Genomic DNA, 50,484 nt, shown 5'->3' on the forward strand with positions numbered 1-50,484 from the left:
CGCGGTGTCCCGGGTGGTGGGGTCGGCGGGTACGTCGGCTTCGCGGACGGGCCGGGCGGTTCGGGTGGCTCGGGCGGGGCGGGCTCCGGCGGGCGGTCCGCCGTACGGGACGGTGCAGCCGCGTCCGGTGCCGGGGCCGGGGCCGGGGTGGTCGAGCCCTGGGCCGTGCCGCTGGGCTCGCGCAGCCGGGTGAACCCGGCCTCGGCGTGCGCCTGGCTGGCGCAGGCGCTGTACTGCTCGGGGCCCGGCCTGACCGCGGCCCGGCTCGACCCGGCCGACGGCAGGGTGGCGTGGTCGGTACCGGCGTCCGCGGCACCGGGGCGTACGGCGGAGAGCGGGGCGCCGCTGTACGCCGCCGGGCTGGTGCTCGCCGCGGCGCCGGGCAGCGAGACGGTCCTGGCGCTGGATCCGGCCACCGGCGCGGAGCGGTGGAGGCGGAAGCTGCCGCAGGGCGCGAAGGTGGTGCCCGCCGGGCCCCAGACGCTCCTGGCCGCCCCGGACGGCGGCGTCACCGGCCTCGACTCGGCGACGGGAAGCCCGCGCTGGACCAAGCAGCTCGGCGGGCCGGGCTCGTTGTGGTGCGCCGGGCCCGAACTGCCCGGGGCCGGCGGCGCGGCCGTGCTGTACGTGGCGACGCCCGCGGCGGACGGCGCCTCGACCCAGGTGGCGGAGGTGGAACCGGCGAGCGGGACGGTCCGGCGGCAGCTGCGGGTCACCGGGCTGGTGGAGCCGGTCGGGGTCGCGCAGGGCGGGCTGTTCCTGCTGGAGAACGACAAGGCGTCGCAGGCGCGGGCGGTGGTCCGGATCGACCTCGGGACGCAGGCGGTGCGGCGGGCGCGGCTGTCCGCGCCGCTGCTCCAGGCGCAGGCGGGGGTGGGGGCGGACGGGACCGTGTACGTCTTCGGGACGTCGGGGGCGTTGGTGGCCGTACGCGGGGAGCGGGAGGAGTGGCGGCTGGAGACGGGGGTGACGGTGGCGTCGCGGCCGGTGCCGGGGGCGGGCCAGGTGTATCTGAGCGCGCCCGACGGGCGGTTGCTGGCGGTGGACGCGGCAGGCCGGCGGCTGGTCGGGCAGACCAGGCCGCGGATGGCGGACGGGCAGAACACGTACGCGGCGACGTTGCCGGCGCCGGTGGTGGGCGGGGACCGGGTCTTCGCCACGGCCCCCGACGGCACCGTCTTCGCGGCCCCGACCGCGAACCCGGCCTCCTGGTAAGGCCTGCCCCCACTCCGCGGCTCGACCCGGCCTCCCCGGTCGCGCGAGGGACGGAACGGGCTGGCATCCCGGCGGCTCCGCGCGGGTGCGCCCGAACACCGCGCGGGCTGGAGTGCCCCGGCCCGGTACCCGCCTGACGCGGCGCCACCGCCGCCCGGCGTCCGGCGTCCGCCACTGCCAACACCGCGCACCCTGGGGCGAAGCCCCGGAGCCATCGGCCGGAGCCGAAACCCACGCGGCCCGGGCGGGGGCCGCGCCCCGTGCGGCCCGGGCGGGGCCGGCCCGAGAGCGAGTCCGAGGGCGGCCGGCCCAAGTCCAGGGGCGGACCCTTCCCGGAGGCCGAGCGGGACCGACGCCCCCACGGCAGAGCCGCCGATCACAGCCCCGCGCGGCCTGGGCCGCGCGGGAAGAGCTAGCCGGGGCCGAGCCCCGTCCGGCCGGGCCAGGGCCGCGCGCGGGAAGGCCGGGCCGGGCGCGAGCCCCGTGAGGCCGGGCCCGGGCCGCGCGCCGAGACCGGGTCGGGGCCGAGCCCGTGCGGACCCGGCCGGGGGTCAGTTCAGCTTGGAGACGTCGCGGACCGCGCCCTTGTCGGCGCTGGTGGCCATGGCCGCGTAGGCGCGCAGGGCCGCGGAGACCTTGCGTTCGCGGTTGCGCGGAGCGTAGACGCCGCCCAGGGCCTCGCGGCGGGCCGCCAGCGTGGCCTCGTCCACCAGGAGCTCGATCGAGCGGTTCGGGATGTCGATGCGGATCCGGTCGCCGTCCTCGACCAGGGCGATCGTGCCGCCCGAGGCCGCCTCCGGCGAGGCGTGGCCGATGGAGAGGCCCGAGGTGCCGCCGGAGAAGCGGCCGTCCGTGACCAGGGCGCAGGTCTTGCCCAGGCCCCGGCCCTTCAGGAACGACGTCGGGTAGAGCATCTCCTGCATGCCCGGCCCGCCGCGCGGGCCCTCGTAGCGGATGACGACGACGTCGCCCGCCTTGACCTGCTTGGTCAGGATCTTCTCGACCGCCTCGTCCTGCGACTCGCAGACCACCGCCGGCCCCTCGAAGGTCCAGATCGACTCGTCGACGCCGGCCGTCTTGACCACGCAGCCGTCCTCGGCGATGTTGCCGCGCAGCACGGCCAGCCCGCCGTCCTTGCTGTACGCGTGCTGGACGGAGCGGATGCAGCCGTTCTCGGCGTCCAGGTCCAGGGAGTCCCAGCGCTCGGACTGGGAGAAGGCGGTGGCGGAGCGCTTGCAGCCGGGGGCGGCGTGCCACAGCTCCATGGCCTCCTCGGTGGCCGTGCCGGAGCGGGCGTCCCACTTGGCCAGCCAGTCCTCCAGGTTGGTGGAGTGGACCGTCGTGACGTCCTTGTTCAGCAGCCCGCCGCGGTGCAGTTCACCGAGGATGGCGGGGATGCCGCCGGCGCGGTGCACGTCCTCCATGTAGTACGTGCCGCCCGGGGCGACGTTCGGGGCGACCTTGGCCAGGCAGGGCACGCGCCGGGAGACCTCGTCGATGTCCTTGAGGTCGTAGTCCAGGCCCGCCTCCTGCGCCGCGGCCAGCAGGTGCAGGATCGTGTTCGTGGAGCCGCCCATGGCGATGTCGAGGGCCATGGCGTTCTCGAAGGCCTGGCGGGTGGCGATGTTGCGGGGCAGGACGGACTCGTCGCCGCCTTCGTAGTAGCGCTTGGTGATCTCCACGACCGTGCGGCCGGCCTCCTCGTAGAGGGCGCGGCGGGCGGTGTGCGTGGCGAGGACGGAGCCGTTGCCGGGCAGGGCCAGGCCGATGGCCTCGGCGAGGCAGTTCATGGAGTTGGCGGTGAACATGCCGGAACACGAGCCGCAGGTCGGGCAGGCGTTCTCCTCGATGCGCAGGACGTCGGCGTCGGAGACGTTCTCGTTCGAGGCGTCGACCATGGCGTCGATCAGGTCCAGCTTGCGCACCGTGCCGTCGACCAGGGTGGCCTGGCCGGCCTCCATCGGGCCGCCGGAGACGAAGACCACGGGGATGTTCAGGCGCATCGCGGCCATCAGCATGCCGGGGGTGATCTTGTCGCAGTTGGAGATGCAGATCAGGGCGTCGGCGCAGTGCGCCTCGACCATGTACTCCACGCTGTCCGCGATCAGGTCGCGGGAGGGGAGGGAGTAGAGCATGCCGGCGTGGCCCATGGCGATGCCGTCGTCCACCGCGATGGTGTTGAACTCGCGGGGCACGGCGCCGGCCGCGCGGATGGCGTCGGAGACGATCCGGCCGACCGGGGCGAGGTGGGTGTGACCGGGCACGAACTCGGTGAAGGAGTTGGCCACCGCGACGATCGGCTTGCCGATGTCCTCGCTCGCTACGCCCGAGGCGCGCATCAGGGCGCGCGCGCCCGCCATGTTGCGGCCGTGGGTGACGGTGCGGGACCTCAGCTCGGGCATCGGGTCTACTCCCCATGATCCATGGATGCGGATAAGGCTCACGTACGAGGCTACGCCTCATGCCTGCCATGCGGACACCTTGTCCGCATGGCGGGACGTGGGGGTCATTCCTCGGTCAGGTACCGCTGGAGGGTCGGGGCCACCAGGGTCACGATCTCCTCCGGCTCCGCGCTGGCCAGCGGCTCGACCTGGACGACGTAGCGCAGCAGCGCGATGCCGATCATGTGGGAGGCGGCCAGCTCGGCGCGGAAGGTGGGGTCGGGCACGTCGAGGTCGGCGGCGACCCGCGACAGCACGCGGCGCAGCACCAGGCCGCGCAGCACCTTGGCGGCGGCCTCGTGGGTGAGCGCCGAGCGGATGACGGCGAGGAGCGGGGCCCGGGTGGCCGGGTTCTCCCAGACGCCGAGGAAGTAGCGGGCCAGGCGCTCGCCGATGCCGTCGGGGCCCTCGCCCAGGAGGGCGGGGACGACCAGGGCGGGCTCCATCGTGACCTCGATCGCGGCGGCGAACAGGTCGTCCTTGGAGCCGAAGTAGTGGTGGACCAGGGCGGGGTCCACCCCGGCGGCCTTGGCGACGCCGCGGACGGAGGTCTTGTCGTAGCCGCGCTCGGCGAAGACCTGGCGGGCGGCGAGGCGGATCCGTTCCTGGGTGCTGGGGCCGTCGTCGGCCTCGTCCCGGGGCGGGCGGCCGGGACCGCGGCGGCGGCGCGGCGGCGACTGGTCGGACGGCTGGCCGGACGACCGGTCCGACGGCTGGCCCGACGACCGGCCCGACGACCGGCCCGACGACCGGTCCGACGGTGCCGCGGGCGCGGGCCGGTCCGGGGCCGGACCGGAGGCGGCGCCCCGAGCGGGGCCGGCAGCGGGACCGGGCACCGGTTCCTGGGCGGGGGCCGGGGCGGGCGTCATCGGCGCCGCGCCGGGTCCGTCGCGCCGGTCGAGGCCAGGTGCAGCCGGGTGAAGGCGAGCGCCTCGGCGAGGTCGGCCTCGCGCTCGGCCGACGACATGGCCCGGCGGGTGTTGACCTCCAGGACGATGTGCCCGTCGAAGCCGTTGCGGGCGAGGCGCTCCAGCAGCTCGGCGCACGGCTGGGTGCCGCGGCCCGGCACGAGGTGCTCGTCCTTGCCCGAACCGCTGCCGTCGGCGAGGTGGACGTGCGCGAGGCGGTCGCCCATGCGGTCGATCATGGCGGTGGCGTCGGTCCGGGCGGTCGCGGTGTGCGACAGGTCGACCGTGTAGTGCCGGTAGTCGTCCTTGGTGACGTCCCACTCGGGCGCGTACGCGAGCATCTCGCGGTCGCGGTAGCGCCAGGGGTACATGTTCTCCACGGCGAACCGCACGTCGGTCTCCTCGGCCATCCGCCAGATCCCGCTGACGAACTCGCGGCCGTACTGGCGCTGCCAGCGGAACGGCGGGTGGACGACGACGGTGGACGCGCCGAGCCGTTCGGCGGCCGACCGGGCCCGCTGCAGCTTGGTCCACGGATCGGTGGACCACACCCGCTGGGTGATCAGCAGGCACGGGGCGTGGATGGCGAGGACGGGCACGCCGTGCTGGTCGGACAGCCGGCGCAGGGCGTCGACGTCCTGGCTGACGGGGTCGTTCCAGACCATGACCTCGACGCCGTCGTAGCCGAGGCGCGCGGCGGTCTCGAAGGCCGTCGCCGTGGACTCCGGATAGACGGAGGCGGTGGACAGGGCGACCTTCGCGTCCGGGATGCGCACCACTGGTTCTGCCACGGGGACAGCGTACGGGGCGGCTGTTCGGGCCGCCGGTAGTGGTCGCGGGTAGGGTCGCGGGTAGGGGTCCCGGGAAGACGGGCCCCACCCGGCGCCCCCCGCGGCGGCCGGTGAGCGGGCCGCGCCGCGCGGCCCCCGCTCAGGCCGCCGGCACCGGCAGGTGGTCCAGGTGGCGCAGGATGACGCCCTCGCGCAGCGCCCACGGGCAGATCTCCACGTCGTCCACGCCGAACAGGTCCATCGCGCCCTCCGCGACCAGCGCGCCGGCCAGCAGCTGCGGGGCCCGGCCCGCGGAGACGCCGGGCAGGGTGCAGCGGTCGGCGACCGTCATCGTGGACAACCGGGGCACCCAGTCCTCCAGCGCCTTGCGGCTCAGGGTCCGCGGCACGTACAGGCCCTCGGCGGAGCGGGCGGCGCCCGCGATCCGGGCCAGCTGCTTGAAGGTCTTGGACGTGGCGACCACGTGGTCGGGTGCGCCGAGCCGGGTGATCTCGCCGACCGCCCGGGCGATCTGCGCCCGCGCGTGCCGGCGCAGGGCCCGGACGTCGTCCGGCTGCGGCGGGTCGCCGGGCAGCCAGCCCGCGGTCAGCCGGCCGGCGCCCAGCGGCAGCGACACCGCGGCGTCCGGCTGCTCGTCCATGCCGTACGCGATCTCCAGCGAACCGCCGCCGATGTCGAGGACCAGCAGCTTGCCCGCCGACCAGCCGAACCAGCGGCGTACGGCCAGGAACGTCAGCCGCGCCTCGTCCTCGCCGCTGAGCACCTGCAGGTCCACGCCGGTCTCGCTGCGGACCCGCTCCAGCACCTCGTCGGCGTTGGTGGCCTCGCGCACCGCCGAGGTGGCGAACGGCAGCACGTCCTCGCAGCCCTTGTCCTCGGCCGCCTGCACGGCGCCCGCGATGACCGACACCAGCCGCTCGACGCCCTCGGGGCCGACCGCGCCGTGCTCGTCGAGGAGCTCCGCCAGGCGCAGTTCCACCTTGTGCGAGTGCGCGGGCAGCGGGCGCGCACCGGGGTGCGCGTCCATCACCAGCAGGTGGACCGTGTTCGAACCCACGTCAAGGACACCGAGTCTCATGTGCGAAACGCTACTGGCACGGACGCGGACGGGTGACGTGAGGGGCGCTTACGCTTGGGTTTGTGCCAGACAAGAAGAAGGCCAAGAGCAAGAAGTCCGCCGGGACCGCCTTCCGCGGCGAGCCCGACGAGAAGGGCCTGGACTTCCCGCGGGCCTGGGTGGAGTTCCCCGACCCGGCCGACGACGAGCAGGTCTTCCGCTGCGACCTGACCTGGCTCACCTCCCGCTGGACCTGCATCTTCGGCCAGGGCTGCCAGGGCATCCGCGAGGGCCGCGCCGACGACGGCTGCTGCACGCTCGGCGCGCACTTCTCCGACGAGGACGACGAGGCGCGGGTGGCGGGGCACGTGGCCCGGCTGACGCCGGAGCTGTGGCAGTTCCACGACGTCGGCACCGCCTCCGGCTGGACGCAGCTCGACGACGACGGGGAGAAGCAGACCCGCCGCTGGCAGGGCTCGTGCATCTTCCAGAACCGGCCCGGCTTCGCCGGTGGCGCCGGCTGCTCGCTGCACATCCTGGCCCTGAAGGAGGGGCGCGAGCCCCTGGAGACCAAGCCGGACGTGTGCTGGCAGCTGCCGATCCGGCGTACGTACGACTGGATCGACCGGCCCGACGACACCCGGGTGCTGCAGGTCTCCATCGGCGAGTACGACCGGCGCGGCTGGGGTCCGGGCGGTCACGACCTGCACTGGTGGTGCACCTCGGCGACCTCCGCGCACGGGGCCGGCGAGCCGGTCTACGTCTCGTACCGGGCGGAGCTGACCGAGCTGATGGGCAAGGAGGGCTACGACGCCCTGGTCGAGCTGTGCGAGGCCCGGCTGGCCTCGCTGCTGCCGATGGCCCCGCACCCGGCCGACCCGCCGAAGCCGGCCTGAGCCGAAGCCGGCCTGAGCCGAAGCCGGCCTGAGCCGCGGCCGGCCTGAGCCGCGGCCGCCCCGGGCGTCGTCGTCAGCCGGCCGGGGCGGTGGGCGGGTCGGAGGGTGCGGTGCCGTCCGTGGGGCCGGGCTCCGGGGCCGGAGTGGTCGGCGTGGGCGTCGGGGTGGGCGTCGGGGTGGGGGTCGGCGTCGGGGTGGGCGTGGGCTCCGGCGGGCTCGGGGTGGGCGTCGGACCGGTGCTCGGCGACCCGGTCACGGGCGGCGTCGGCTGCGGCGTGGGGCCCGGCGGGGGCCCGGTCTGCCGGCCCGTGCCGCGTACGGAGATCACCGCGCCGGAGGGCTCCACCCCGACGCGGGCGGTCCATGGGCCGACCGGCTGGGCGGCGGGGTCCACGGTGATCCGCAGGGTGACCGATTCTCCGGGGAGCAGCCGTCCCGAGGCCTGACTGGCGTGCAGCCACGACGCGTCGGACCACAGGTGCCAGTCGACGGGGGCGCCGCCGGAGGCGGTGAGCGTCAAGAACGTGGTCCCGCCGCGCGAACCCGCCGTCACCGTGATCCGGCCGGGACCGGTGGTGGGCGGCGGGGAGCCGGGCGGGGGCGTCGGCGCCCCGGTGCTGAGGATCTCCACCGAGACGTCGGTGACCGCGCCGCCCGTGCCGAAGGTGGGCTCGGCCCCGCTGCGGGCGGCGTTGCCGGCGTTCTCGTAGGCGGTGAAGGGGCGGCCGTCGGAGTGGGTGGCCGGCGACTCGGACTCGCTGGCGGAGATCCGGGTGTGCCCGGGGCCGGTGTGCTCCTCGGTGTGGGGAGCGCCGCGGTACGCCGCCCACAGCGCGAGGACGGGGGCGGCGACGACGGTGGCGACCACGGTGGTGGTCACCGCGCGGGCCCGCAGCCGGTCGCGGCGGGCGGCGCGGTCGCGCGGGTCCATGGGGAAACCGGCGCGGTCGAAGCGGGGGCGCGCGGCCCGGCCGCGCGGGCGCCCGGCGCGCACCATCGCGGCGTGGACGGCCCGGCGGGGGGCGGCGACCAGCGGCAGGGCGGCGGTGTCGGTGGTCCCCGAGCCGGGCCAGGGGGCGCGGGCGCCGACGCGTTCGGCGACGCGGCGGCAGCGCGGGCAGTCGTCGACGTGGCGCACGAGCTCGGCGCGCAGGGTGGTGGACAGCAGCAGCTGGCTGTCGCCGGTGAGGCGGGAGACGGCGGGGCAGCCACCGGTCTCGACCACGGCGAGGGCGGCCCGGGTGCGCTCGACCTCGCAGGCGGCACCGGAGAGCAGTTCGCGGGCGTTGGCGGGGGCGGTGCCGAGGACGGCGGCCAGTTCGGGCACGGCGAGGCGGTGCCGGACGGCGAGTTCGAGGGCCTCGCGCTGCTCGGGGGTGGTCCCGGCGGCCTCGGGCCAGGCGAGCCGGGCCAGCTCGGTGCGGCGGTAGGCGTAGACGTCGAGCGCGGGGGCCGCGGCGGGTGCGGGGACAGGGGCGGCGGGGGCCGGGGGCGGGGCCGGGGCGGCTCCGGAGACCGGCAGCTCCCCGGAGACGGGGAGCGCCCCGGAGAGAGGGGGCGCACCCGCAGGGGCATGATGTGCGCCCCTGCGCTCCGGCGTACGCCGGACGCTGTGCGCGGCCCTGCCCTGCCGCTGCTCGGCGAGCGTGCGCAGACAGGCCCAGCGGGCGAGCGCGTACAGCCACGCGCGGCGGTCCGTCTCGTCCGGACACCGGCCGGGGTTGCGCTCGGCCACGGCCAGGACCTCGCCGAGCACGCTCGTGGCGGTGTCGTGGTCGCACAGGACCGAGAGGCAGTACGTGAACAGGCCGTCCAGATAGGGCTCGTGCCGGAAGGGGGGCGGCTGTTCCTCCTCGGGGGGCGTGCGCCCGTGCGCCCGGTGTGCGCCGGTGCGCGAAGCGGGGCGGGCCTGATTGCTGCTGCTCACCCGGCGAAGGTAGGGGTCGTGCGGGTGAGCGTCCGGAAGCCTTCAGCAGTTTTAACCCTTACGGGTGAAGAGATCGCACGAAGGGGGACAGCGGCCCTGACGCGGGGGCCCCGCGGGGGCCGCCGGCGTGGCCCGGCGCGACCGCCGTCGGGCCCCGGGGCGACCGCCGTCGGGCCCCGGGGCGACCGCCGTCGGCGGCGCTGTCGGTGGCGGCCGATACGGTGGGCCGCATGGCTGCTGCCCGTACCTCCCGTTCGTCCGCCAAGGACCGGCCGTCCTACCGCTGCACCGAGTGCGGCTGGACCACCGCCAAGTGGCTCGGCCGCTGTCCCGAGTGCCAGGCCTGGGGCACCGTCGAGGAGCAGGGCGCGCCCGCCGTGCGCACCACGGCGGCCGGTCGGGTCTCCACGGCCGCGCTGCCGATCGGCCAGGTCGACGGCCGGCAGGCCGCGGCGCGCTCGACCGGGGTCGACGAGCTGGACCGGGTGCTCGGCGGCGGACTCGTGCCGGGCGCGGTGGTGCTGCTGGCGGGCGAGCCGGGCGTCGGCAAGTCCACGCTGCTGCTGGACGTGGCGGCCAAGGCGGCGAGCGGGGAGCACCGCACCCTGTACGTGACCGGCGAGGAGTCGGCCAGCCAGGTGCGCCTGCGGGCGGACCGGATCAACGCGATCAGCGACCACCTCTACCTGGCGGCCGAGACCGACCTGTCGGCGGTGCTCGGGCACCTCGACGCGGTCAAGCCGTCGCTGCTGGTCCTGGACTCGGTGCAGACGGTCGCCTCGCCCGAGATCGACGGCGCGCCGGGCGGCATGGCCCAGGTGCGCGAGGTGGCCGGCGCGCTGATCCGCGCCTCCAAGGAGCGCGGCATGTCCACGCTGCTGGTGGGACATGTGACGAAGGACGGCGCGATCGCCGGTCCGCGGCTGCTGGAGCACCTGGTGGACGTGGTGCTCCACTTCGAGGGCGACCGGCACGCGCGGCTGCGGCTGGTGCGCGGGGTGAAGAACCGGTACGGCGCCACGGACGAGGTGGGCTGCTTCGAGCTGCACGACGAGGGGATCACGGGACTCGCCGACCCGTCGGGCCTGTTCCTGACCCGGCGGGCCGAGCCGGTGCCGGGCACGTGCCTGACGGTGACGCTGGAGGGCCGGCGGCCGCTGGTGGCCGAGGTGCAGGCGCTGACCGTGGACTCGCAGATCCCCTCGCCCCGGCGGACGACGTCCGGGCTGGAGACGTCCCGGGTGTCGATGATGCTGGCCGTGCTGGAGCAGCGGGGCCGGATCAGCGCGCTGGGCAAGCGGGACATCTACTCGGCGACCGTGGGCGGCGTGAAGCTGTCGGAGCCGGCCGCGGACCTGGCCGTCGCGCTGGCCCTGGCCTCGGCGGCGTCGGACACCCCGCTGCCGAAGAACCTGGTGGCCATCGGCGAGGTGGGGCTGGCGGGCGAGGTCCGCCGGGTCACCGGCGTCCAGCGGCGGCTGGCCGAGGCCCACCGGCTGGGCTTCACCCACGCCCTGGTCCCGGGCGACCCCGGCAAGGTCCCGCCGGGCATGAAGGTGCTGGAGGTGGCCGACATGACGGACGCCCTGCGCGTCCTGCCGCGCTCACGCCGGGCCGCCTCCAAGCCCCCGTCCGAGTCCTGACGGGCCCGCGCCGCGCGCGGCCTTTCGCGGGGCGCTGGGGGAAGCCCCGGCAGCGGCTGGGGTTGCGCCGGTAGACTTTGGGCTGGTCCGCCCGGCCCCGGCCCGGCGGCGCAACCCGCGACCGGAGGAGTGCAGTGGCAGCCAAGGACGGGGCAGCAGCACCCGGAAAGTCCGGCGCGAGCGCCAAGCACGAGGCACTGATGCGTGCCTCGCTGTCGGCCGTTGCCCCTGGTCAGCCGCTGCGCGACGGTCTGGAGCGGATCGTCCGCGGCAACACCGGCGGCCTGATCGTCCTCGGCATGGACAAGACGGTCGAGGCCATGTGCACCGGCGGCTTCGTCCTCGACGTGGAGTTCACCGCGACCCGGCTGCGCGAGCTGTGCAAGCTCGACGGGGCGGTGGTGCTCGACAAGGACATCAGCAAGATCCTGCGGGCCGGCGTCCAGCTGGTGCCCGACGCGTCGCTGCCCACCGAGGAGACCGGCACCCGCCACCGCACCGCCGACCGCGTGTCGAAGCAGTGCGGTTTCCCCGTCGTCTCCGTGTCCCAGTCCATGCGGCTGATCGCCCTCTACGTCGACGGCGAGCGGCGCGTGCTGGAGGAGTCCGGGGCGATCCTGTCCCGGGCGAACCAGGCGCTGGCCACCCTGGAGCGGTACAAGCTCCGCCTGGACGAGGTGGCCGGCACCCTGTCCGCCCTGGAGATCGAGGACCTGGTCACCGTCCGCGACGTCACCGCCGTCGCGCAGCGACTGGAAATGGTCCGCCGGATCGCGACCGAGATCGCCGAGTACGTCGTGGAGCTCGGCACGGACGGCCGGCTGCTCTCGCTCCAGCTGGACGAGCTCACGGTCGGCATCGAGCAGGAGCGCGAACTGGTCATCCGCGACTACGTCCCGGAGCCCACGGCGAAGCGTTCCCGCACCGTCGACGAGGCCCTGGCCGAGCTGGACTCCCTCACCCACGCCGAGCTGCTGGAGCTGCCGATCGTGGCCCGGGCGCTCGGCTACACCGGCTCCCCGGAGACCCTGGACTCGGCGATCTCGCCGCGCGGCTACCGGCTGCTGGCGAAGGTCCCGCGGCTGCCCGGCGCGATCATCGAGCGGCTGGTGGAGCACTTCGGCGGACTGCAGAAGCTGCTGGCCGCCAGTGTGGACGACCTCCAGACGGTCGACGGCGTCGGCGAGGCCCGCGCCCGCAGCGTCCGCGAGGGCCTGTCGCGACTCGCCGAGTCCTCCATCCTCGAACGCTACGTCTGAGCGCCGCCGCAGCCGCCGGACCCTCCGCGCCCTGCCCCGGGGCCGCCCCGGGGCGCTGCGCTCAGTCCTGCTTCAGTACGAACGAGGTGCGTGCCACCGGCATGCCCGGAGCCTTGACCTCGACCACGTAGGTGTCGGGTGCGGCGCTGCCCTGCGGCGGGCTCTGGCACTGGCCGGCCGCGCTGAACGAGCGGTCCCACTCCAGGGGTTGGGCGGTCCGGCTCTGCGCGGGCAGCCGGTAGAAGACGTTGCCCGCGCCGCTCGGGCAGTGGTCGGAGGACCACACCGCCTTGTTGCCGCTGGCCTGAAGGATCGTCACGACGGCCTGCCTGGGGCCGAGATCGGCCTTGCAGGTGGTGCCGGAGACGTTGCGGGTGATCAGCTCCAGCCGGGGGCGCTCGCCGGGCGCGTACTCGTTCTTGAGGCTGCGGACCTCCCACTGGAGGGCGTTCGGCGCGCAGGTGGGCAGCGGGGAGTCGGCCGGGACCTGGCCGCCGCCGGAGCCGGAGCCCGTGGCGGAGTGGGCGCCCTGGTCGCCGTTCTTGCCGGAGCCGCCCGCGGCCGCCCCCGGGTCCGTACCGCCCGCGCCCGAACCGGAGCCGGCGCTGCCGGAGCCCGTGCCGCCGCCCGACTCGTCGCGCCCGCCCGGGGCTTGGGTGATGGCGGGTCCGGTGCCGGGCGCGCCGGGGGTGATGGAGGCGACGGGATCGGGGCCGCCCTGCCCCTTGCCGTTCGTGGATCCGGTGCCGCCCCCACCGGAACTGACGGCCCATACGGCGAGCAGTGCCAGGAGCGCCACGACGGAAGCCAGCACCGCCCTCCGTCGCCAGTAGATGGAGGAGGGGAGTGGCCCGACCGGATTGCGCAGAGATCCCACGCAGGGAACTTTACGAGAATCCGGAGGCCGATCCGCGCCCTACATGCCGCCGCACACGGCGAGTTCTGCCGATGATCATCTCGCTTGGGCGTGTCGGGGACCAGATTCGGCCAACCGTGGCATGAAGCCGATCATCCACTTTGAGTACTGTCGGTCACCATGGACAGTTCGGACCTCTACCGCGACATCACCGGTGCCGCCCACTCCACCCCCGGCTGGCTGCAGACGGCCGTCGCATGGTGGACCTCCGCCGGGATCGTCCTCTTCGGCGTGCTCTTCGTCGCCGTCTGGTGGCGGGCGCGCGGCGAGGAGCCGCGCCGGGTCGCCGTCGCCGTGCTCGCGCCCCTGGCCACGGCGGTCGCGTACGTCGTGTCGGAGGTGGTGAAGTCCACCGTGGACGAGGAACGGCCGTGCCGGGCCGTCGCGGGCGCCGCCGCCTCGCTGATCCCCTGTCCCCCGTACGGCGACTGGTCGTTCCCGAGCAACCACTCGGCCATCGCCGGCGCCGCCGCCCTCGCCCTCGCCATGGCCTCGCGCCGGCTCGGCCTGCTGACGGTGCCGCTGGCGCTGCTGATGGCCTTCTCCCGGGTGTTCCTCGGCGTCCACTACCCCCACGACGTGGCGATGGGACTGCTCCTGGGCGGTTCCGTGGCCCCGCTGGTGGTCCTGGCGCTGACCGGCCCGGCCGCTACGGTCGTCCGCGCGATGCGCGCCGGCGGCGCCCGTGCCGCTGTCTGGTTCGCCGGGCCGGGCCCGGCGAACCAGGGCTGATCCGTGCCAGGATGCGTCTGTCATGACTGCTTCCGCATCCGCCCCCGCCGCCGCGTCCTCCGCCTCCCCCTCCCCCGCCTCCGCGTCCTCCGGCGCGGCCGGTCCGGGTCCGGGCCTGCCGGACGCCGCCGGCGCCCGCGCCCTGCACTCCCCCGTGATCGCCTGGTTCGAGGAGAACGCCCGCGACCTGCCGTGGCGCCGTCCCGAGGCGGGCGCGTGGGGGGTCATGGTCAGCGAGTTCATGCTCCAGCAGACCCCGGTCAGCCGGGTCCTGCCGGTCTACGAGCAGTGGCTCGCCCGCTGGCCCCGGCCCGCCGACCTGGCCGCCGAGGCACCCGGCGAGGCCGTCCGCGCCTGGGGCCGGCTCGGCTACCCGCGCCGGGCCCTGCGCCTGCACGGTGCGGCCGTGGCCATAACGGAGCGGCACGGCGGCGACGTACCGCGCGAGCACGCCCAGCTGCTCGCCCTGCCCGGCATCGGCGAGTACACGGCCGCCGCGGTGGCCTCGTTCGCGTACGGCCAGCGGCACCCGGTCCTGGACACCAACGTCCGGCGCGTCTTCGCCCGGACCGCGACCGGCGTGGAGTACCCGCCGAACGCCACCACCGCCGCCGAACGCCGCCTGGCCCGGGCCCTGCTGCCCGCCGACGACGAGACGGCGGCCCGCTGGGCGGCGGCCTCGATGGAGCTGGGCGCGCTGGTGTGCACGGCCAAGAACCCCGACTGCGCCCGCTGCCCCGTGGCGGGCCTGTGCGCGTGGCGGCTGGCCGGCAAGCCGGCCCACGACGGGCCGCCGCGGCGCGGGCAGACGTACGCCGGCACCGACCGGCAGGTGCGCGGCAAGCTGCTGGCGGTGCTGCGCGAGGCGACCGGCCCGGTGCCCCAGGCGATGCTCGACGCGGTGTGGAACGACCCGGTGCAGCGGGCCCGCGCCCTGGACGGACTGGTCTGCGACGGCCTCGTGGAGCCGCTCGCCGACGGGTTCTACCGGCTGCCGCTCACGTGATCGCCCAGGGTCCCCCGACATGAACGCGACGTGATCGAAAACTGACGCACAGGTTCCGCTTCTACCGGGGAAACCGCAGCTCACAGGCGTTGTTACACAACCTATGGGTGTCCGTGCGCCCATCGAGGTCTGGCTCGCACAGCCTCGTGACAACCCCTCCGTACCTTCGGATCCGTCAGAACGGGACAGGACACGGAGGGCGGTCTGAGATGGCGCACGGCGAGGTACTCGAATTCGAAGAGTACGTCCGCACCCGGCAGGACGCCCTGCTGCGCAGCGCCCGCCGCCTGGTCCCGGACCCGACCGACGCGCAGGACCTGCTCCAGACCGCGCTGGTGCGCACGTACGGCCGCTGGGACGGCATCGCCGACAAGTCCCTCGCCGACGCCTACCTGCGCCGCGTCATGATCAACACCCGGACCGAGTGGTGGCGCGCCCGCAAGCTGGAGGAGGTCCCCACCGAGCAGCTCCCGGACGCCAGCATCGAGGACGGCACCGAGCAGCGGGCCGACCGCGCCCTGCTGATGGACATCCTCAAGGTGCTCGCGCCCAAGCAGCGCAGCGTGGTGGTGCTGCGACACTGGGAGCAGATGAGCACCGAGGAGACGGCCGCGGCGCTCGGGATGTCGGCGGGAACCGTGAAGAGCACTCTGCACCGCGCCCTGGCCCGGCTCCGGCAGGAGCTGGAGAGCCGGGACCTGGACCTGCGCGCCCTGGAGCGCGGTGACCGCAGCCTGCAGCACGAGGGGCGGGAGCGGTGCGCGGCCTGAACGGCAGAGGTTCGCTGGTACTGATGTCGGCGGGGACGGTCGTCCTCGTCGGCACTGTGCTGTTCGTGGTCGGGTGCTCCGACGGCGGTACGGGACTGCGCGACGGCGGGCCGGCCCGCACCGACCAGGTCGCCAAGACGGCCCCGCCCCCGACGGACGGCCGGCCCACCCCCTCGCCCTCCGGCCTGAAGAAGATCGACCCGGTGGCCCTCATCAAGGCGGACCCCAAGGTCAGCTCGGCCGTCAAGCGCGACCTCAAGCCCTGCACGGGCAAGGAGTACCCGATCGACGTCAGCTACGGGAAGGTCACCGGCAGCCCGGTGGTCGACGTCGTCGTCAACGTCCTGTCCTGCGCCGACGCCGTCGGGCTCGGCTCGTACGTGTACCGCGAGGACAGCGGCAAGTACGAGAATGTCTTCTCGGACGAGCAGCCGCCCGTCTACGCCGAGATCGACCGCGGCGACCTGGTGGTCACCAAGCCCGTGTACGGCAAGACCGACGCGCTGGCCTACCCCTCGGGGGAGGACGTGATCACCTACCGGTGGAACGGGGAGAAGTTCCTGGAGCACGACCGCGTGCACACCGAGTACAGCAACGTGGTCGACGGCGGCAGCCAGCCGGCCCCGGCCGCGACGGCGAAGAACTGACGAAGACCCGACGAAGAGCTGACGAAGAGCTGGAGGCGAGGCTTTCCGCATGGCCGAGACCCATGTCCTGTTCGTGGAGGACGACGACGTCATCCGCGAGGCCACGACCCTGGCGCTGGAGCGCGACGGGTTCGTGGTCACCGCCATGCCCGACGGGCTGTCGGGCCTGGAGTCGTTCCGGGCCCACCGGCCCGACATCGCGCTGCTCGACGTGATGGTCCCCGGCATGGACGGGGTCAGCCTGTGCCGCCGCATCCGTGACGAGTCGACCGTGCCGGTGATCATGCTGTCGGCCCGCGCCGACTCCATCGACGTGGTCCTCGGCCTGGAGGCCGGCGCCGACGACTACGTCACCAAGCCGTTCGACGGCTCCGTACTGGTCGCCCGGATCCGCGCGGTGCTGCGCCGCTTCGGCCACGCGGGCGGCCCGGGCAACGGCGCCGCCGCCGAGGACAACGGCTCCCCCGAGCGCGGCGTGCTGTCGTTCGGCGACCTGGAGGTCGACACCGAGGGCATGGAGGTCCGCAGGGCCGGCGCCCCGGTGGCCCTGACCCCGACCGAGATGCGGCTGCTGCTGGAGTTCTCCTCCGCCCCCGGCACGGTCCTGTCCCGCGACCGGCTGCTGGAGCGGGTCTGGGACTACGACTGGGGCGGTGACACCCGCGTCGTGGACGTCCACGTCCAGCGGCTGCGCACCAAGATCGGCCAGGACCGGATCGAGACGGTCCGGGGCTTCGGATACAAGCTCAAGGCATGAAGCGGTTCACCCTGCGCACGGGGATCCGCTGGAAGATCACCATCGCCATCGCCGCCGTGGGCGCGCTCATCACCCTCGCACTGAGCCTGGTGGTGCACAGCGCGGCCCGGGTCTCGATGCTGGAGAGCGCCCGCGAGACCCAGCTGGACCGGGTCCAGTACATCTCCCGCAACGCCGAGGCCGGCCGCAAGCCGCCCATGGGTGCCAAGCTCAACGACCCCGAACTGCCGCAGGAGCTGCGGGACAAGGCCCGCTCGGGCCGGCGCGGCACCTACGTGCAGGAGAAGCCGCGGGGGCTGCCCGAGGTGTGGGCGGCGGTGCCGCTCGGCAACGGGCAGGTGCTGTCGCTGCACAGCCAGTTCCGCGAGAGCGCCAACATGATGCGCGACCTGGACCGGGCCCTGGCGATCGGCTCGCTCGCCGTCGTCATCGGCGGCTCGGCGCTCGGCGTGCTCATCGGCGGCCAGATCTCGCGCCGGCTGCGCCAGGCCGCCGCCGCGGCCGGGAAGGTGGCCCTCGGCGACCCCGACGTCCGGGTGCGGGACGCCGTGGGCGGCGTCGTGCGCGACGAGACCGACGACCTGGCGCGGGCCGTGGACGCCATGGCCGACGCGCTCCAGCAGCGACTGGAGGCCGAGCGCCGGGTCACCGCCGACATCGCGCACGAGCTGCGCACCCCCGTCACCGGCCTGCTGACCGCCGCCGAACTGCTGCCGCCCGGCCGGCCGACCGAGCTGGTGCGCGACCGGGCGCAGGCGATGCGGGTCCTGGTCGAGGACGTGCTGGAGGTGGCCCGGCTGGACAGCGCCTCGGAGCGGGCCGAGCTGCAGGACGTGGCGCTGGGCGAGTTCGTGGCCCGCAGGGTGTCGGCGCTGATGCCGGAGGCGTCCGTACGGATCGTCGCCGACGAGATCGTCAGCACCGACCCGCGCCGGCTGGAGCGGATCCTGGGCAACCTCCTGGCCAACGCCGGCCGTTACGGCAAGCCGCCGGTGCAGGTGGACGTGGAGGGCCGGGTCGTACGGGTCCGCGACCACGGCCCGGGCTTCCCCGAGGCCCTGCTGCGCGAGGGCCCGAGCCGCTTCCGCACGGGCTCCACCGACCGCGCCGGGGTGGGCCACGGCCTGGGCCTGACCATCGCCGAGGGACAGGCCCGCGTCCTGGGCGCCCGCCTGACGTTCCGCAACGTCGCCGGCCCCGGCGGCACGGACCGCGAGGGCGCGGCCGCGGGCGCGGTGGCGGTCCTGTGGCTCCCCGAACACGCGCCGACGACGACGGGCAGCTTCCCGGTGATCGGGGTTCCCTGACGGGGGTGCGGGGGGGCGCCGGACGGCAGCGGGGGACGCGAGGGGCCACGGGCCGTTCGCACGGCACGGCCGATGTCTTAGCATCCGTGCCATGACTGACGGTACGGATCGCCCCCAGACCCCCCAGCAGAACGGCGGCTACGGCTACCCGCCGGGGCAGATACCCGGCGGCGGCTACGGCTACCCGCAGACCGGGCAGCCGGGGCCGTACCAGCCGCAGCCGGCCCCGGGCCCGGGCCAGTTCGGGGACCGGCCGGGCCCCTTCGGTGCGGAACCCGGGCAGTTCGGGGCGGAGCCGGGGCAGTTCGGGGCGGAGCCGGGCCAGTTCGCGGCGCAGCCGCAGCCGCAGCCCTTCGGCGCGCAGCCGGAGCCGGCCGCGTTCAGCCCGAGCCCGCAGCCGGACTGGCAGGCCCTGGCCGACGACAACGACCGCCGGCGCTCGCGGCGCAAGGCGATGATCGTCGCAGGCTCGGCGGTCGCCGTGGTGCTCGCGGTGGTCGGCGGCTACCTGGCCCTCGGCGGCGGCTCGCAGAAGGGTCCGGACAAGCCGAACACGGCGGCCTCCGGCTCGGCCTCCCCGAGCCCCTCGAAGTCCGAGGACAACTCCCCCACCGTGGGCGGCAACCCCAAGCTGCTGCGCGACCGCGGCAACGCCGGCCCGCCGGTGCACCTGGCGCTGTCCCAGGACGTCGACGTCTTCACGATGGACAACCGCGACGAGATCCGGCTCAAGGGCGGCCCGGAGTCGTACGCGCAGGGCCCGGAGCAGGCCGTCGACGTGACGAAGAGCTTCACCATCACCACCCGCGTCTACACGGTGGTGGACAACGGCTCGCGCATGGCGATCAGCCAGGGTGACGGGAACTCGTTCTCGTTCGAGCTCGGCTTCGAGGCGGGCGGCGGCAAGAAATCATGGGTCTTCCGGGTGCAGACCGGCGACCAGGGCGCCGCCGCGACCACCCAGCAGGTCGTCGCGGACGCGGGCGCCGACCCGGAGAGGAAGTGGGTCCAGCTGACCGGCACCTACGACGCCGGCACGAAGACGATCACCCTGTACGTGAACGACAAGCCGGCCGGTCAGGCGCAGGTCCCCGGCATCTGGGCGGGCCCGGGCCCGCTCCAGCTGGGCCGGGCCCGGCACCACGGGGTGTGGAGCGGCTCCTGGGTGGGGTCGATGGACCGCATCCGGTTCTGGGACAAGGTGCTGACCCCGCAGCAGGTGGCGACGCTGGACTCCGGCAAGCTCGACGCGCTGGGCAAGCCGACCCACGCCTGGCTGATCTGACGCCGGGGCGTCAGAGGCGGACGCCCGCCTTGCTCAGGAAGGCGACCGGGTTGACGGCCGAGCCGTAGTTCGGGGTCGTGCGGATCTCGAAGTGCAGGTGCGGGCCGGTGGAGTTGCCGGTGTTGCCGGACAGGCCGATCTGCTGCGCGGTGGTGACCTTCTGGCCGACCTTGACCTGGATCTTCGACAGGTGGGCGTACTGCGAGTACGTCTTGTCGGCGTGCTTGATCACGATGGCGTTGCCGTAGGCCGGGCCGTCACCTGCGCCGTTCCCGCCGGCCTTGACGACGACACCGCCGTGCACGGCCTTGACCGGGGTGCCGACCGGGACGGCGAAGTCCTGGCCGGAGTGCTTGTGGGACCACAGCGAGCCGCCCTTGCCGAAGGTGGCGGACAGCGTGTACTTGGCCAGCGGGGCGCCCCACACGGCCGACTTCCCGGCCGCGGTCCCGGCGGCGGACCCGGCGGCGGAGGCGGTCCCGGCGACGCCGAACGCGAGCGCGGCTCCGACACCGGTGGCGACGACGGCGGTGCGGATGCGGCGGGTGCGGGCGCTGCTCACGGACATGGGGGATCCTCCGGGGACGGTGCTCGGGTGGCGCCCCGAAGCGGGGCCCGTCTTTGGTAACCCGAGCCCGGCGGACTTCCCAAACCTCCCTTTTACTACCGAAGGTCGTAGCAGGGGGGTGTGTGGCCCACCTGGTTGACGGCTCCTTCCTGCGGTGACACCCCTACCGGCATATGCCGATGATCTACGAATTGAACTCGTAGGTCCGATTTGTTCTGTGCGGCTTGTCACCGCGCGAGGACCCCGGACCCCCCGCTTCCGGACCAAAGTCCCGCAACCCTCGCTACGCTCACGCGTCGTGGACGCATCGATGGTGGGGATCCGGCTCGCGTCGAGCACGCTGACGCCGCTGCTCAAGAAGTTGTTCCGCCCGCCCGGGGACGGGGCCGGCCTGGTGCACGAACCGGTCCGCCTGTCCTCCTACGTCTCCTGGACCGAGAAACGCGCCCTCGACCAGGCCGACCTGGACAAGCTCGCCACCACCTTGGTGGCCCGCGCGCTGGCCGCACCGGGCGAACGCCCGCTGCCCAAGGGTGAGGAGGCGGGGGTGGCCACCGCCCTGGCCGTCACCCTGCACGCGCTCGGCGACCTGACCATGACCGACGCCCAGGCCGTCGCCCTCGGCCCGGCCGCCTTCGCGGCGGCCCTGCGCGCCCAGGCGCCCGACCTCGGCCTGTCCCGGGACGCCGCGCTCTTCCACGAGCGGCTGCTGCAGACCGCCTGCCTGCACATCCTGACCTTCTTCACCCAGCGCTCCACGTTCGTCCCGGCCACCCTCGTCGACCAGTCCCGCCGGCTCGCCGAGGTCGCCGCCGCGCTGGACGACGTACGGGACCGGCTGCCCCGGCAGGACGCCCGGGACCTGGCCTTCGAGGCGGACTACCGGACGTACGTGGCCCGCCGGTACGGCACCCTCACCATCTACGGGCTCGACCTGGAGCCCGGCACCGAGCGCTGGCCCCTGGACACCGCCTACGTCAGCCTGGAGGTCACCGCACTGCCCTCCGGCGACCCGGCGGCCCCGCCCGCCCCCGACCTGCCGGCGCTCTGGCAGCGCGCCGTCCTGCCGCCCGCGCGGGCCTCCCGCGGCCCGCACCGGGGCCGCGTGATGCTGCGCGGCGAGGCCGGGTCCGGCAAGACCACCCTGATCCAGTACCTCGCGGTGACCGCCGCCCGCTCCGCGGACGCCCTCGTCCCCTTCGTCCTCCCGCTGCGCACCCTCACCCGCCAGGGCGAGCGGTTACCCACCCCCCGGGACTTCCTGGCCGCCGCGGGCTCGGCCCTGGCCGGCAGCCAGCCCGAGGGCTGGGAGTCACGGGTGCTGCGGGCGGGCCGGGCCATGGTGCTGGTCGACGGCATCGACGAGATCCCCGAGGCCGAACGGCCGGGCGCCCGCGCCTGGCTGGCCGAGCTGATCACCGCCTTCCCCGACAACGCCTGGCTGGTCACGTCCCGCCCCGCGGCCGTCCGGGCCGACTGGCTCCGCGGCGAGCAGTTCACCGAGACGACCCTGGCCCCCATGAACCGGGAGCACGTCCGCACCTTCATCGACCGCTGGCACGACGCCGCCGTCACCGGCGACCCCCGCCGCGACGCCGACCTCCCGCACCTGCGCGACCAGCTGCGCCAGGCCGTGCGCGGCAAGCCCGAGCTCGCCCGGCTGGCCACCAGCCCTCTGCTGTGCGGGCTGATCTGCGCCCTGCACCGCGAACGCCACGGCTTCCTGCCCTCGGGCCGCAAGGAGCTGTACACGGCCGCCCTGTCGATGCTGCTGCACCGCCGGGACCGCGAGCGGCGGGTACGGGCCCCCGAACTGGGCGAGGAGCCCCAGCTCCAGCTCCTCCAGCGCCTGGCGTACTGGCTGATCCGCAACGGGCGCACCGAGCTGGCCCGGGACCGGGCGGAGGAGCTGATCGCGGCCGCGCTGCCGGCCGTACCGGAGGCGGCCCGCACACTGGGCGACGCCCGCAGCGTCTGCCAGCACTTCCTGGAGCGGACCGGCCTGCTGCGCTCCCCCACCGAGGACACCGTGGAGTTCGTCCACCGCACCTTCCAGGACTTCCTCGGGGCCCGGGCCGCCCTGGACGAGGGCAGCACCGGGGAACTGGCCCGGCACGCCGACGACGACCAGTGGGAGGACGTCATCCGCATGGCGGTCGCCCAGGGCCGCCCCCGCGAACGCGGCGAGATCATGCGCGCCCTCCTGGACCAGGGCACGACCCGCTCGTCCCTGCTGGCCGTGGCCTGCCTGGAGTACGCGGCGGAGCTGGATCCGGGGCTGCGGAAGGAGGCCACGGCGGCCCTGGCGCGGCTGTGGCCGCCCGCCGATCCCGCCGCCGCCGAGCAGCTGGGCAACGCCGCCGGACCGCTGGTGCTCGACGTCCTGCCCCATCCGATGGCCGGCGACCACCGGACGGCCCGGCTGGCCATGTTCGCCGCCGCCGGGACCGGCTCCGAGCCCGCCGTGGACCACCTGTCCCGCTACGTCAGCCACCCCTCCGCGCAGGTGCGCGAGCAGCTGCCGCAGTTCTGGCCCCGCTTCGACACCGCCCTGTACGCCCGCGAGGTGCTCGCCCGGCTCGATCCACCGCCGGGGCGGCTGCGGCTGGTGTCCGACGCACAGCTCGCGCACCTGCCGGTGTTCGACCATCCGCCCGCCCTGCACGTCCTGGGGGACGTCACCGCGGCCGGCCTGACCGCGTTCGCGCGGCGGTACCCGGTGGCGGAGCTGGTCCTGTCCCGGCTGCCCCAGGTCGACGTGCTGGAGCTCCGCCGCTGCACCACCGTACGGAAGCTGACGCTGGACGCCTGGTCGGCACTGGAACAGGTCCAGGGCCTGGACGCCCTGACCGGGCTGACCGGGCTGCCCGTCGAAGAGGTGGAGCTCAACCTGATCAACCCGCTGCGCCTGGGACCGGTCCTGCGCAGCTGGTCGCGGCTGCGGGCGTTGCGGCTGCTCGGCCGGGCCGACTGGTCCGTCCACGACCTGCCGGACGGTGTGCGGGTGCTCGACCCCGGATACGCCTGGCGGCCGACCGGCCGGGCCGACTGGGAGGCCCTCGCCCGGCTCGGGCAGCTCCAGGAGCTGACCGTCAGCGTGGACGTCCTGGAGGCGCTGGCCGACCACGCCCGGCTGCCCGCGCTGAAGGTCCTGTGGCGCTACGAGGACGACTACGTCGCCCCGCGGGTCCTGGAGAAGCTGCGCACGGCCTTCCCCGGCGTCGAGCTGCGGATCGTGCCGCAGGCCTACGACATGTAGCCCGACGGCGGCTCCTGCGAGAACGGGGCGGCCCCGGGCCCGTGAGGTCCCGGGGCCGCCCCGTGGTGCGCCGCAGCCGTGCCGGCTCAGGCGCCCTTGCTCAGGTCCGGTCCCGGACCCGTCGCCTCGATCGGCGGGACGTCGGGCAGCGCCGACTTCTCCTCGCCGCGGAAGGTGAACTTGATGTTCTCGCCCTCACCCTCCGTGCCGACGACGACGATGTGACCCGGACGCAGCTCGCCGAAGAGGATCTTCTCCGAGAGCACGTCCTCGATCTCGCGCTGGATCGTGCGGCGCAGCGGGCGGGCGCCCAGGATCGGGTCGTAGCCGCGCTTGGCCAGCAGAAGCTTGGCCTCGCCGCTGAGCTCGATGCCCATGTCGCGGTCCTTGAGGCGCTCGTCCACCTTGGCGATCATCAGGTCGACGATCTGGATGATGTCTTCCTGCGACAGCTGGTGGAAGACCACCGTGTCGTCGACACGGTTGAGGAACTCGGGGCGGAAGTGCTGCTTCAGCTCCTCGTTGACCTTGGCCTTCATGCGCTCGTAGCCGGTCTTGACGTCGCCCTGGGCGGCGAAGCCCAGGTTGAAGCCCTTCGAGATGTCCCGGGTACCCAGGTTGGTCGTCATGATGATGACCGTGTTCTTGAAGTCCACGACCCGGCCCTGGGAGTCGGTCAGGCGACCGTCCTCCAGGATCTGGAGAAGGGAATTGAAGATATCCGGGTGGGCCTTCTCGACCTCGTCGAAGAGGACGACGGAGAACGGCTTGCGGCGCACCTTCTCGGTGAGCTGGCCGCCCTCTTCGTAGCCCACGTAGCCGGGGGGCGAACCGAAGAGGCGGGAAACCGTGTGCTTCTCGCTGAACTCCGACATGTCGAGGGAGATCAGCGCGTCCTCGTCGCCGAAGAGGAATTCGGCGAGCGTCTTGGACAGCTCGGTCTTACCGACACCGGACGGGCCGGCGAAGATGAACGAGCCACCGGGACGCTTGGGGTCCTTCAGGCCGGCGCGGGTGCGGCGGATCGCCTGGGACAGGGCCTTGATGGCGTCCTTCTGACCGATGACGCGCTTGTGCAGCTCGTCCTCCATGCGGAGCAGTCGGCTGGACTCCTCCTCGGTCAGCTTGAAGACCGGGATGCCGGTCGCGGTCGCGAGGACCTCGGCGATCAGCTCGCCGTCGACCTCGGCGACGACGTCCATGTCGCCGGCCTTCCACTCCTTCTCCCGCTTGGCCTTCGCGGCGAGGAGCTGCTTCTCCTTGTCGCGCAGGGACGCCGCCTTCTCGAAGTCCTGCGAGTCGATCGCGGACTCCTTGTCCCGGCGGACACCGGCGATCTTCTCGTCGAACTCGCGCAGGTCCGGCGGAGCGGTCATGCGGCGGATCCGCATCCGGGAGCCGGCCTCGTCGATCAGGTCGATCGCCTTGTCCGGCAGGAAGCGGTCCGAGATGTACCGGTCGGCGAGGGTGGCCGCCTGGACGAGGGCCTCGTCGGTGATGGAGACGCGGTGGTGGGCCTCGTACCGGTCGCGCAGACCCTTGAGGATCTCGATGGTGTGCGGCAGCGACGGCTCGGCGACCTGGATGGGCTGGAAGCGGCGCTCCAGGGCCGCGTCCTTCTCCAGGTGCTTGCGGTACTCGTCGAGCGTGGTCGCGCCGATGGTCTGGAGCTCACCGCGGGCCAGCATCGGCTTCAGGATCGAGGCCGCGTCGATGGCGCCTTCCGCGGCACCCGCACCGACCAGCGTGTGGAGCTCGTCGATGAACAGGATGATGTCGCCGCGGGTGCGGATCTCCTTGAGGACCTTCTTCAGGCGCTCCTCGAAGTCACCGCGGTAGCGGGAGCCGGCGACGAGCGCACCGAGGTCCAGGGTGTAGAGGTGCTTGTCCTTGAGGGTCTCGGGCACCTCGCCCTTGACGATCGCCTGGGCCAGGCCCTCGACGACCGCCGTCTTGCCGACGCCGGGCTCGCCGATGAGGACCGGGTTGTTCTTCGTGCGGCGGGACAGCACCTGCATGACCCGCTCGATCTCCTTCTCGCGCCCGATGACCGGGTCGAGCTTGGACTCGCGGGCCGCCTGGGTGAGGTTGCGGCCGAACTGGTCCAGGACGAGCGAGGTCGAGGGGGAACCCTCGGCCGGGCCGCCTGCCGTGGCCGCCTCCTTGCCGCCGCCGGAGTAACCGGAGAGCAGCTGGATGACCTGCTGCCGCACCCGGTTGAGATCGGCGCCCAGCTTGACGAGGACCTGGGCGGCGACGCCCTCGCCCTCGCGGATCAGACCGAGCAGGATGTGCTCGGTGCCGATGTAGTTGTGGCCGAGCTGGAGGGCCTCGCGGAGCGACAGCTCCAGGACCTTCTTGGCACGAGGGGTGAAGGGGATGTGCCCGGACGGGGCCTGCTGGCCCTGGCCGATGATCTCCTCCACCTGCTGGCGGACCGCCTCAAGCGAAATGCCGAGGCTCTCCAGGGCCTTAGCGGCGACACCCTCACCCTCGTGGATCAGACCCAGGAGGATGTGCTCGGTGCCGATGTAGTTGTGGTTGAGCATCCGGGCTTCTTCCTGAGCCAGGACGACAACCCGCCGCGCGCGGTCGGTGAACCTCTCGAACATCGTTATTCGCTCCTCAGAGCGGTCGGGCAGTACGGGGTCGGTCCCCGCCCTGTCCTTCCGCATGCTAGTCCCGACGGACGGGACAGCTCATTCCAACTGCCGACATCCGCCGCGGCTCACCCTCACGACCGTGAGGAAAAACCGGCTTGAACAGCCGACAACTGCTCCAACCCGATAGTGGGGAACGATGTTCCCGCAGGCCAGGCAGATACCCGTCACGCCTGTACGCCGATGGCGAACGGGAGCCCGTCAAAACCGCGGGTCGCCCCGATCCACTAGGAAAGTCCTACCCTCCGGCGCCGACACTCCATGCCCCCGGCAGGGGTCGTCTCCGCTGAGGGCGAACACACTTGCGTCCCGAATCCGTCATTCCGGTCGCCGCTCCCCATTGCATTGCGTACCCGTCCGCAAGCGGCGCGTAACCCCGGCCGTCCGGTGGCGTTGATGCGGACATGGCCCACACCGTGCCGCTGCCCCGCGTCGCGCCCGAGGACGAGTACGCCCACTGGTACGAGCAGGTGCTCGGCTGGCCCGTGGTGGGCGGTCCGCCCGCCCAGCTGGCCACCGGGACGCTGTTCGACGTGCTGGAGGTGCCGGCCGACGCCGGGGTGCGGCTGCTGCACCGTGCCGTGGCCACCGGTCCGGTGGCGCGGATGGGGCGCAGGATGCGGTTCCTGGTCGCCGCGGGCAGTGCGGAGGAGCTCGACGGGCTCCTCGACTGGCTGGAATGGGGCGGGGTCGCCCTGGACCTGACCGCCCTGGGTGCGGGTGGCCGGATCACCGCCCCGGCGCCCCCCGGTCGGGGTGGCCACGGGGGTCCCGGCGGGCGGAGCGGCGCGGCCGGGGCGGTACGTCCCGGAGGGACCGCCGTGTGGCTGCGCCCCCCCGGTCCGGGATGCGAGGCGTCACTGCCCGGGCTGTCCTCGCGGGGCCCGGGGGCCGGGCCCGCCGCCGCGTCCGGCCTGGTGCGCCTGGTCGGCGCGGCGGCCACCGAGTGCCACCGGGCCCGCCTGGGGCGTACGGCGGCGCACTCGGCCGCTCGTACGGCCCCGCGGGCCGTGTCCGGTCGGGCTCAGCGGTTCTCGTAGGCCTCGCGGATCTCCGCCGGGACGCGGCCCCGGTCGTTGACGTTCAGGCCCTGGGCCTTGGCCCAGGCGCGGATCTCGGCGGTGTCCGGGTTGCCGGACGACGCGGCCGCACGGCCCTTGCCGCGGCCGGCGGCGGCCCGGCCACCGGTGCGGCGACCGCTCTTGGTGTACGGCTCCAGCAGACCGCGGAGCTTTTCCGCGTTGGCGGTGGTGAGGTCGATCTCGTAGGTCTTGCCATCCAGCGCGAACGTCACGGTCTCGTCCGCCTCGCCACCGTCGAGGTCGTCGACAAGAAGGACCTGAACCTTCTGTGCCACCGGATTTCCTTTCATCGAAAAAGCAGTACGCGGAAAGGAAACCGCTTTCTCGGGAAAAACACAAACCCCCCGGGAGAGGTTCAGGGGCGGAACAGGGCGGGAAACGTACGCGATTCGGACATAGGCCACAGGCGGGCGGCGCGCGGAAAAGCCGCGCACCCGATCACAGGTGCAGAAGCATCCGGCTGTTGCCCAAGGTGTTCGGCTTCACTCGTTCGAGGCCGAGGAACTCGGCGACGCCCTCGTCATAGGAACGCAGGAGCTCGGTGTAGACATCGGTGTCCACGGGGGTCTCGCCGATCTCGACGAAGCCGTGCTTGGCGAAGAACTCCACTTCGAAGGTCAGGCAGAATACCCGCCGCACCGCCAGCTCCCGGGCCGTCTGCAACAACCGGCCGAGCAGCTGGTGACCGACTCCCGCCCCCCGCAACTCGCGGTCGACCGCCAGAGTGCGCACCTCGGCGAGGTCTTCCCACATCACGTGAAGGGCGCCGCAGCCGACCACCGTGCCGTCGGAGTCCCGTTCCGCGACCCAGAACTCCTGGATGTCCTCGTAAAGCGTCACCGGTGCTTTGTCGAGCAGGATCCGGTCCTGCACGTACTGGTTCAGCAGCCGGCGCAGCGCCGGAACGTCCAAGGTGCGGGCGCGCCGGATCGTGACGGATTTTGCGTCCGCGCCAGGAGCGGGAACTCGCGCTTCGTCTTCCATGCCCGGACGCTATCGCCCCGCCCCGGGCGGCTCACCGCCGGAGTGCCCCTCCCCGGGCGGCTCCGCGGCCGGCGCCGGCTGCCCGGGCGGCCGTTCCTTGGGTTCCTGCTGCTCCTCGTCGCGCTGGACGAGGCGTACGGCGTCGCGCAGGGCCTCGCGCTGCTCCGGCGACATCATCCCGAAGAAGGCCACGAGGGCGGCGGCGGGGTTGTCACTGGTGGCCCAGGCTTCGTTCATCAGTGCGGCCGAGTAGGCGGCGCGGGTGGAGACCGCGGTATATCGATAGGCGCGGCCTTCGGCCTCCCGGCGGACCCAGCCCTTCTGATGAAGATTGTCCATTACGGTCATGACCGTCGTGTATGCGATGGACCGTTCCTGCTGGAGGTCCTCCAGCACTTCCCGAACAGTGACCGGGCGGTTCCACTGCCACACCCGCGTCATGACGGCGTCTTCGAGTTCTCCCAAGGGGCGAGGCACAACAGCACGATAGTGCGGGATGTCCGGGATTTCCCGGCCATCACCCCGGGGCGCACCACAAAAATCGGGCGCAGTCCCCGGAAGGGGCTGCGCCCGGCGTCCTAGTCCTTGGCCTGTCGGGCGCTCTCGGCGCGGGCGAGGGCGGCGTCGACCGCCGCGTCCTCCTTGGCCTTGTTGGCACCGCCCTGGCTCTTCACGATCGTCCTGACGATCGCGATGAAGAACACGGCCATCACGAAGGGGGGAACGAGCGCGGATACGTAGTCCATGGCCCCCAGCGTAGCTACCCGGCCGCGCGCCGGGCCGCCGGGGGCGGAGTGGGCTTGCGGCGCGGCGGGAACACCTCACCGGGCGTCGGGATCGGCCGCTCCGGGCGGGGCGCCGGTTCCCGCGGCGCCGGCTTCGCCGGCTGCTCGGGCGCGGCCTCCTCCCCCTCCTTGCCGGGCCCCTTCCGGCCGGTCTCCCGCGCGCGGAGGTCCTTCCCGCCGGCCAGGGCCGTCAGCCGGGCCCGCGGTACGGCGGCCACCGCGGGGCGGGTGTCCAGGGCCAGCCGGGCGCAGTGGTCCAGCAGGCCGGCCGCGGCGGCGTTGCCGCGCAGGGCCCGCAGGGCGGCCAGGTCCTCGGAGCAGGGCCGGTAGCCGGCGCGCAGGGCGTCCTGGAGCAGCTCCAGGTAGCCGTGGAGGCTTCCGGGCAGGGCCCGCCGGTAACGCCCGAGGTCCTCGGCCAGGAAGGCTCTGAGCCGGCCGGCCTCGCGTACGGCTTCGTCGACCGCCTGCGCCAGGCGCAGGCAGTCCTGGACGTCGGTGGCGGGCAGGGGGGCCGTGGAGGACTGGAGGGCGTGGGCGAGGGAGCGCCGGAGCACGTGCAGCTCCGCCGCGCTGAACGCCATACCGCCGCGGGATCCGTAGGGCGTGGGCATGGGGCGAAGATACGCGCTAATCGGACAAAATCCCCCTACGTCACCCGTCCCGGCGCGGCGTGTCACCCGTGGGGACGATTGACAGGAATCCCCGACAAATGGGGCAGATGCGGGCGTCGGGACCGCAGGCGGCTCACTCGACGCTGAACTCGTAGGCGATCTCGGAGCGGATGTCGGCCAGCACGATGTCGGCCGTCTCCACCGGCCGCCCCGCCCCGTCGTAGTACGTCCGCTCGATCTCGGTGATCAGGTCGCCGATGCTGATGCCGAGCAGGTTGGCCTGCGCCTGGGTGGCCCGCGCCGGACGCGGGACCTCGACCGCCGAGGCCACGTCGATCCCGATCGAGCGCATCCGCTCCACCACGCCCCGGCCCTGCTGGCGACCCAGCTCGGGCAGTTCGATCGGCGTGCCCTGGGTGAGGGCCATCGGCTCCCACGAGCGGGACAGCTGCACGGGGCGGCCGTCGGCCAGGTACTCGTAGTCGGTCAGGACGCACAGGTCGCCCGGCTCGATCGCGAGCCGGGCCGCGATCGCCTCCGGCGCCGGCACCCGGGCCTGCGAGCGGGACTCGCAGGAGGCCGCCTGCCCCTGCGCGGCGACCTCGGCGGCGAACGGGGCGCCCGCGCGGCCGGCCCGCCGCCGCGAGCGGACCAGGCGCAGCCGCTCGCGCGGCCGGCGCACGTAGGTGCCCGAGCCGGCGCGGCCCTCCAGGAAGCCTTCGATGATCAGCCGCTCCATGGCGCGCTGGGCGACGCTCTGCCCGACGGAGTACTCCTCGGCGAAGCGGGCACGGGAGGGCAGTTTCGCGCCGATCGGCCATTCTCCGGCCTCGATCCGGGCCCGGAGGGCGTCGGCCACCTGCAAGTACGCGTTCTCACGGGGCATTTGGGCCGTCCTGTCCCTACTCCAGCGGAGATTGACAAGCTAACCCATCAGGTTGAAGCTGAATGCTCAGCATTACGATGAGCGACAACGCGCTCACCGTGAGGGGGACCTGTGTGCTCCGCCGAGGCCCAAGCCGCCGCCCTGACCGCCCTGCTCGCCGCCGCGACCGGCAGTGAGCCGCGGCTGGAGGCGACGCGCGACCTGATCCGCATCGAGGCGGACCTCCCGACGGAACTGGGCCCGACCACGCACGCGGCCATCCTCCAGGCGCTCGCGCAGGGCGCCCGCTACGGCCACCAGCGGACCCACGGCGGTGCGGACACCGTCTGGGTCGAGATCGACAGGAGGTGAACGAGTGATCACAGCCGAATTCGCCACGAGCCCGACCGACGTCACCACGTGCGAAGCGTGCTGGAAGGAGCCGGTCCAGGCGGCCCGCATCACCCCACGCAGCCCCCACCGCGACCTGCTGTGCGCGTCCTGCGCGGAGCAGGGCTACCCGGTCCGGGTGGAGCTGTTCCCGCCGCTCGGCGTCTACCGGCTCACCTGGGCGACGGTGACCATGGACAAGCACCGCAACCCCGGCTACCCCGAGCCCCCGCCGAACCCGGGCCCGCCGCTGCCGAGCCCCCCGCCGGCCCCCACCCCGGGCCGCCCGCCCGTCTGACGGCCGCAGGGCCCCGGGCCGCCCCGGCGGCCCGGGGCCCTGCGATCCTGGAGCGGTGAAGGCGAGCCGGTTGCTCTCGATCCTGCTGCTGCTCCAGACCCGGGAGCGGATGACCGCCGAGGAACTCGCGCGGGAGCTGGAGGTCTCCGTACGGACCGTCTACCGAGACGTCGAGGCGCTGGCCGCGTCCGGGGTGCCCGTCTACGGCGACGCCGGGCACCGCGGGGGCTACCGGCTGCTGGAGGGGTACCGGACCCGGCTGACCGGGCTCAGCGCGGGCGAGGCCGAGGCGCTGTTCCTGACCGGGCTGCCCGGCCCGGCCGCCCAGCTCGGCCTCGGACCGGCGCTCGCCGCGGCCCAGTTGAAGCTGCGGGCGGCCCTGCCGGCCGCGCTGCGGGAGCAGGCCGACCGGATGCGGCGGCGGTTCCACCTGGACGCGCCCGGCTGGTACGCCGAGCACGTCGGCACCCCGTTCCTGGGCGAGGTCGCCGACGCCGTCTGGCACGGCCGGGAGATCGAGGTGCGCTACCGGCGGTGGAAGCAGCCGTTCGAGGTCGACCGCCGGCTCGCCCCCTACGGCCTCGTCCTCAAGGCGGGCCGCTGGTACCTGGTGGCACGCCCGGCGGGCGCGGAAGCGGCCGGACCCCGCACGTACCGGGTCGACCAGATCCTCGCCCTGACGACCACGCGGACCCCGGTGGACCTCCCCGAGGACTTCGACCTGGCCGCGCACTGGCGCGGCGCCCAGGCCGACTTCCACGCGCGGCTGCACCCCGAGGAGGTGCTGGTACGGCTCTCCCCCCGCGCGGCGGCGCAGCTCACGGGCGCCCAGGCCCGGGCCCTGGAGGCCACCGGACGCCCGGACCCCGACCACCCCGGCTGGACCCGCGCGACCCTCCCGGTCGAGTCCCACGCCCAGGCCCGGGCCCAGTTCCTGGCCCTGCCCGAGGACGCCGAAGTCCTGGGCCCCCCACCCCTGCGCGCCCAGATGCAGAAGGCAGCCCACACCCTGTCCACCCGCTACGGAACCCCGGGCCCCCGAAGCCCGGCCCCGGCGGGCGGCCGAGCGGGGCCAGACAGCCGACCGAGCGGGGCCGGGGGCGCAGGGTGGGGGTGTCCGGGACGTAAAGCGTGATTTGTGGCGTGGTCACTGCACGAGATGCGGAATCAGCCGGACCGCCATAAATCATGCAGTCCCGGACACCCCCACCCGGAGCCCCCGGCCCCCCGAAGCCCGGCCACGGCGGCCCCCGAAGCCCGGGCCCCGGCGGGCGGCCGAAGCCCGGCCACGGTGGGCGGCCGAAGCCCGGCCCCGGTGGGCGGCCGAGCGGGGGCACCCCCCGGGAGGCCTCAGTCGAAGTGCGGCGCGTTCCGCTCGTACACCAGGCGCAGCCCGATCAGCGTCAACCACGGCTCGTGGTCGTCGATGACCGAGGACTCGCCGAGCACCATCGGTGCGAGGCCACCCGTGGCGATGACGCGGACGTCGGCCGGGTCGCCGGCCGGGCCGACCAGCTCCCGGGCCATGCGGGCGGCCACGCCGTCGACCTGGCCGGCGAACCCGTAGACGACACCCGCCTGCATGGCCTCGACGGTGGACTTGCCGATGACGTTCCGCGGCCGGGCCAGCTCGATCTTGCGGAGCATCGCGCCGCGCATGCCGAGCGCCTCCATCGAGATCTCGATGCCCGGCGCGATGACGCCGCCGACGTACTCCCCGCGCGCCGACACGGCGTCGAACGTGGTCGCCGTGCCGAAGTCGACCACGATCGCCGGGCCGCCGTAGAGCTCGACGGCCGCGCACGCGTTGATGATGCGGTCGGCGCCGACCTCCTTGGGGTTGTCCGTCAGGATCGGCACCCCCGTCTTGACGCCCGGCTCGACCAGCACCGCCGGCACGTCGCCGTAGTACCGCCGGGTGACCTCGCGCAGCTCGTGCATGACCGCCGGCACGGTCGAGCAGATGGCGATGCCGTGGATGCCGTCGCCCAGCTCGCTGCCGAGCATCGGGTGCATGCCCATCAGGCCCTGCATCAGCACGGCCATCTCGTCGGCCGTGCGGCGCGGATCGGTCGACACCCGCCAGTGTTCGACGATCTCGTCGCCGTCGAACAGCCCCAGCACCGTCTGGCTGTTGCCCACGTCGATGGTCAGCAGCATGGGGTCACACCGCTTCGCGCAGGTCGAGGCCGATGTCCAGGATCGGCGAGGAGTGCGTGAGCGCGCCGACCGCCAGGTAGTCCACGCCGGTCTCCGCGTAGGCCCGGGCGGTCTCCAGGGTCAGCCGGCCGCTGGACTCCAGGGCGGCCCGCCCGGCGACCAGGGTCACGGCCTCCTCCGTCTCGGGGACGGTGAAGTTGTCCAGCAGGATCAGGTCCGCGCCGGCGTCGAGGACCTCCCGCACCTGGTGCATGGTGTCCACCTCGACCTCGATCGGCACCTCCGGGAACGCCTCCCGGACCGCCTTGAAGGCCTCGGCGACGCCGCCGGCGGCGACCACGTGGTTGTCCTTGACCAGCGCCGCGTCCGACAGCGACATCCGGTGGTTGACCCCGCCGCCGCAGCGGACCGCGTACTTCTCCAGGGAGCGCAGGCCCGGCGTGGTCTTGCGGGTGTCGCGCACCTTCGCCTTGGTGCCCTCCAGGACGTCGGCCCAGCGCCGCGTCGCGGTGGCGATGCCCGACAGGCGGCACAGGATGTTCAGCGCGCTGCGCTCGCCGGTCAGCAGGTCCCGGGTGCGGGCCGTCACCGACAGCAGCACCTGGCCGGCCTCGACCCGGTCGCCGTCCTCCGCGTGCCGCTCGACCTCGAACGCGTCGGCGCAGACCACCGACAGCACGGCCTCCGCGACCCGCAGGCCCGCCACCACACCGGCCTCGCGGGCGGTGAAGTCGGCCGTCGCGACGGCCTCTTCGGGCACGGTGGCCACGGTGGTGACGTCGACGCCGCCGTCGAGGTCCTCCGACAGCGCCATGTGCGCGATGTCCTCGACCTCGACCGGGTCCAGGCCCGCGTCCTGCAGCAGCTGGGCCAGCGCGGGGTCCAGGCCGCTCTCGTCGCCGCCGCAGGCGCAGTCGTCGCCGCAGCCGCCTTCGTCGTCGGGGTTGATGAGGGGAAGTTCGGTGCTCACGGTTCGGGTCACTGCTCCTGGCTCGGGGGGTGTACGGGCGGGAAGTCCGCGGTGTCGGTGGGGGTGACGACCAGGGCCCGGTGCTCGGTCTCCGACAGGCGCACCACGAGGTGCCGGCGCCATCCGTCGTCGTCCCGGCCGGGGTGGTCCTCGCGCCAGTGGCAGCCGCGGGTCTCCTCGCGGCGCAGGGCCGCCGCGACCAGCACCCGGGCCACGCACAGCAGGTTGGTCGCCTCCCAGGTGTCCACCCCCGGCACGGCCGTCTTGCCCTGGGCCTCCAGTTCGCCGAGGGCGTCCGCGTACAGCGCCTCCAGGGCGTCGGCGGCGGCGCGCAGCGACTCGGCCGAGCGGAGCACGCCCGCGCCCTGGGTCATGATGCGCTGGACCTCGTAGCGGGCCTCGGCGGGCTGCAGCGGGCCGGTGGCGGGCACGGGTATGCCGGGGCCGTTGCCGCGCGGCGGCCGGGCCACGATGTCGGCGGCGATCCGCTCGGCGAAGACCAGGCCCTCCAGCAGGGAGTTGGAGGCGAGCCGGTTGGCGCCGTGCACCCCGGTGCAGGCGACCTCGCCGCACGCGTACAGGCCGGGCACGGTGGTGCGGCCGTGCAGGTCCGTCCGGACGCCGCCGCTGGCGTAGTGCGCGGCCGGCGCGACCGGGATCGGCTCGGTGACCGGGTCGATGCCGTGGGCGCGGCAGGCGGCCAGGATGGTGGGGAAGCGCTGCTCCCACATCGGTGCGCCGAAGTGCCGCGCGTCCAGGTACATGTGCTGGGCGCCCTGCTCCTGCATGCGGCGCATGATGCCCTTGGCGACGATGTCCCGCGGGGCCAGCTCGGCGAGTTCGTGCTGCCCGAGCATGAACCGGACGCCGTCGGCGTCGACCAGGTGGGCGCCCTCGCCGCGGACCGCTTCCGACACCAGCGGCTGCTGGCCCTCGGCGTCGGGGCCGAGGAAGAGCACGGTCGGGTGGAACTGGACGAACTCCAGGTCGGAGACCTCGGCCCCGGCGCGCAGCGCCAGCGCGACGCCGTCGCCGGTGGAGACGGAGGGGTTGGTGGTGGCGGAGAACACCTGGCCCATGCCGCCGGTCGCCAGGATCACGGCGGGCGCGTGCACGGCACCGACGCCGTCGTGCTGGCCCTCGCCCATGACGTGCAGGGTGACACCGGCCGTGCGGCCCTCGGCGTCCTGGAGCAGGTCCAGCACCAGCGCGTTCTCGACGGTCTCGATGCCGGCCGCCTGCACCGCCTCGACCAGGGCGCGGCTGATCTCTGCGCCGGTCGCGTCGCCGCCGGCGTGCGCGATGCGGCGGCGGTGGTGGCCGCCCTCGCGGGTCAGCTCGATCTCGCCGGTCTCGGCGGAGGTGTCGAAGACCGCGCCGGTGTCGATGAGCCGGCGCACCGCGTCCGGGCCCTCGGTGACCAGCAGCCGCACGGCGTGCTCGTCGCACAGGCCGGCGCCGGCCACCAAGGTGTCGGCCAGGTGCTGTTCGGGGGTGTCGCCCTCGCCGAGGGCGGCGGCGATGCCGCCCTGCGCCCAGCGGGTGGAGCCGTCGTCGAGCCGGGCCTTGGTGACCACGACCGTACGGCGGCCGGCGGCGGCGCAGCGCAGCGCGGCGGTCAGGCCCGCGACGCCGGAGCCGACGACCACGACGTCCGCCTCCAGGGCCCAGCCGGGGGCGGGCGCGTGGAGGCGTATGCCGGTGCCGCCGGTGCCGGCCGCACCGGCGCGGGGGCCGGGGGCGCCGGCGGTGCCGGTGCCCGTGCCCGTGCCGGACGGGCCTGTGCCTGGGGTGCTCACGAGTGTGCTCCGAACTCCAATGGGATGTTGTCGATCAGCCGGGTCGTGCCGACCCGCGCGGCGACGGCCAGGACCGCCGAGCCGGCGAAGTCGGGACCGACGTCGGTGAAGTCCGCGGGGTCGACCAGCGCCAGGTAGTCCAGCTCCAGCGGCGGCTGCGCCCGCCCGGCCTGCTCCAGCACCTGCCGGGCGGCGGCCCGTACGGCGTCGGCCAGGCCGGTGCGGGCCACCGACACCGCGTGGGCGTCGGCGGAGGCCCGGGCCTCGCCGAGCTTGGCCAGACCGGTGGCCCGGTCCTCCCCGGCGGGCGCGGCGACGGCCTCGGCGCGGGCCAGCAGCGCGGCCTGCGCGGCGAGCCGGTCCCGGCCCGCGAACAGCGCCCGCGACAGGGCCAGGGCGGTACGGCGCTCGGCGTCGGAGAGGTAGCGGTTGCGGCTGGACAGGGCCAGCCCGTCGGCCTCGCGCACGGTCGGTACGCCGACCACCTCGACGGGGAAGTTGAGGTCGGTGACCATGCGGCGGATCAGGGCGAGCTGCTGGGCGTCCTTCTGCCCGAAGAAGGCGACGTCGGGCCGGGTGAGGTGGAGCAGCTTGGCGACCACGGTGAGCATGCCGTCGAAGTGGCCGGGGCGGGTGGCGCCTTCCAGGCGCTCGCCCATCGGACCGGCGGTGACGCGCACCTGGGGGTCGCCGCCCGGGTAGACCTCCTCGACGGACGGCGCGAACACGGCGTCCGCGCCGGCCCGCTCGGCCAGCACGAGGTCGGCCTGCAGGGTCCGCGGGTAGCGGTCGAGGTCCTCGTTCGGCCCGAACTGCAAGGGGTTGACGAAGACCGTGACGACGACCTGACCGGTGGCGCCGGCGCGCTCGCGCGCGGTGCGGATCAAGGTGGCGTGGCCCTCGTGCAGCGCACCCATGGTCATCACGACGCAGCGGGGCCCGGCGCCGCCGCGCGGCAGGCGGTGCAGCTCGTCGGCGGTGGACAGCAGCAGGTCGGTCATCGTCCCTCTTCCTCCGGGCCGTCGGCTCCGTCGACCCCGTCGACCCGGCCGGTCGCGTCGGTCGCGTCGGTCACGGGGGTGCCGTCGGCGAGCACGCCGAGCAGGTCTTCGGCCAGTTCCGGCTTGAGCAGGCCGTGGGCCAGGGCGCGGTCGGCCGTCGTACGGGCCATGGCCAGGTACCCCGCGACCGTGCCGGGGGCGTGCTTGCGCAGCTCCGCCACGTGCGCGGCGACCGTGCCGGCGTCGCCGCGTGCGACCGGGCCGGTCAGGGCGGCGTCGCCGGAGCGCAGGGCGTTGTCCAGGGCCGCGCCGAGCAGCGGGCCGAGCATCCGGTCCGGGTGCTCCACCCCGGCCGTGCGCAGCAGCTCCATGGCCTGGGCCACCAGGGTGACCAGGTGGTTCGCGCCCAGGGCCAGGGCCGCGTGGTAGAGCGGGCGGGCGGCCTCGGCGATCCACTCGGGCTCGCCGCCCATCTCGATCACGAGGGCCTCGGCGGCCAGCCGCAGCTCGTCGGGGGCGGTCACGCCGAAGGAGCACCCGGCCAGCCGCTGGACGTCGACCATGGTGCCGGTGAAGGTCATCGCGGGGTGCAGCGCGAGCGGCAGCGCCCCGGCCCGCCGGGCGGGGTCCAGCACGGCGGTCCCGTACCGCCCGGAGGTGTGCACCAGCAGCTGCCCGGGCCGCACCGCCCCGGTGTCGGCGAGGCCCTGCACCAGCCCCGGCAGCGCGTCGTCGGGCACGGTCAGCAGCACCAGGTCGGACATCTGGAGCACCTGCGACGGCGGCACGAGCGGCACGTCGGGCAGCATCTCCTGGGCCCGGCGCACGGACGTGTCGGAGACGCCCGAGACCGCGACGGGCCGGTGCCCGGCGAGCTGGAGCGCGCGGGCGAGCGCGGGACCGACGCGACCTGCGCCGACGACGCCTACGGCGAGCCGGGCGGGGCGCGGCTGCTGGGTGGGATTCACGCGGGGAGTGCCTTCCGTTCCAGTCCGCGGGGGGTACCGGACGATACGTCGCCATGCTAGCCCTGTGGCCCTGACCGCGTGTCCCGGGCCATGATCGGCCCATGAGCGACACGGACGAGCACGTAGAGGAAGACCGGACCGTCGAGGAACCGCAGGAGCGCGACCCGCAGGAGCGCGAGCTGGCGGCCTGGCGCGGGGCGCGCCGCCGGCTCTCGCGGGCCGCGAAGGAACCGACCGTCGGGGAACTGCTCGCCTCCCTGACCACCCCCGACCCGGACGAGCCGGCCGACGTCTACGGCGACGGGGTCGTGGCCCGGCTGGAGGAGCGGGTCGCCGAACTCCTGGGCACGGAGGCGGCGGCGTACTTCCCCTCCGGGACCATGGCCCAGCAGGTCGCCCTGCGCTGCTGGGCGGGCCGGACCGGGAACCCGGTGGTGGCCCTGCACCCGATGAGCCACCCCGAGCGCTGGGAGGGCGGGGCCCTGACCACGGTGGCCGGGCTGCGCACCGTCCATCCCACCGACGAGAGCCGCCAGCCCACCGCCGACGAGGTACGGGAACTGCCCGAGCCCTTCGGCACCCTCATGGTCGAGCTCCCGCTGCGCGACCCCGGCTTCCTGCTGCCCTCCTGGGAGGAGCTGTGCGCCCTGGTCGAGGCCGCCCGTGAGCGGGACGCCGTCGTCCACTTCGACGGGGCCCGGCTGTGGGAGACCACCGTCCACTTCGGCCGCCCGCTGGCGGAGATCGCCGGCCTGGCCGACAGCGTCTACGTGTCCTTCTACAAGTCGCTGGGCGGCCTGAGCGGAGCCGTGCTGGCCGGTTCCGCCTCACTGGTCGCCGAGGCCCGGCAGTGGCGGCTGCGCTACGGCGGCCGGGTCTTCCGCCAGTTCCCGCAGGCCCTGTCGGCGCTGGCCGGGCTGGAGCGGGAGCTGCCGAAGCTGCCGTCGTACGTCGAGCACGCCAAGGTCGTCGCCGCGGCGCTCGGCGACGGCTTCGGGGCCTCGGCGGTGCCGTGGTTCCGGATCAACCCGGAGGTGCCCCAGACCCACCAGTTCCAGGTCTGGCTGCCGTACGGGGCCGAGGCGCTGACGGAGGCGGCGGTGCGGCAGGCGGAGGAGACCGGCACCTGCCTGTTCCGGCGCTGGTGGCCGGACGGCCCGCCGGGGATGTCGATGACCGAGCTGACGATCACCGAGGAGGCGCTGTCGTGGACGGCGCCGGACGTGCACAAGGCGGTCGCGGACTACGTCGCGTTCCTGACGGAGGCGGGGGCGCAGGCGTAGGCCGGGCGGGGGTGTCGGCCCTGGCGCGGGCGGGGGCGTAGGCCGGGCGGGGGCTTCGGCCCTGGCGAGGGCGAGGGCGGGGGCGTAGGCGCGGGCCGGGTCCCGGCCGGGCTACGCCCCGCCCCGGGCCAGGAGCCGGTGCAGGGCCGCCCGCCACGGGTGGTGCGCGGACCGTCCCTCCAGGACGGCGTGGAACTGCTCGTAGCAGCGGGCGGCCCGCACCGCGGCGACGTCGTCGCGGCCGGGCGGCGGCGGGGGCGGGCCGCCGTGCTGGGCGGTCCGGTAGGTGTCGATGAGGTACTGCTCGATCGCGGTCATGCCTCCACCCTGGACCCGTCGGCCCGGACCCGCGCGACGATTGACGGCCACCGTCAATCGCCGCCCGCAGGTCACGCCCGCCACCCCCGCCGTGACCTGCGGCGACCCCGTCCCGGGAGGGCCAGTCGGCCGACCCCGGACCGCGCACCGGTGGTCAGGGTGCCGACAATGTCCGCATGAGCGTGAGCATCGACATCGCCGGGCTGCCCCGGGAGCGGATCACCTTCTCCCCGTCCCCGCTGGCGGAGCTCTGCATGACCTTGCACGCGCTGTCGCAACCGGCCCACCACCCGGGGCTGCAGTCCTGGACCACCGCCACCTCCGCCGCCCTCGACCCGTGCCTCGCGGACCGGCTGCTGGAGGCGGACTTCATGTGGCGCAGCTCGTTCGCCGACATCTTCATGCCGTTCGCGGGCGTACCCGGCGGTCCCGGGGTGCCCGGCGCCACGCTGGCCGAGGAACTCGACCTGCTGGACCGGATGGACGACGAGCGGTTCGTGATGGCCGCCCTGGAGCACTGCTGGCTGGCGCTCTACGACGAGGGCGGCGGCCCGTCCCCGCTGAAGGACCCCGCCGCGCGGGCCAAGGCGCTGGAGACGGCCGCCGCCCGCGGTCCGCGCCAACTGGACTTCTCCATACGGCTGCTGGACGACACCGCACGGGTCCGGGTCTGGCTGCGCGAGCTGCTGCAGGAGTGCGACGAGGCGTTCTTCGCCGCGACGTGGCGCCGGATCGAGCCGCGGCAGAGCGCCGACGCCCGCCACAAGACCGAGGTGCTGCGCCGCAAGGGCCTGCCGGCGGTGCTGGCGGAGGTGTCGGGCGCGCTCGGCGTGGACGCGGCCGAGACCCGGATCACCGTCGACAAGATGGTCGACGGCACGGCCACCGCCGTCGATCCGACCGTCGGCCCCGGGCTGGTCTTCATACCCACCCATTTCGGCTGGCCGCACCTGCTGGTGCTGCACGCCCCCGGCTGGCGCCCGGTCGTGCACTACCCGCTGTCCTCGCCCGAACTGGCCCCCGGCCCCGGCTCGGTGGAACTGCTCCAGCGCCGCATGGAGGCCCTCGCGCACCCGATGCGGATGCGGCTGTGCCGGAGCCTGGCCCGGGCCCCGTACACGACGAGCGAGCTGGCGACCGTCCACGGGGTGACCGCACCGGAGGTGTCCCGGCACCTGACGGTGCTGCGCAAGGCGGGGCTGCTGCACACGCAGCGCCAAGGGCGCTATGTGCAACATCAGTTGGATCTGTCCGCGGTCGCCCGGATCGGTGCGGATTTCATCGAGGGAATCCTGCGCTGACCTGCGGCGGACCCGGTTCGCGGCACCGATATACGGAATTCATAAACCGGAATCAGCGAAAACTCTGGCCAGAGTGGCGGTTCGCTGCTTAACGTGCGTCCACCGCTGGCCCGCACGACTGTCGTCCCGTCGTTCTGTCGTCCGTCGTCCTGTCGTCCCGCCGTTGTGTCGTCCCCTCGATTCCGTCGTTCCGTCGTTCCGTCGTTCGTTCGCCTGTCCGTCTGCCTGCGTGAAAGGACCTTCATGCCCTCTCGCCGTATAGCCGCAGTCGCCGCCCTGGCCGCCACGGCACTCGTCTCGCCGCTGCTCCTGGCCGGTCCGGCCGGTGCCACCAGCCCGCAGAGCGACGCCGCGCGCGCGGACGCGCTGGCCCGCAAGCTGGTCAAGGACTCCACCGGCAAGGGGGCGTACAACCACCTCAAGGCGTTCCAGTCCATCGCCGATTACAACGGCGGTACGCGGGTCGCCGGTTCCAAGGGCCACGAGCAGTCGGCCCAGTACGTCTCGCAGGTGCTGAAGGCGGCCGGTTACGAGGTCTCCCGGCACGAATTCGACTTCGTGTACGTCGAGACGATCGCGGAGAAGCTGGCGGTGCACGGCGCCGCGCAGCGGGACGTCCCGATCAATCTGATGACGTACACCGCGAGCGGCCCTGAGGGCGGCGTGACCGCGAACGTCGCCGTGGCCCCGGTGGACGCGGACGGCACCAACGGCTGCGAGCCCGGCGACTTCTCGGCGGGCACGTTCACCGGCCGGATCGCGCTGATCAAGCGGGGCGGCTGCACCTTCGCGGTCAAGCAGCAGAACGCGGCGGCCGCCGGCGCGGTCGGCGCGGTGATCTACAACAACACCGCGGGCGCCCTCAACGGCACCCTCGGCGACCCGGCGTCCGGCAAGATCCCCACCGGTGGCATCACCCAGGAGGACGGCGAGAAGCTGGCGGCCGAGGCCGCGGCGGGCCCGGTCTCGGTGACCCTGGACATCCGCGAGCTGCGGGAGAACCGCAAGACGTACAACGTGATCGCCGAGACCAAGGGCGGCGACGCCGACAACACCGTCTTCCTGGGCGCGCACCTGGACTCCGTCGCGGCCGGTCCCGGCATCAACGACAACGGCTCCGGCTCGGCGGGCATCCTCCAGGTCGCGCAGCGGCTGGCGGGCGACCAGAAGAAGATCAAGAACAAGGTGAAGTTCGCCTGGTGGTCGGCGGAGGAGTTCGGCCTGCTCGGCTCCGAGGCGTACGTCGCCTCGCTGACCGACGAGCAGAAGAAGCAGATCAAGCTCTACCTGAACTTCGACATGATCGCCTCGCCGAACGCGGCGTACTTCGTCTACGACGGCGACGACTCCGACGGCGTGGGCGCGGGCCCCGGCCCGGCCGGCTCCGCCCAGCTGGAGAAGGGCATCACCGACTTCCTGGACTCGAAGAACATCCCGCACGAGGGCACGGACTTCACCGGGCGCTCGGACTACGGCCCGTTCATCGAGGTCGGCATCCCGTCGGGCGGCACCTTCACCGGCGCCGAGGGCATCAAGACGCCCGCGCAGGCGGCGAAGTTCGGCGGCCAGGCGGGCGTCGCCTACGACGTGAACTACCACGGCGCCGGTGACACCCTGGCGAACATCGACCAGAAGGCCCTGGACATCAACGTGGACGTGATCGCGAACGCGGTCGGCCACTACGCCTGGGACCTGGCCCCGCTGACCGCCCCGGTCGAGTCCCACCCGACGGACGGCTCCGCCGGCAGCGGGGGCGGCCTCCACGACGGCCACGACCACGTGACGCAGTAACCGGCCCGGCCCACGGCCCCGGCGTCCCGGACCTTCCGGGGGACCGGGGCCCCGCCGTGTCCGGCGCCGGGTGGTGCCGGTGGTGCCGGTGGTGCCGCGGTCAGGGGACGGGGCGGGGTGCCGCGAGGGCCTCGCGCAGCGGGAGGGGCAGGGGCACCGCCACCGGTTGGAGGAGCCAGAGGAAGTCGCCGAGGCCGCCGCGGGCCCTCAGCTCGGCCGCCTCCCCGGCCGCCGCCAGGGCCCGCACGTACGCCGCCGGATCGGTCGAGGCCAGGGCCAGCGGCGGCCGCCCCCCGGACACCCCGAGCGCCCCCAGCGCCTCGCGCTGGCTCACGAGCACCGCGGCCCCGGCCGCCGCGGTCCCGGCCCCCGCCGGACCGTCGGCCGCCCCGGTCCCGGCCGCCGCCGCGGCCTCGGCGCCCGCCGCCGCGCACGCGTCCAGGGCCACGTGCGCCGTCACGTCGCAGCTTCCGTCCGGTACGGGCGCCACCTCCCGGCCCGCCCGGAAGCCGGTCAAGGTCCCGTCCGCCGGCCGCCGCCCGGCGACGTGCGCGTAGTCCACCGCGACCGCCAGCCCCGCCCGGACCGTCCCCACCGCCGCCGCCCAGGCCTCGTCCCGGGGGCGGCCGATCTCCGCCCGGCCCGGGCCGGGCCACCAGCGGGTCAGCCAGGCGCGGTCGGCCGGCGACAGCGGGCCGCCGCGCGACTGGGCACCGTCCCGGTCGACCAGCACGTACCGGCCGTCCTCCGCCACGTCCAGCGGCACGTTGTCGAGCCACTCGTTCGCGAAGAGCAGCCCCCGCACCCCGGCCGGCGGCTGCGCCGTCCACCGGATCCGCTCGTCCAGGCCCGCCGGCCGGGCCGCACGTTCCACCGCGTACGCCCGTACCCGCCGCGCCACCGGCGCCGGCAGCGCGGCCAGCACCCCGGTCAGCAGTTCCCCGCGGCCGGCCCCGACGTCGACCAGGTCCAGCTCCTCCGGGCGGCCGAGCGCCTCGTCCACCTGGAGCAGGAGCCGCGCCACCGCGCCCGCGTACAGCGGGGACGCATGCACCGACGTGCGGAAATGCCCGGCCGGGCCGGGTCCGCCGGGGCGGACGTAGAAGCCGTCGGGGCCGTACAGGGCCCTCTCCACGGCCGTGCGCCACCGCACCGGCCCACCGGCCCCCACCCGCTCCGCCTGATCGCTCACCCCACCAAGGCTAAGGTCGCCCTCCACCTTGCGGAGTACGCCCCCGCGGCACGGATCGCCCCTGTGGTTGACTCCAGCACCTATCCCCTTTGCCTACTCTGGGTTACGTGCAGCGCCTCTACGACTTCCTCCGCAGACACCCCACGGGCGTCGACAGCTTCTGGGCTGCGATGCTCGTGGGGATCACCATGCTGGAGGTGGTCGAGAGCGCTTCCACCACCCCCCACCGGCTGCTCGCCGTCCCCTCGGTCCTCGCCCTCGGCCTGGTCGTCGCCCTGCGCCGCAGGTGGACGGTCCCGATGTTCTGGGTGGCGCTGGGCACCGGGCTCTACCAGCTGCTCGCGGGCGTCGAGGTCCACTCCGCCGACTGCGCCATGCTGGTCATCCTCTTCACCGTGGCCTCCGCCGCCGACGTCCCGCGCCGGCTGTCCCGCTTCGCCCTGGTCTCGGGGCTGGCGGCGGCCCCGCTGTACGGACTCCGCTTCGGCTTCGACAAGAGCACGACCGACTCCACGCAGAACGTCCTGTTCGCCCTCTTCCTGATGGTCCCCTTCGCCCTCGCCTGGGTGCTGGGCGACTCGCTGCGCACCCGGCGGGCGTACTACGCCCAGCTGGTCGAGCGGAACCAGCGGCTGGAGAAGGAGCGCGAGGCACAGGCCAAGGTCGCCGTCGCCGCCGAGCGGGCGCGCATCGCCCGCGAACTGCACGACGTGGTCGCGCACAACGTCTCCGTCATGGTCGTCCAGGCCGACGGCGCCGCCTACGTCATGGACGTGGCCCCCGAGCAGGCCAAGGAGGCCCTCCAGACCATCTCCGGCACCGGCCGCCAGGCGCTCGCCGAGATGCGCCGCCTGCTGGGCGTGCTGCGCACCGGCGAGCCGCAGGAGTCCGAGGACTACGTCCCCCAGCCCGACGTCGAGCAGATCGAGGTGCTCGTCGAGCAGGTCCGCGCCGCCGGGCTGGCCGTGGACTTCGAGGTCGAGGGCGCGCCGCGGCAGCTGCCCAGCGGGGTCGAGCTGACCGCGTACCGGATCGTCCAGGAGGCCCTGACCAACACCCGCAAGCACGGGGGCCCGGACGCGAAGGCGAGCGTCCGCCTGGTGTACTTCGACGACGGGCTCGGCCTGCTGGTCGAGGACGACGGGCGGGGCGCGGCACACGAGTTGTACGAGGACGGCGGCGCCGACGGCGCCGGTCACGGCCTGATCGGCATGCGGGAGCGGGTCGGTATGGTCGGCGGGACCCTGGAGGCGGGGCCACGGCCGGGCGGTGGCTTCCGGATCAGCGCGCTGCTGCCGCTGAAGAAGAGATGAGGTCGAGGTAGCCGATGTCCATCCGAGTGATGCTCGTAGACGACCAGGTGCTGTTGCGCACCGGCTTCCGCATGGTGCTCGCGGCCCAGCCGGACATGGAGGTGGTCGCCGAGGCCGGCGACGGCCTGGAGGCCCTGGAGGTGCTGCGCGCGACGAAGGTCGACGTGGTCCTGATGGACGTGCGCATGCCGAGGCTCGACGGGGTCGAGGCGACGCGGCGCATCTGCGAGCCCGAGGAGCACCCGAAGGTCATCATCCTGACCACCTTCGACCTGGACGAGTACGCGTTCTCCGGCCTGAAGGCCGGTGCCAGCGGCTTCATGCTCAAGGACGTGCCGCCGGCGGAGCTGCTGGGCGCGATCCGCTCGGTGCACAGCGGCGACGCGGTGGTCGCCCCGTCCACCACGCGGCGCCTGCTGGACCGCTTCGCCCCGATGCTCCCCACGACCACGGCGGAGCCGCAGCACAAGGAACTGGAACGGCTGACCGACCGCGAGCGCGAGGTGATGCTCCTCGTCGCGCAGGGCCTGTCGAACGGCGAGATCGCCGCCCGCCTCGTCCTGTCGGAAGCCACGGTCAAGACCCACGTGGGCCGCATCCTGACCAAACTGGACCTGCGCGACCGCGTCCAGGTGGTCGTCCTGGCCTACGAGACGGGCATGGTCCGGGCGGGCAGCCAGCCGGGCACCTGACCGCCGCTCCCGCCCCCACCGCGCCTGGAGGAAACCATGGCCGACCTCACCGAAGGCCATCAATTCCCGTGACGTGCTCAGGGTGGTGGAGGTCGTCTCCCGGACGAACTTCCTCACCGGCATCCGGGACAAGCTGCACGACTACCTGCACGACCACCCGAAGATGGGTGCCCCGCTGTACGTGATCGGGGACCCCCGCAAGGACCGCAGGACCGTCACCGTGCACAGCGACCCCTCCCGGGGGCCCGACGGCATCCGCTACCGCAAGGAGGTCCCCTACGCCTTCGGGGACACGGTCACCGCCGGGCCGTGGACGCTGGAGACCGGCAGCCGCAAGAGCTACCCCGTCGGCTGGTGACCCCCGTTCCGTCCGGGCCTCAGGTCATCCAGCGGTCCGGGCGGGACGTGGCGCGGCCGGTCCGGGAGCGGGTGGCCTGGGCCGCGAGGAGGGCGTGGGCCTGCGGGGCGGGCCGCAGCCGCGCGGTGACCGTGCCGTCCGCGCCCGTGTCCACGTGGACGTCGGCCACGCCGCGGGCGCGTTCCCAGGGTCCCTGGGTCAGCCGGACGCTCTGGACCTTGGCGTGCGGGACGATCTCCGTACGGCGGCACAGCCGGCCCTTGCGGGCCGCGAAGACCTGCGGCGAGACGGCCAGGCCGTAGCCCTTCCACCACACCGGCACCACCCAGCGGGCGCCCCGGCGCGGGGACGGCGCGAAGGCGAGCGCCGTCAGGTCCACGCCCGGGAGCACCCGGGCGACCACCGCGTACGCCTCCTGCCGCGCGGCGACCGGCACCAGGACGTCGTTCTTCGAGCCGGCCACCGCCAGCTCCACCCGGACCCAGTCCCGGCGCCGCCACAGCAGCGGCTCGACGATCCGCACGCTCTGCACCCGGCCCGGCGGGACCGTCTCGTGCGCCCGGTCCAGCAGCCCGTGGTCCAGCCGCAGCCCGTCGGGCGACTCCTCGACCGTCCAGTCGTACTCGGCCAGGAACCGGCCGCCGCTGGCGGCCCACGCACCGCCCAGCATCGGCAGCAGCAGGGCCAGGCCCGCGATCAGGTTGTCGCTGGCCCGCCATACGATCAGCGCTCCGGCCAGGCCGCCGGTCAGCGCCGCCCACACGCCCAGGCTCAGCAGCAGCGAGGTCGCCAGCCGGCCGCCGGGCACCCGCAGCAGCGCCCGACCCGGCGCCTCGCCCACCCGGGCCGCCTCCGCCGGGGCGAAACCGGCGGCGCGCGCCAGGAGTTCGGCGCGCAGGTCCTGGGCCACGCGTTCGCCGAGGAAGGCCAGCTCGTCCTTCTCCTCGGTACCGATGACGTCCAGCTTGAGCTTGGCCACGCCGGTCAGCCGGGCCAGCAGCGGCCGGGTGACATCCACGGCCTGGAGCCGGTCCAGCCGGATGTGCGCGGTGCGCCGGAAGATCAGGCCGGTCCGGATCCGCAGCTCCGTGTCGGTGACGGCGTAGGAGGTGAAGCGCCAGCTCAGGAAGCCGTACAGGGAGGCCGCCACCAGCACCGCGACCAGGATCAGCGTGCCGAGGCCGGTGCCCGCGTCGCGGGCCCACTCCTGCGCCCGGTCGGCCTGCTGGCCGAGCACACCGATCCCGGCGCCGATCGGCACCCAGGCGCGGCGCAGCGGGGTGAAGGGGTGCAGCCGCCGCTCCACGACGGGCGCCCCCGGATCGGCCGCCCCCGGCCCGGCCGATCCGGGTCCGACCGGCTCCGGCCCGGCCGACTCCGGCCCGGCCGGTCCCGCGGGCTCCACCGGCCCCACCGGCCCCACCGGCCCCACCGCCCCCGGCTCGCCCCCCGTCACAGCCCGGCCGACCTTGCCTCGCCGAGCTCCGTCAGCCGGTCCCGCAGCCGTTCGGCCTCGGCCGGGGCCAGCCCCGGGATCTTGGCGTCGGTCGCCGCCGCGGCCGTGTGCAGCTGGACGGAGGCCAGCGCGAAGCGCCGCTCCAGCGGGCCGGAGGTCACCTCGACCAGCTGCATCCGCCCGTACGGCACCACGGTCTGCTCGTGCCACAGCACACCCCGGCTGATCAGCAGGTCGTCGGCGCGTTCGGCGTAGCGCCACGAGCGCCAGTTGCGGCCGAGCAGCCACCAGCCCCAGACCAGCACCGCCCCCCACACCAGCCCGGTCGCGGCCCACGCCGGGCCGATCAGCAGGCCCGCGAGGACCGCCGTCGCCACCGCCAGCACCGTCATCCATATGACCAGCAGCAGCCGGCGCAGGGTGAGCAGCCGGCCGGGCAGTCCCACCCAGCGCGGCTCCTGCGTCCCGCTCTGCGCCGCAGACGTCGTCCCCGTATCCATTCCTCCAGCCTAGGGCTGAGACACTGGGCGCATGACGGAGACCACGGTCGGCATCGGCGGCGCGGCGGAGAGCACGGACATGGTGCTCAACATCGGGCCCCAGCACCCTTCCACGCACGGCGTGCTGCGCCTGAAGCTCGTCCTCGACGGCGAGCGCATCCGCAGCGCCGAACCCGTTGTCGGCTACATGCACCGGGGCGCCGAGAAACTCTTCGAGGCCCGGGACTACCGGCAGATCGTCATGCTCGCCAACCGCCACGACTGGCTGTCGGCCTTCTCCAACGAACTCGGCGTGGTCATGGCCGTCGAGCGGATGCTCGGCATGGAGGTGCCCGAGCGGGCCGTGTGGATGCGCACCCTGCTCGCCGAGCTCAACCGGGTGCTCAACCACCTGATGTTCCTGGGGTCGTACCCCCTCGAACTGGGTGGAATCACCCCGATCTTCCACGCCTTCCGCGAGCGGGAGGACCTCCAGGCGGTCATGGAGGAGATCTCCGGCGGGCGGATGCACTACATGTTCAACCGCGTCGGCGGCCTCAAGGAGGACCTGCCGGCGGGCTGGCTCGGCCGGGCCCGGGCCGCCGTCGCCGAGTGCCGCTCGCGGATGGACGTCTACGACAAGCTGGTGCACGGGAACGAGATCTTCCGCGGCCGGACCCGCGGCGTCGGCGTGCTGTCGGCCGAGGCCGTCCACGCGTACGGGGTCTCCGGCCCGATCGCCCGCGCCTCGGGCGTCGACTTCGACCTGCGCCGGGACGAGCCGTACCTGGCGTACGGCGACCTCCAGGACGTCCTGGAGGTCGTCACCCGCTCCGAGGGCGACTGCCTGGCCCGCTTCGAGTGCCTGCTCGACCAGACCCACAACGCCCTCGACCTGGCGGACGCCTGCCTGGACCGGATGGCCGAGCTGCCGCCGGGGCCGGTCAACCAGCGGCTGCCGAAGGTGCTCAAGGCGCCGGAGGGCCACACGTACGCCTGGACCGAGAACCCGCTCGGCATCAACGGCTACTACCTGGTCTCCAAGGGCGAGAAGACGCCGTACCGGCTGAAGCTGCGCTCGGCGTCGTTCAACAACATCCAGGTGCTGACCGAGCTGCTGCCCGGCACGCTGGTCGCGGACATGGTGGCGATCCTCGGCTCGATGTTCTTCGTGGTCGGCGACATCGACAAGTAGTCGCGGGCTGCGGGCGTCGCGGCGTCCGCCGGGCCGGGCCCGCCTAGGGTGCGGCCATGACCTCGGCGACGCCCTCCCTGGCCCCTGCCCCGTCCGCCGCCCTGCCCGCCGCCGTGGCGGCGGGCTATCTGCGGCGGCTCGGCATCACCGGGCCGCCGGGGGCGGCGGCGCAGGCCATCGGGGCGGGGCAGGCGCTCGGGGCGGGGCAGGCGCTCGGGCCGGGCCAGGCGCTCGGGTCGGCGCAGGTGCTCGGTTCGGCGCCCTCGGCCGCCGGGCTGTTCGCCCTCCACCGGGCCCACCTGGAGCGGGTACCGTACGAGAACCTCGACATCCAGCTCGGCCGGCCGCCGGCCATCGACCCGGAGCTGTCCGCCCGCCGCTTCGCCGCCGGCCGCGGCGGCTACTGCTTCCACCTCAACGGCGCCTTCGCCGCCCTGCTGGAGACCCTCGGCTACGACGTGACCCGGCACATCGGCGGGGTCTGCCACGACGTGGCCGACCGCGAGGTGGGCGGCAACCACCTCGTCCTCACCGTCCGGGTCGAGGGCACGGCGTACTTCGTCGACACCGGGCTCGGCGACGGCCCCTACGAGCCGCTGCCGCTGCGCGCGGGCACGTACGCGCAAGGGGCGTTCACGTACCGCATGGAGCCGCTGCCCTCGGGCGGGGGCTGGACCTTCCTCAACGAGGCCGGCCCCAACCCGGCGGTCAACTTCCGCTCCGCGCCCGCGACCATGGCCGACTTCGCGGCCGAGCACGCGCGGCTGTCCACCGACGCGGACTCCACCTTCGTCCGCACCCTCGCGGTGCTCCGCCGCGACGCCCACGGCATCGACGTCCTGCGCGGCCGGACCCTGAGCCGCACCGACCCGGTCAACGGCGACACCACCCGCGAACTGACCACGCCCGAGGCCTTCTTCCAGGCCCTCACCACGGTCTTCGGCTGCACCCTGGACGACCTGTCCCCGGCGGACCGCGCCCTGCTGTGGGAACGCGCGGGCAGCTGCCCGGCCCGCGGCGCCTGCTGAGGCGCCCCCCGTCAGGAGATGGCCGAGCGGAGCGGGGTCACGTTCAGCGGCTCGGTCTCGTCGTGGGCCGTCAGGTCGATGACCTGGCCCTCCGACTCCCCGCCCGCGGGCTCCGGCGCCG

The 50,484-nt window shown here is 74.2% G+C and carries 46 protein-coding genes and 1 pseudogene; 24 read left to right on the plus strand and 23 right to left on the minus strand.

Features of this window, described 5'->3' with window-relative positions:
• The coding region (locus LG632_RS11475) for an outer membrane protein assembly factor BamB family protein (protein ID WP_226726866.1) at positions 1 to 1,215 on the plus strand (1,215 nt) is incomplete at its 5' end.
• Positions 1,216 to 1,766: 551 nt separating this feature from the next.
• Here LG632_RS11475 and ilvD read toward each other — a convergent pair.
• The 4 genes and pseudogenes from ilvD to LG632_RS11495 all read right to left on the minus strand — a co-directional run bounded on the left by ilvD (position 1,767) and on the right by LG632_RS11495 (position 6,433).
• On the minus strand, positions 1,767 to 3,617 hold the full coding sequence (ilvD, locus tag LG632_RS11480) for a dihydroxy-acid dehydratase (protein ID WP_226726867.1): 1,851 nt from the start codon (positions 3,615 to 3,617) through the stop codon (positions 1,767 to 1,769).
• A gap of 104 nt (positions 3,618 to 3,721) precedes the next feature.
• Positions 3,722 to 4,327, minus strand: a pseudogene (locus LG632_RS11485) (TetR/AcrR family transcriptional regulator); the annotation flags it as partial.
• Positions 4,328 to 4,521: 194 nt separating this feature from the next.
• On the minus strand, positions 4,522 to 5,355 hold the full coding sequence (locus LG632_RS11490; protein ID WP_226726868.1) for a sugar phosphate isomerase/epimerase family protein: 834 nt from the start codon (positions 5,353 to 5,355) through the stop codon (positions 4,522 to 4,524).
• Positions 5,356 to 5,494: 139 nt separating this feature from the next.
• On the minus strand, positions 5,495 to 6,433 hold the full coding sequence (locus LG632_RS11495; RefSeq protein ID WP_226726869.1) for a Ppx/GppA family phosphatase: 939 nt from the start codon (positions 6,431 to 6,433) through the stop codon (positions 5,495 to 5,497).
• A gap of 62 nt (positions 6,434 to 6,495) precedes the next feature.
• On the opposite strand from LG632_RS11495, the gene LG632_RS11500 reads away from it, so the two are divergent.
• Positions 6,496 to 7,308, plus strand: a complete 813-nt coding sequence (locus LG632_RS11500) for a DUF3109 family protein (RefSeq protein ID WP_226726870.1) — start codon at positions 6,496 to 6,498, stop codon at positions 7,306 to 7,308.
• A gap of 73 nt (positions 7,309 to 7,381) precedes the next feature.
• Here the strand turns inward: LG632_RS11500 and LG632_RS11505 are convergent, their stop codons facing one another.
• Positions 7,382 to 9,235, minus strand: coding sequence for a BACON domain-containing protein (locus tag LG632_RS11505; RefSeq protein WP_226726871.1), 1,854 nt, complete (start codon positions 9,233 to 9,235; stop codon positions 7,382 to 7,384).
• A gap of 230 nt (positions 9,236 to 9,465) precedes the next feature.
• Between LG632_RS11505 and radA the strand changes: the two genes are divergently transcribed.
• The gene (radA, locus tag LG632_RS11510) at positions 9,466 to 10,878 is read left to right on the plus strand and encodes a DNA repair protein RadA (RefSeq protein ID WP_226726872.1); all 1,413 of its coding nucleotides are present in this window, start codon (positions 9,466 to 9,468) and stop codon (positions 10,876 to 10,878) included.
• A 134-nt stretch (positions 10,879 to 11,012) separates the two neighbouring features.
• Entirely contained in the window at positions 11,013 to 12,137 is a 1,125-nt protein-coding gene (gene disA / locus LG632_RS11515) for a DNA integrity scanning diadenylate cyclase DisA (protein WP_125646829.1), read from the plus strand.
• Between the two features lie 61 nt (positions 12,138 to 12,198).
• Here the strand turns inward: disA and LG632_RS11520 are convergent, their stop codons facing one another.
• Entirely contained in the window at positions 12,199 to 12,951 is a 753-nt protein-coding gene (locus LG632_RS11520) for a hypothetical protein (protein WP_308108251.1), read from the minus strand.
• 222 nt (positions 12,952 to 13,173) lie between these two features.
• Between LG632_RS11520 and LG632_RS11525 the strand changes: the two genes are divergently transcribed.
• The 7 genes from LG632_RS11525 (at position 13,174) to LG632_RS11555 (ending at position 19,557) form a co-directional block, all read left to right on the plus strand.
• A complete protein-coding gene (locus LG632_RS11525; protein ID WP_226726874.1) occupies positions 13,174 to 13,785 on the plus strand; it encodes a phosphatase PAP2 family protein in 612 nt (203 codons plus the stop codon).
• 22 nt (positions 13,786 to 13,807) lie between these two features.
• On the plus strand, positions 13,808 to 14,791 hold the full coding sequence (locus LG632_RS11530) for an iron-sulfur binding domain-containing protein (protein WP_226726875.1): 984 nt from the start codon (positions 13,808 to 13,810) through the stop codon (positions 14,789 to 14,791).
• 209 nt (positions 14,792 to 15,000) lie between these two features.
• On the plus strand, positions 15,001 to 15,561 hold the full coding sequence (locus LG632_RS11535) for a SigE family RNA polymerase sigma factor (protein WP_226726876.1): 561 nt from the start codon (positions 15,001 to 15,003) through the stop codon (positions 15,559 to 15,561).
• A gap of 23 nt (positions 15,562 to 15,584) precedes the next feature.
• Positions 15,585 to 16,208 (plus strand): hypothetical protein, encoded by a 624-nt coding sequence (locus tag LG632_RS11540; RefSeq protein ID WP_226726877.1) that lies wholly within the window; start codon positions 15,585 to 15,587, stop codon positions 16,206 to 16,208.
• A gap of 49 nt (positions 16,209 to 16,257) precedes the next feature.
• Positions 16,258 to 16,965, plus strand: coding sequence for a two-component system response regulator CseB (cseB, locus tag LG632_RS11545; RefSeq protein ID WP_226726878.1), 708 nt, complete (start codon positions 16,258 to 16,260; stop codon positions 16,963 to 16,965).
• Positions 16,962 to 18,272, plus strand: coding sequence for a two-component system sensor histidine kinase CseC (cseC, locus tag LG632_RS11550; RefSeq protein WP_226726879.1), 1,311 nt, complete (start codon positions 16,962 to 16,964; stop codon positions 18,270 to 18,272). Before cseB ends, cseC begins: the two co-directional genes overlap by 4 nt.
• 91 nt (positions 18,273 to 18,363) lie before the next feature.
• A complete protein-coding gene (locus tag LG632_RS11555; protein WP_226726880.1) occupies positions 18,364 to 19,557 on the plus strand; it encodes a LamG domain-containing protein in 1,194 nt (397 codons plus the stop codon).
• Positions 19,558 to 19,567: 10 nt separating this feature from the next.
• Here LG632_RS11555 and LG632_RS11560 read toward each other — a convergent pair whose 3' ends face one another.
• A complete protein-coding gene (locus LG632_RS11560; protein ID WP_226726881.1) occupies positions 19,568 to 20,125 on the minus strand; it encodes a M23 family metallopeptidase in 558 nt (185 codons plus the stop codon).
• Between the two features lie 298 nt (positions 20,126 to 20,423).
• Here LG632_RS11560 and LG632_RS11565 point away from each other — a divergent pair, with 298 nt between their 5' ends.
• A complete protein-coding gene (locus LG632_RS11565; RefSeq protein WP_226726882.1) occupies positions 20,424 to 23,384 on the plus strand; it encodes an NACHT domain-containing protein in 2,961 nt (986 codons plus the stop codon).
• Between the two features lie 86 nt (positions 23,385 to 23,470).
• On the opposite strand, the gene LG632_RS11570 is transcribed toward LG632_RS11565, so the two are convergent.
• Complete coding sequence (locus LG632_RS11570) at positions 23,471 to 25,996, minus strand: ATP-dependent Clp protease ATP-binding subunit (RefSeq protein WP_226726883.1); 2,526 nt, start codon at positions 25,994 to 25,996, stop codon at positions 23,471 to 23,473.
• 452 nt (positions 25,997 to 26,448) lie between these two features.
• Here LG632_RS11570 and LG632_RS11575 point away from each other — a divergent pair, with 452 nt between their 5' ends.
• Positions 26,449 to 27,084 (plus strand): SCO3374 family protein, encoded by a 636-nt coding sequence (locus LG632_RS11575; protein WP_226726884.1) that lies wholly within the window; start codon positions 26,449 to 26,451, stop codon positions 27,082 to 27,084.
• Here LG632_RS11575 and LG632_RS11580 read toward each other — a convergent pair.
• From LG632_RS11580 to LG632_RS11605, 6 genes are all read right to left on the minus strand, one after another.
• Positions 27,069 to 27,401, minus strand: coding sequence for a histone-like nucleoid-structuring protein Lsr2 (locus tag LG632_RS11580; protein WP_226726885.1), 333 nt, complete (start codon positions 27,399 to 27,401; stop codon positions 27,069 to 27,071). The genes LG632_RS11575 and LG632_RS11580 overlap by 16 nt on opposite strands.
• A gap of 163 nt (positions 27,402 to 27,564) precedes the next feature.
• A complete protein-coding gene (locus tag LG632_RS11585; RefSeq protein ID WP_226726886.1) occupies positions 27,565 to 28,110 on the minus strand; it encodes an amino-acid N-acetyltransferase in 546 nt (181 codons plus the stop codon).
• A 9-nt stretch (positions 28,111 to 28,119) separates the two neighbouring features.
• On the minus strand, positions 28,120 to 28,587 hold the full coding sequence (locus tag LG632_RS11590; RefSeq protein ID WP_226726887.1) for a BlaI/MecI/CopY family transcriptional regulator: 468 nt from the start codon (positions 28,585 to 28,587) through the stop codon (positions 28,120 to 28,122).
• Between the two features lie 101 nt (positions 28,588 to 28,688).
• The gene (locus tag LG632_RS11595) at positions 28,689 to 28,856 is read right to left on the minus strand and encodes a hypothetical protein (RefSeq protein ID WP_226726888.1); all 168 of its coding nucleotides are present in this window, start codon (positions 28,854 to 28,856) and stop codon (positions 28,689 to 28,691) included.
• A 14-nt stretch (positions 28,857 to 28,870) separates the two neighbouring features.
• On the minus strand, positions 28,871 to 29,506 hold the full coding sequence (locus LG632_RS11600) for a hypothetical protein (RefSeq protein WP_226726889.1): 636 nt from the start codon (positions 29,504 to 29,506) through the stop codon (positions 28,871 to 28,873).
• A 133-nt stretch (positions 29,507 to 29,639) separates the two neighbouring features.
• Entirely contained in the window at positions 29,640 to 30,392 is a 753-nt protein-coding gene (locus tag LG632_RS11605; protein WP_226726890.1) for a GntR family transcriptional regulator, read from the minus strand.
• A 111-nt stretch (positions 30,393 to 30,503) separates the two neighbouring features.
• Here LG632_RS11605 and LG632_RS11610 point away from each other — a divergent pair, with 111 nt between their 5' ends.
• The 3 genes from LG632_RS11610 to LG632_RS11620 are packed head-to-tail and all read left to right on the plus strand — an operon-like array spanning position 30,504 to position 32,194.
• Positions 30,504 to 30,743: a hypothetical protein gene (locus LG632_RS11610; RefSeq protein WP_226726891.1), complete on the plus strand. Its 240-nt coding sequence runs from the start codon at positions 30,504 to 30,506 to the stop codon at positions 30,741 to 30,743.
• Between the two features lie 4 nt (positions 30,744 to 30,747).
• Positions 30,748 to 31,059: a hypothetical protein gene (locus tag LG632_RS11615; RefSeq protein ID WP_226726892.1), complete on the plus strand. Its 312-nt coding sequence runs from the start codon at positions 30,748 to 30,750 to the stop codon at positions 31,057 to 31,059.
• A gap of 55 nt (positions 31,060 to 31,114) precedes the next feature.
• A complete protein-coding gene (locus LG632_RS11620) occupies positions 31,115 to 32,194 on the plus strand; it encodes a helix-turn-helix transcriptional regulator (RefSeq protein ID WP_226726893.1) in 1,080 nt (359 codons plus the stop codon).
• 215 nt (positions 32,195 to 32,409) lie between these two features.
• Here LG632_RS11620 and LG632_RS11625 read toward each other — a convergent pair whose 3' ends face one another.
• The 5 genes from LG632_RS11625 to LG632_RS11645 form a co-directional block, all read right to left on the minus strand.
• A complete protein-coding gene (locus LG632_RS11625; protein WP_226726894.1) occupies positions 32,410 to 33,219 on the minus strand; it encodes a type III pantothenate kinase in 810 nt (269 codons plus the stop codon).
• Positions 33,220 to 33,223: 4 nt separating this feature from the next.
• Entirely contained in the window at positions 33,224 to 34,189 is a 966-nt protein-coding gene (nadC, locus tag LG632_RS11630) for a carboxylating nicotinate-nucleotide diphosphorylase (RefSeq protein WP_226726895.1), read from the minus strand.
• A gap of 8 nt (positions 34,190 to 34,197) precedes the next feature.
• A complete protein-coding gene (locus tag LG632_RS11635) occupies positions 34,198 to 35,886 on the minus strand; it encodes an L-aspartate oxidase (RefSeq protein WP_226726914.1) in 1,689 nt (562 codons plus the stop codon).
• Between the two features lie 98 nt (positions 35,887 to 35,984).
• Positions 35,985 to 36,989, minus strand: coding sequence for a pantoate--beta-alanine ligase (panC, locus tag LG632_RS11640; RefSeq protein ID WP_226726896.1), 1,005 nt, complete (start codon positions 36,987 to 36,989; stop codon positions 35,985 to 35,987).
• A complete protein-coding gene (locus LG632_RS11645) occupies positions 36,986 to 37,957 on the minus strand; it encodes a Rossmann-like and DUF2520 domain-containing protein (protein WP_226726897.1) in 972 nt (323 codons plus the stop codon). Before LG632_RS11645 ends, panC begins: the two co-directional genes overlap by 4 nt.
• Positions 37,958 to 38,058: 101 nt before the next feature.
• Here LG632_RS11645 and LG632_RS11650 point away from each other — a divergent pair, with 101 nt between their 5' ends.
• Entirely contained in the window at positions 38,059 to 39,240 is a 1,182-nt protein-coding gene (locus tag LG632_RS11650) for a threonine aldolase family protein (protein WP_226726898.1), read from the plus strand.
• 111 nt (positions 39,241 to 39,351) lie between these two features.
• On the opposite strand, the gene LG632_RS11655 is transcribed toward LG632_RS11650, so the two are convergent.
• Positions 39,352 to 39,558, minus strand: a complete 207-nt coding sequence (locus tag LG632_RS11655; protein WP_226726900.1) for a hypothetical protein — start codon at positions 39,556 to 39,558, stop codon at positions 39,352 to 39,354.
• A 176-nt stretch (positions 39,559 to 39,734) separates the two neighbouring features.
• Between LG632_RS11655 and LG632_RS11660 the strand changes: the two genes are divergently transcribed.
• Entirely contained in the window at positions 39,735 to 40,859 is a 1,125-nt protein-coding gene (locus LG632_RS11660; protein WP_226726901.1) for a DUF5937 family protein, read from the plus strand.
• A 243-nt stretch (positions 40,860 to 41,102) separates the two neighbouring features.
• Positions 41,103 to 42,650: a M28 family metallopeptidase gene (locus LG632_RS11665; RefSeq protein WP_226726902.1), complete on the plus strand. Its 1,548-nt coding sequence runs from the start codon at positions 41,103 to 41,105 to the stop codon at positions 42,648 to 42,650.
• Positions 42,651 to 42,750: 100 nt separating this feature from the next.
• Here the strand turns inward: LG632_RS11665 and LG632_RS11670 are convergent, their stop codons facing one another.
• Positions 42,751 to 43,842, minus strand: a complete 1,092-nt coding sequence (locus LG632_RS11670; protein WP_226726904.1) for an SAM-dependent methyltransferase — start codon at positions 43,840 to 43,842, stop codon at positions 42,751 to 42,753.
• 107 nt (positions 43,843 to 43,949) lie between these two features.
• On the opposite strand from LG632_RS11670, the gene LG632_RS11675 reads away from it, so the two are divergent.
• The 3 genes from LG632_RS11675 (at position 43,950) to LG632_RS11685 (ending at position 46,205) form a co-directional block, all read left to right on the plus strand.
• Positions 43,950 to 45,155, plus strand: coding sequence for a sensor histidine kinase (locus LG632_RS11675; RefSeq protein ID WP_226726906.1), 1,206 nt, complete (start codon positions 43,950 to 43,952; stop codon positions 45,153 to 45,155).
• A gap of 14 nt (positions 45,156 to 45,169) precedes the next feature.
• Complete coding sequence (locus LG632_RS11680) at positions 45,170 to 45,847, plus strand: response regulator transcription factor (RefSeq protein ID WP_226726907.1); 678 nt, start codon at positions 45,170 to 45,172, stop codon at positions 45,845 to 45,847.
• Between the two features lie 73 nt (positions 45,848 to 45,920).
• Complete coding sequence (locus LG632_RS11685) at positions 45,921 to 46,205, plus strand: Uma2 family endonuclease (RefSeq protein ID WP_226726908.1); 285 nt, start codon at positions 45,921 to 45,923, stop codon at positions 46,203 to 46,205.
• A 19-nt stretch (positions 46,206 to 46,224) separates the two neighbouring features.
• On the opposite strand, the gene LG632_RS11690 is transcribed toward LG632_RS11685, so the two are convergent.
• Both LG632_RS11690 and LG632_RS11695 read right to left on the minus strand, forming a co-directional pair.
• Complete coding sequence (locus tag LG632_RS11690; protein WP_226726909.1) at positions 46,225 to 47,661, minus strand: PH domain-containing protein; 1,437 nt, start codon at positions 47,659 to 47,661, stop codon at positions 46,225 to 46,227.
• The gene (locus LG632_RS11695; protein WP_226726910.1) at positions 47,658 to 48,161 is read right to left on the minus strand and encodes a PH domain-containing protein; all 504 of its coding nucleotides are present in this window, start codon (positions 48,159 to 48,161) and stop codon (positions 47,658 to 47,660) included. The genes LG632_RS11690 and LG632_RS11695 overlap by 4 nt, the downstream gene beginning before the upstream one ends.
• Positions 48,162 to 48,192: 31 nt before the next feature.
• Between LG632_RS11695 and LG632_RS11700 the strand changes: the two genes are divergently transcribed.
• Complete coding sequence (locus tag LG632_RS11700; RefSeq protein WP_226726911.1) at positions 48,193 to 49,335, plus strand: NADH-quinone oxidoreductase subunit D; 1,143 nt, start codon at positions 48,193 to 48,195, stop codon at positions 49,333 to 49,335.
• Between the two features lie 56 nt (positions 49,336 to 49,391).
• Positions 49,392 to 50,363, plus strand: coding sequence for an arylamine N-acetyltransferase family protein (locus LG632_RS11705; protein WP_226726912.1), 972 nt, complete (start codon positions 49,392 to 49,394; stop codon positions 50,361 to 50,363).
• The last annotated feature ends 121 nt before the right edge of the window (positions 50,364 to 50,484 follow it).

The organism is Streptomyces antimicrobicus, assembly GCF_020532625.1.
Taxonomy (GTDB): domain Bacteria; phylum Actinomycetota; class Actinomycetes; order Streptomycetales; family Streptomycetaceae; genus Streptomyces; species Streptomyces antimicrobicus.

Bases quoted from the DNA above. Each gene is read 5' to 3' on its own strand.
- ilvD (WP_226726867.1), bottom strand. From the start codon at position 3,617: ATGCCCGAGCTGAGGTCCCGCACCGTCACCCACGGCCGCAACATGGCG.
- LG632_RS11495 (WP_226726869.1), bottom strand. From the start codon at position 6,433: ATGAGACTCGGTGTCCTTGACGTGGGTTCGAACACGGTCCACCTGCTG.
- radA (WP_226726872.1), top strand. From the start codon at position 9,466: ATGGCTGCTGCCCGTACCTCCCGTTCGTCCGCCAAGGACCGGCCGTCC.
- LG632_RS11525 (WP_226726874.1), top strand. From the start codon at position 13,174: ATGGACAGTTCGGACCTCTACCGCGACATCACCGGTGCCGCCCACTCC.
- LG632_RS11530 (WP_226726875.1), top strand. From the start codon at position 13,808: ATGACTGCTTCCGCATCCGCCCCCGCCGCCGCGTCCTCCGCCTCCCCC.
- LG632_RS11535 (WP_226726876.1), top strand. From the start codon at position 15,001: ATGGCGCACGGCGAGGTACTCGAATTCGAAGAGTACGTCCGCACCCGG.
- LG632_RS11540 (WP_226726877.1), top strand. From the start codon at position 15,585: ATGTCGGCGGGGACGGTCGTCCTCGTCGGCACTGTGCTGTTCGTGGTC.
- cseB (WP_226726878.1), top strand. From the start codon at position 16,258: ATGGCCGAGACCCATGTCCTGTTCGTGGAGGACGACGACGTCATCCGC.
- cseC (WP_226726879.1), top strand. From the start codon at position 16,962: ATGAAGCGGTTCACCCTGCGCACGGGGATCCGCTGGAAGATCACCATC.
- LG632_RS11555 (WP_226726880.1), top strand. From the start codon at position 18,364: ATGACTGACGGTACGGATCGCCCCCAGACCCCCCAGCAGAACGGCGGC.
- LG632_RS11560 (WP_226726881.1), bottom strand. From the start codon at position 20,125: ATGTCCGTGAGCAGCGCCCGCACCCGCCGCATCCGCACCGCCGTCGTC.
- LG632_RS11570 (WP_226726883.1), bottom strand. From the start codon at position 25,996: ATGTTCGAGAGGTTCACCGACCGCGCGCGGCGGGTTGTCGTCCTGGCT.
- LG632_RS11575 (WP_226726884.1), top strand. From the start codon at position 26,449: ATGGCCCACACCGTGCCGCTGCCCCGCGTCGCGCCCGAGGACGAGTAC.
- LG632_RS11585 (WP_226726886.1), bottom strand. From the start codon at position 28,110: ATGGAAGACGAAGCGCGAGTTCCCGCTCCTGGCGCGGACGCAAAATCC.
- LG632_RS11595 (WP_226726888.1), bottom strand. From the start codon at position 28,856: ATGGACTACGTATCCGCGCTCGTTCCCCCCTTCGTGATGGCCGTGTTC.
- LG632_RS11600 (WP_226726889.1), bottom strand. From the start codon at position 29,506: ATGCCCACGCCCTACGGATCCCGCGGCGGTATGGCGTTCAGCGCGGCG.
- LG632_RS11605 (WP_226726890.1), bottom strand. From the start codon at position 30,392: ATGCCCCGTGAGAACGCGTACTTGCAGGTGGCCGACGCCCTCCGGGCC.
- LG632_RS11625 (WP_226726894.1), bottom strand. From the start codon at position 33,219: ATGCTGCTGACCATCGACGTGGGCAACAGCCAGACGGTGCTGGGGCTG.
- panC (WP_226726896.1), bottom strand. From the start codon at position 36,989: ATGACCGACCTGCTGCTGTCCACCGCCGACGAGCTGCACCGCCTGCCG.
- LG632_RS11650 (WP_226726898.1), top strand. From the start codon at position 38,059: ATGAGCGACACGGACGAGCACGTAGAGGAAGACCGGACCGTCGAGGAA.
- LG632_RS11655 (WP_226726900.1), bottom strand. From the start codon at position 39,558: ATGACCGCGATCGAGCAGTACCTCATCGACACCTACCGGACCGCCCAG.
- LG632_RS11660 (WP_226726901.1), top strand. From the start codon at position 39,735: ATGAGCGTGAGCATCGACATCGCCGGGCTGCCCCGGGAGCGGATCACC.
- LG632_RS11665 (WP_226726902.1), top strand. From the start codon at position 41,103: ATGCCCTCTCGCCGTATAGCCGCAGTCGCCGCCCTGGCCGCCACGGCA.
- LG632_RS11680 (WP_226726907.1), top strand. From the start codon at position 45,170: ATGTCCATCCGAGTGATGCTCGTAGACGACCAGGTGCTGTTGCGCACC.
- LG632_RS11695 (WP_226726910.1), bottom strand. From the start codon at position 48,161: ATGGATACGGGGACGACGTCTGCGGCGCAGAGCGGGACGCAGGAGCCG.
- LG632_RS11700 (WP_226726911.1), top strand. From the start codon at position 48,193: ATGACGGAGACCACGGTCGGCATCGGCGGCGCGGCGGAGAGCACGGAC.
- LG632_RS11705 (WP_226726912.1), top strand. From the start codon at position 49,392: ATGACCTCGGCGACGCCCTCCCTGGCCCCTGCCCCGTCCGCCGCCCTG.